Below are 57,355 nucleotides of genomic sequence, written 5' to 3'. Positions count from 1 at the left end.
GATCTCGTCCACGCGGCGGGGCCGTGGACCAAGGCGGCATCGGCGGCGGGCGAACTGCGCACCAGCACGGGCGGCGCACTGAGCCGGATGTCCCTCGCCCACGACGGCCTGGCGGCGGGTACCGCCGGCCTCGCATCCGCCGGGGCGCTGGCGACCGTACGGGCATCGTGGGAGAAGCGGCTGACGGCGGTCCGCGACGAGTGCGGCGCACTGGATCCGATGCTGCTCAAGGTGGCCAGGGACCTGGGCGAGGTGGACGAGCAGGGCCGGGTCGCGTTCTCCCGTCTCGCCGTCCGGACGGAGCCCGCGAAGTGACCCTGACCTGGCAGCAGTTGCGCGACCTGAAGACAAACGAGTTCACGGAGGCCGCCACGGGCTGGGCCGACGCGAGCAACCGGGCGAACGCCGCACGGAACAGGATCAGCATGGAGATGCTGAAGTCCCTGGAGACCCAGAAGGGCGAGTCCGCGACCGCCGCTCACGATCGGCTGCGGCGTCTGGACCGCAACTTCGACTACGTCCACACCGAGTGCGGGCTCGTCCGCACCACCCTGGGCGCCCTCGCCCAGGAACTCTCCACGCAGCAGACACGCTTGAAAGCCGCCCTGGACGACGCCTCGACCCACGGCTTCACCCTGCATGCGGACGGTTCGGTGGAGTACCCGCCCGCGGGCGAGAACTTCCTGACCAAGCAGCCGGTTCCCGGCAGTTCGGTACAGGGGGTCGACCGACGGCTGTTCCTCCGTGAGCTGCCCATGCACCCGCAGGCCCAGCCTCCGATGGGCGCCGACGCCAACCCCCATCACGCCGCGGCCCAGGAGATCGCCGGCCGGATCCGGACGGCCGTGCTCGCCGCGCAGGAAGCGGACGCGCGCTTCACCCAGGCCTTGAACCGGCTGGTGGCCGCGGACAGCCTGGACATCACCGACGCCACCTGGGCGGACGCGGCGGCCGACGCGGCCCTCGTGCGCAAGGAGGCCGGCCACTACCTCCACGACACGATTCCGCTCGACCGCAGCCCGGCGGACCGGCACGCGTGGTGGCAGGGCCTGACGGACGACCAGCGGGCCGAGTACCTGGCGGTGTATCCGGACGTGATCGGCAACCTGGACGGCATCCCGTCGGAGACCCGCGACCGCGCCAACCGGGACAACCTGGAGATGCTGATCGGGAAGCTGTCGGGGCAGGGGGACGAGAAGTCCAGGAACCAGCTGGAGGGTCTGCGCTCGATCAACGACCAACTGTGGAACCAGGCCCCGACCAACCCGCCGATGTACCTCCTGGGCATCGGTGACCAGAACAACGGCCGGGCCATCGTCTCCTTCGGCAACCCGGACACCTCGAAGAACGTCTCGGCATACGTCCCCGGCCTGGGAACGGCGCTCGACGGCTCGTTCGCCCGCAATGACATTCAGCGGGCAAGGGATACCGCGCTGGATGCCAGGTTCTACGACCCGAGCTCAGCGTCGATCGTCTGGCTGGGCTACGACGCCCCGCAGCTGCCGGCCGACAATCTGCTCGACAACCTCGCGGTCACCACCATGGACGACGCGCGTCGGGGCGCCGGCGACTACAACAAGTTCATGGCGGGGATCAGCAGCACCAACCAGAACGCTGACCCCCACATCACGGCGATCGGGCACTCCTACGGATCACTCACTGTCGGTCAGGCCGCCCAGCAGCCAGGCGGTATCCCAGGGGCGGATGACATCATCCTGGTCGGCAGCCCGGGTACAGGTGCCCAGAACGCCGACCAGCTCGGCGTCGGGCGGGATCACGTGTACGTGGGGGCGGCGCAGAACGACCTGGTGACCAAGGCTCCGAACACAGCCGAGACCGCCGGCCTGCTGGGCGGTGGCGCGGCCGGTGCCGTTGCCGGTGGGGTGGTGGGCTCCGCCCTCGGACCACTCGGCACCGTGGGAGGCGCGGTCATCGGAGGCGGCGTGGGAGCCTTCCACGGATACGTCGTGGGCGACGCACTCAGCGACCCCAGCCAGATCCACTTCGGAACCGATCCCGCGAACAGGGAGTTCGGCGCCCACCGCTTCAGAGTCGATGACGGTCCGACGCCGATCATCGGCGGGGACGGCCCCATAGAGGCACACTCCAACTACTTCAATCCGAAGAAGGACAAGGACTCCGCCGGCAACATCGCCTTGATCATCGCCGGCCGACCGCAAGACATATCTACCCAGGAACCTCGATGAGACTCCGCTCCTCCGCGCTCGCCCGGACCCCAGCCGTCCTGTTCTTCCTCACCGCCCTCACCACCCTCGCCGCATGTGGTCCGGGCGGAGGAGATACCTCAGCCGAAAGGAACCCCAGCATGAACATGCAGCAGGGCGCCGAGCGCGCGGATGCCATCCTTCAGGAGACCCTCACCGCTGTGCGGCCCGAACTCCGTTGGAACCACGGGCCCTCCAGCGAGAGCGGTTGCACCAACACCCTCAACAAGGCCACGGGTACGGGTGCCGCCGACCGCTCGATCCTCATCCTGACGATCGTCTCCGAACAGCGGCGCGGCGCCCTGCTCGGAGTGATCGAACGTGCATGGAAGGGCCGTGGATACAAGATCACATCCATGCGCACCAGCCCTACCGTTCCCGCCCTCTACGCCTCCACACCCGAGGGCTACAGCCTGAGCGCCGAGGTGGGCGGAGAGGGCCAGTTCCGGCTCTCTGCCGCCACCCCATGCCTCACAGACGCTCCCGTGCAGAGCCCCACGACCAAGCCCAACACGCCGGTGCGCACCACCCCGTATCCCCAGCGCCCGGACGTCCGCGACGACTTCTGGTCGGCGGAGACCCCCGCGCCGTAGGTGGTCAGGGGCCACCCGCCGAGGCCGTGGACCCGGTCTTGACCCCGTCGAGGAACGGCTCCAGCACCGCCCGCCACGCTCCCGGCTGGTCGTAGTGGAGGTAGTGCCCGGCGTCGGGGATCTCCGCATACTGCCCGGCCGGCAGCACCCGGACCATCTCCTGCGCCTCGGCCCGCCCCAGCTCGCCGTCCAGTCCCCGGACCACCAGCGTCGGGCAGCGGACCTGCGCCAGCTCCTCCCAGTGCGCGTCGTGCACCCACGTCTCGCGGGCGGTGAGCATCTGCCGGCGGGAGAAGAGGGGGCGCCATCCGTCCTGCGCCTGGTGCATGACCTCGGCGAAGAAGGCCCCGCGGCCGGGGTCGGGCCGCTCCACCCGGGGGTCGTCCTCGCCGAACCAGCGGCGGGCGGCGTCCTGGGTGGGGAAGGGCAGGGGCCAGCGGTGGAACCACTCCTCCCATTCGCGCTGCGAGGCGGCGCCGAGCGCGGAGGCACGCATGTCGCAGATGACGAGGGCCCGGACGAGGTCGGGGCGGCGGGCGGCGAGCTGCCAGGCGGTGAGGGCGCCCATGGAGTGGCCTACGAGGGTGACGGGGCCCAGGCCGAGCTGCTCGACCACGGCTTCGGCGTCGGCCACGAAGGCCTCGCGGGCGAAGGCGGCCGGGATGTCCGGACCGTTGGCCAGGCGTTCGCTCTGGCCGTGTCCGCGTTGGTCGAGGGCGACGACGCGGTGGCGCTCGGCGAGCCAGCGGGCGGTTCCGGCCCAGTGGAAGGCGCGGCCCATCAGCCCGTGGAGTAAGAGCACCCCGGGCCCGGACCCCGGACCGGAGGCCTCGGCCGGGTCGGCCGGGTCGTCCTGGGCATCCGAGGCATCCGGGCCGTCCGGGGAGGCGGGTTCCCGGAATTCCCAGGCGGCCAGGCGTACGCCGTCGGACCCCGTTACATCGAAGCGCTGTACCACCGCAGATGCACCCCCTTCGCTCCCCGCAAGACTATCGAACCCGCATTCGAAAACTGCCTTCTCGGCGGCAACACCACTCTTTCGAATGACCTTGCTCAAGGATTGGCCGCCGCTGCCGAGGGGAGATCTTCAACGGGAGGCGGGCCGCTCGGGGAAGACGGTCCGAGGGGATGACCTTGAGAGCTCGGGGCTCCGGGTCAAACAGGGGAGGACCGGTCCCGGCGCCGCGAGGCGCCGGGACCGTCCACACCGCGAGCGCTACCCCATACGGGCGGTACGGACGGTCACCGCTTCGCCACGAACACGTGGGAGGCGACCTCCGCCTCCAGCTCGGCGGCCTCGCCGCCACTGCCGACCAGCACCCCGCCCGGGGACTCCGTCACGCTGACGACCGACCCGGGCTGCACGCCCGCCCGCCGCAGCGTGTACATGAGCTGGGCATCCGTCTGGATGGGCTCGCCGATCCGCCGCACGACCACGGTCTTGCCGTCGACACCCGGGTCCAGCTCCGCCAGGCTCACCATGCTCTCGTCGAGGAACGGATCCGCCTCGGCCTTCTCGCCCAGCTCCTCCAGACCGGGGATCGGGTTCCCGTACGGCGACTCGGTCGGGTGACGCAGCAGCTCCAGCACCCGCCGCTCCACCGCTTCGCTCATCACGTGCTCCCAGCGACAGGCCTCGGCGTGCACCTGCTCCCATTCCAGTCCGATGACGTCGACGAGGAGACACTCGGCCAGCCGGTGCTTGCGCATCACGCGCGTGGCCAGCCGCCGCCCCTCCTCCGTCAGCTCCAGGTGCCGGTCGCTGGCGACGGCCACCAGGCCGTCGCGCTCCATGCGTGCCACCGTCTGGCTGACCGTCGGGCCGCTCTGATCGAGCCGCTCGGCAATCCGGGCGCGCATGGGGACCACGCCTTCCTCTTCCAGCTCGAGGATGGTGCGGAGATACATCTCCGTGGTATCGATCAGTCCGGACATTCGTGCCCCTCGGGATATCGTGCGCTGGCCCTGCACCCAATTCTGACGCATCAGGCCGACAACCGTTCCGTGCCGGAGGCCAAGGACCGTCCGGGACCCCCTCAGGGCCTTCGTCCACGGATTGACGCTGGTATTGACACGCACTTGGTCCAGACCGCACGGTGAGCGGCGGACACGGACGCACCCCACCTCTGGAAGGGCCCCTCAGCGCATGAGCGAGAGCAAGCTGGCCGGTCAGTTCATCGATGCCGCCATCGGCCTCCTGGAGCGGGTGCGGGACGAGGAGTCGTCGAACATCGCCGAGGCCGGCTCCGTGATCGCCGACGCCGTCGCCGCCGGGAACCGGCTCTTCGCCTTCGGCGCCGGGCACTCCTCCCTCCCCGCGATGGACGTGGTCTACCGGGCCGGCGGGCTCGCGCTGATGAACTTCCTCGCCGTCCCCGGCACCGCCGGGATCGACGTCATGCCCGCGACGCTCGGCAGCGCGCTGGAGCGGGTCGACGGGCTGGCCGGGGCGGTCCTGGACAGCAGCCCGGCCGCCAACGGCGACGTGCTCGTGATCATCTCCCTCTCCGGGCGCAACGCGCTGCCCGTCGAGATGGCGATGAACGCACGGGCCATCGGGCTCAAGGTGATCGGCGTGACCTCGGTGGCGTACGCGACGGAGACCCGCTCGCGGCACGTCTCGGGCACCTTCCTCAAGGACCACTGCGACATCGTCCTCGACAGCAAGATCGCGGTCGGCGACGCCGAGCTGAGCCTGGAGGGGATCGACGCCCCCTTCGCCCCGGCGTCCACGGTCGTGACCAGCGCCATCATGCAGGCCGTGATGGCCGCCGCGGCCGGTGACCTCGCCGCCCGCGGCGTCGAGCCGCCGCTCCTGCGCTCGGGCAACGTCGACGGCGGCCACGAGTGGAACGGCCGCGTGATGCAGGAATACGGCGACCGGATCTTCTTCCGCCACTAGCCCGTCCACTGGCCCGCCCCTGTCGCACCGCCCCACGGTGACGCCGTGGACCCGGGCGCGCCGCGACATGGCCGCCCTGCTCGCCCTCGGGCTCGCCCTGCTGGTGCACGGCGTCACCGTGGCGCTGGTGGTGGCCGGGCTGCTGCTGATCGTGCTGGGCTGGGACACCGGGATCGAGCCGGTCTGGGGCGCCGTGCTGCTCGCCGTGGCCGTCGTCCTGCGGCCCCGGTTCGGGCGGCTGCCGGACGACGGGCCCGTGCTGCTGCGGGCGGACGCGCCCGAGCTGTTCGCACTGATCGACGAGGTGGCCGCCGTCACCGGCACCACCGGGGTGCACGCCGTGGCGGTGTGCGGCGACGTCAACGCCGCCGTGACGGCGTACGGACCGCGCAGGCGCCGGGTGCTGATCCTCGGCCTCGGCCTGTGGGAGGTCCTAGGCCCGCGCGAGCGGGTCGCGCTCCTCGGCCACGAGCTGGGGCACTTCGCCCACGGGGACCTCCGGCACGGGCTGGTCCTCCACAGTGCGTTGCGCTCCCTGCTCCTGTGGGTGGACGCGCTCGCTCCGAGCCCCGCGCACACCATCTGGGACACGTTGTTCAACCTCGTGGCGTACCTCCCGCGCTGCGCGGCGTACGCCCTGCTGCTCCTGCTCGACCGGCTGACCCTGCGCGCCGCCCAGCGCGCCGAGTACCAGGCGGACCTGAGCGCGGCGCGGGCCGGCTCGACCGAGGGGGCGGTGGCCCTGACGGACCGGCTGCTCGTGGCCCGGTCGGTGGACGCGGAGCTGCGCCGGGAGTCGGTGGCCGCCCAGATGACCGGCGGCCGGGCCGGCCGGGCCGCCCGCGAGGCCGCCGAGCAGGGGCTGTGGGAGCGGATCGCGGCGCACGTGGCGTCCGTACCGGGCCATGAGTACGAGCGTCAGCTCCGGGTCGCCGCACGGCGCGGGCACAGCGTCGACGACACGCACCCGCCCACGCACCTGCGGCGCCGGTGCCTCACCCTGCGCGCGCCGCAGCCGGGCCTGGTCGCCTGCGACGACCGGCGGGCCGCCGCGGTGGCGGCCGAACTCGGCCCGGCCCGGGCGGTGGTGGCCCGCGAGGTCATCCGCCACCACGCGGGCTGACCCCGGCCCCCGAGGGGGACGCAAGCGCTACGCCGCCGACGTCGACAAGGCCAGGTCCGTCGCCACGCGGGAAGCGACCTCTTCGGCGTAGGCGGCGTCCGCGCGGTCGAACGGGGGGCGGGACGGGCCGCGCAGGAACGTCAGGATGCCCAGGCTCCGGCCCCGGCTGCGCAGGACCACGCACAGCCCGTGCGCCGCGCCCTGCGGCCACTGCCGGGTCCTGGCCCACCCCTCGGCCGCCGCCCCCACCGGCGCGCTGGCCCGTACCGAGCCGATCCGGTCCAGCGCCTGCAGCGCCGGGTGCCCGGGCTCGTAGCGGACCGGGATCGCCCCCGGCCCCGGCAGCAGCGGGCCCGCGGCGGGCACCGCCCCGGACGGGGACACGGGCGAGCGGACCAGCCGTGCCCCGTCCGCGGCCAGTACGTCGATCAGCGCGTGGTCCGCGAACCCGGCCAGCGCGAACTCCAGCCGGACCGCCGCCGCCTCCGCCGATTCCTCGCACTCCCCCGCCGCCCGGCCCGCCCGGTGCAGCTGCTGGGAGCGGAACCGCAGCTGCGCGGTGTCCAGTTCCGCCTGCCGGGCCTCGGTGATGTCCTGGAACAGCCAGCCGACCCCCAGCGGCACCGGTTCCTCCGCCAGCGGCGAGGCCAGGCGCAGGAACCCGCTGCGCCAGCAGCGCCGGCGTACGCCCGCGGCCGTCCGTACCGAAACCCACAGCTCCACCGGCCCGGGCGGCGGCCCCTCGGCCAGGACGTGCTGCAGAGCGCCCTCCAGGTCCTCCACGCCCTGCGCGAGCAGCTCCCCGAGCGGCCGCCCCAGCAGCGCGGTCCGCCCCGATCCGAAGGCGGTGGCCGCCTGCGCGTTGACGACGGCGGGCCGCAGGTCCACATCGACCAGCACGACCCCCCACGAGGCGTCGTCCATCAGCGCCTCGCTGAGCGCGATGGACCGCTCCAGGTCGATCTGCGCGTGCACCTCGCTGAACGCGCAGTACACCCCGGCCGGTTTCCCGCCCGCGCCCTGCACCCCGGCCGACTGGGTCCGCACGAGCACCCGCCCGCCGTCCTTGGTGACCAGCGCGAACTCGTGCACCTGGCGGCCCGGCACGTCCTGCGCGGCCATCAGTCTGGCCTCGACGTCCTGCGCGTCGGCGGCGCGCGCCGCCCATCCGGCGAACCCCCGCCGCCCCACCGCCTCGGCGGCCGACCACCCCAGGATCCGCTCGGCCTCGCGGTTCCAGTGCGTGATCACGCCGTCGGCATCGAACGCGCAGAGCGCCGCGTCCATCCCGTCCAGCAGCGCGGCGAGCAGATCGTCGGTGGTCTCACTACGTCCGAAGGCACTCACCTGGGACCCCCTGCAGGTGTTCGCGTGTGCGGCACGTCAGATCATTGAACTGGAACGTGACGCAGCCCACACCCCGTTCGTGAAAATCCGTGCACCCGTGGGCGGTGTGGACAGCACAGCCATCGGACGACCACACGTTCGAGTGAGCGCCGGGTCTCCGCCCGCGCCACGCGCTCCCAGCCGGATAGCGTCGGCCTCATCACGAGAAGGGAGGTCACTCGCTCCCTCATGGAGTGACCAGCCCCAGTCATCACGATCCGCGGATCAGACGAGGTGCCTCGATGACTACGTTCTCTGTAGGTGAGCAGACCCACCAGGCTGTGCTTCCTCAGCAGCCTGCTCTGGAATCCGTGAGCGCAGACACCCCCGGGAGCAGGGACGAAACGGCTCACGGACTCCCGGCCGCAAGGCCGGGTACCGGCAGGGAACATGGGCGAGGGGAGACCGGCGGGAACCGCACCTGGACCCGTCGGCGAAACGCCGGATCCACTGCTTCGGCAGTGTCCACGGCAGAGACCGGGAGCGGTGACGCTCCCAGCCCCACAGCGAGCCGGGTGTTCGTCGTGGCAAAGGGGGGCGAGCCGCTCATGCCGTGCCACCCCGCACGAGCGCGCGAGCTGCTCGAGAGCGGACGTGCCGTCGTGGCGCGGCGAGTCCCCTTCACCATCCGGCTCAAGGACCGGTCCCGCGAGGACTCCACCGTCACGGGCGTACAGCTGCGCATCGACCCCGGGTCCAAAGCGACAGGAATCGCCGTGACCGATGGACGGGAGCTCCTCGGCCCACGAGGTCTCACCGCCCTGGCATGCCGGGGTCTGATCACGATCGAACTGCGGCATCGGGGACAACAGATCCACCGCGGCATGATGCGGCGCGCGGGTTACCGTCGCCGCCGACGCTCGGCGAACCTCCGGCACCGGGCTCCGCGGCACAAAAACCGCACTCGGCCGAGCGGCTGGCTCCCGCCCTCCCTGCGCCATCGCATCGACTCCACGATGTCTCTCGTCACGAAGCTGTGCCGATACGCACCGGTTCTCGAGATCCACGTGGAGCAGGTCGCCTTCGATACGAGTGTCGTCGCAGGGGTCGGGGAATCCGGCTCTTCGGAGGGCTGGGAAGCGACGTACACCGGGTCCGAGGTCCGGGCGTTCCTCCTGGCCAAATGGAACGGATCGTGTGCCTATTGCGACGCCACGGAAGTACCGCTCGACATCGAACATGTGCGCCCCCGTCGCTACGGAGGATCGGACCGGGTGTCGAATCTCGTGCTCGCCTGCGCGCCCTGCAATCAGCTGAAGGGGACGCGACGCATCGAAGATTTCCTCAATGACCAGCCTTCCCGTCTGGAGAAAGTGATCGCCCAGCTCAGGCGACCGCTGCAGGACATCGCCGTCATGAACGCCACCAGGCACCAGCTCGTGGAGACACTCTCCACGATCGGGGTACCTGTACATCCCTGGTCGGGCGGGCACACCCGCTGGAACCGCGCCGCGATGGGGCTGCCCAAGAGCCACACGATCGACGCCCTGGCGACCGGACTCCTCGATCATGACCGGGATTCGATCGCACGGATACCCGCACAGGTCTTGGTGGTGACCTCGACCGGGCGCGGTTCGTACGCGAGGACCACGCCGGACCGTTTCGGGTTCCCCCGCTTGCGGCGGCCTCGCAGCAAGATCCACCACGGATACGCGACCGGCGACTTGGTGGAGGCGGTCGTTCCCAGGGGGAAGTGGGCCGGCCGCTGGGTGGGGCGCATCGCGGTGCGGGCGAGTGGCCAGCATCGCGTCACCACGCTGACCAGCCGCTTCGATGTCTCGCACCGGCACCTGCGGATGCTTCAACGAGCCGATGGATACGGCTATGGATTCGCCCCCGAAATTCGATTGAGCGCAGGGCGGGAGGCTGCTTACAGTGGTCGCACACTGAAAGGAGGTGATCCCGGAAATGTACGAACTCCGGACGCGTGAGGTGACTGCGGGCTAAGCGCCCGTCGTCGCACGCACCCAGTGCGGTGCCCGGCGGGATCGCCGAGCGCCAATCCCAAGCAGTCACCCGACCCGCGGGCTCGCCGGTACGTCCGGCCGGCTTCTCTCACTGCAGGAGAGAAACCCGAGCCCGCGGGTCGTCTGTTTTTCCGGTGTTTTCCGACGGCCCCGCGGGGGCTACGGGCACAGGCGCTCGACGCGCCACTTCTCGCCGTCGCGGACGTACTTCAGGCGGTCGTGCAGGCGGTTCTCGTGGCCCTGCCAGAACTCCACCTCCTGCGGCACCACCCGTACGCCGCCCCATTCCGGCGGCACCGGGACCTGCTCCCCCTCCGGATAGCGTTCGGCCAGCTCCGCGTAGCGGCGGTCCAGCTCGGCGCGCGAGGAGATCACCCGGGACTGCTCGCTCGCCCAGGCCCCCAGCTGTGAGCCGTGCGGGCGCGAGCGGAAGTACGCGGCAGTCTCGTCCCGGCCGGTCCGCACCGCGGCGCCGGTGACCACCACCTGCCGGGCGATCGGGTGCCACGGGAAGAGCAGGCCCACGTACGGGTTCTCGGCCAGTTCCGTGCCCTTGCGCGAGCCGTAGTTGGTGAAGAAGACGAAACCGCGCTCGTCGAACTGCTTGAGCAGCACGGTGCGGGAGCTGGGCCGCCCGTCGGGGGTGGCGGTCGAGACGACCATCGCGTTCGGCTCGAAGAGGCGCGCGTCGGCGGCCTGCCGGAACCACTGCGCGAACTGCTCCATGGGGTCCGCGGCGAGGCCGTCCTCGGCGAGGATCTCCGAGCGGTACTGCATCCGCATGAGGGCGGGGTCAAGATCCTTGTCTGTCACCCCGCCATCCTGCCGCAGGACGACTTCCAGGGGTGTGCCGTATGTCACGCTTCCGCAGGCCATCCCGAGCGGACAAAATCTTGGGGCCGGTCCGCTGGTTCCCGTGAGGGTGACCATCGGCCCTGCCGGGCATCAACGGGGATGACCGCGCCGGACCGCGAATCACGCCGGGAGCCGCGCGTGTTCGCATCTATCTGAGGAGCCGCCTGATGTCCGACTTCGTACCCGGGCTCGAAGGGGTCGTCGCGTTCGAGACCGAGATCGCCGAGCCCGACAAGGAGGGCGGATCGCTCCGTTACCGGGGTGTCGACATCGAAGACCTGGTCGGTCACGTGTCCTTCGGGAACGTCTGGGGCCTGCTGGTCGACGGTGCGTTCAACCCGGGGCTGCCCGCCGCCGAGCCCTTCCCGATCCCGGTGCACTCCGGTGACATCCGGGTCGACGTGCAGTCCGCGCTGGCGATGCTGGCCCCCGTGTGGGGTCTGAAACCGCTGCTGGACATCGACGAGCGGACCGCCCGTGACGACCTCGCGCGCGCGGCCGTGATGGCCCTGTCGTACGTCGCCCAGTCCGCCCGCGGCCAGGGCCTGCCGATGGTGCCGCAGAGCGAGATCGACAAGGCCGAGTCCGTCGTCGAACGCTTCATGATCCGCTGGCGGGGCGAGCCCGACCCCAAGCACGTCAAGGCCGTCGACGCCTACTGGACCTCGGCCGCCGAGCACGGCATGAACGCGTCCACCTTCACCGCCCGGGTCATCGCGTCCACCGGCGCCGATGTCGCGGCCGCGCTGTCGGGGGCCGTCGGTGCCATGTCCGGGCCGCTGCACGGCGGGGCGCCGTCCCGCGTGCTGGGCATGATCGAGGAGATCGAGCGCAGCGGCGACGCGGTGGCGTACGTGAAGAAGGCCCTGGACAAGGGCGAGCGGCTGATGGGCTTCGGGCACCGCGTCTACCGCGCCGAGGACCCGCGCGCCCGCGTGCTGCGCCGGACGGCCAAGGAGCTGGACGCGCCGCGCTACGAGGTGGCGGCGGCGCTGGAGAAGGCCGCGCTGGAGGAGCTGCACGCGCGGCGCCCCGACCGCGTGCTCGCGACGAACGTGGAGTTCTGGGCGGCGATCATGCTGGACTTCGCGGAGGTCCCGGCGCACATGTTCACCTCGATGTTCACCTGCGCCCGCACCGCCGGGTGGTCGGCGCACATCCTGGAGCAGAAGCGCACGGGCCGCCTGGTCCGTCCTTCGGCGCGCTACGTCGGCCCGGGCACCCGGGAGCCGCAGGCGGTCGAGGGGTACGCCGACATCGCCCAGTAGATCGCCCGGTATGGGGAAAGGGTGCCGCCCCGGGGTCAGGCCCGGGGCGGGCCCAGGGCGGTGTCCAGGATCGCGGCCCACTGGGTGACCACCCGGTCGCGGCGGGCGGTGTCGTCGGTGAGGACGTTCGCCAGGCCCAGCCCGCGCGCCATGTCCAGGAAGCCCTGGACGGTCTCCCGGGCCCCGGGTACGGACTCGTCGGCGCCCAGCAGTTCCACCGCGATGCGGTGGGTCTCGCGGCCGACCCGGGCCTCCAGCTCGATGACCGGGGGCCGCAGCTGCTCCTCGTTGGAGGCGGCCACCCACAGCTGGAGCGCGGCCCGGAAGAGGGCGCCCGTGTACAGGTCCACGACGGCGTGGACCACCTCGGCGCGCGGTGCCGGGCCCGCCTGGAACAGCTCGCGCAGGGCGGTGGAGCGTTCCTCGGCGACGTACTGGACGGCGGCCGTGAACAGGGATTCGCGGGTGGGGAAGTGGTGCTGGGCCGCGCCCCGGGAGACCCCGGCGCGCTCGGCGACGACGGCGACGGTGGAGCCCGCCCAGCCGTGTTCGGCCAGGCAGGACACGGCCGCTTCGAGGAGGTGGCGCCGGGTGACCCGGCTGCGGGCCTGCTTCGGGGCCCCGCGGGTGGCTCTCGGCCGGGGGGCGCTCTGCTGCGGGCCGCCGTGTTGGGGGCCGCCGTGCTGCGGGTCGGTCAGCTGCGGGCCGCTGTGCTGCGGGTCGGTCAGGACGTCCATGACGGGTCCCGGCGCTCGAAGAGGGCCGTGATGCCCTCGCGGGCCTCGGCGGAGCCGAAGAGGGACGCGGACAGCGCGGTCAGCCGTTCCCCGTCCTGCTCCAGGGCGGCCCGTACGGGTGCGGTGACCAGCGCCTTCGACTCGGCGAGGCCCTGCGGGGAGGCCTTGCGCAGCCCTGCGAGGACGGGTTCGAGGGCCTCGTCGACATCGTCGGCGTGCAGGGTGAGCAGCCCGATCCGGGCCGCCTCGGCCGGTCCGAAGCGTTCGGCGGTGAGGAAGTAGCGGGCCGCGGCCCGGGGGTCGAGCCGGGGCAGCAGCGGGATCGAGATCACCGCCGGGGCCAGGCCCAGGTGGCTCTCGGTGAAGGCGTACGAGGACTGCGGCCCGGCGGCGGCGATGTCGCAGGCGCCGAGCAGCCCGAGGCCGCCGGCCCGGACGTGTCCGGTCACCCGGGCCACGACCGGCTTGGGCAGTTCGGCCAGCTCGCGCAGCAGGGCCAGGAAGTCCTCGGGGGCGAAGGGGTTCTTCAGGTCCGCGCCGGCGCAGAAGGTGGTGCCGGTGTGGGTGAGGACGATGGCCCGGACCGCCGGGTCCGCGCCCGCCGCGGCGAGGGCCGCGCGCAGCTCGCCGACGAGTTCCGCGGAGAGCGCGTTGCGGTTCTCCGGCGCGTCGAGCGTGAGGGTGGTGATGCCGCGGGCGTGCGCGGATCCGACGATCGGGGTCATGTCCGTTCCTCCGGCCCTTCCGTTCTAGTACGACTTGGGCAGGCCCAGGGTCTGGTGCGAGACGAAGTTGAGGATCATCTCGCGGCTGACGGGTGCGATACGGGCCACCCGGGAGGCGGTGATGAGGGAGGCGAGTCCGTATTCGCGGGTGAGGCCGTTGCCGCCGAGGGTGTGGACGGACTGGTCCACCGCCCGTACGCAGGCCTCGGCGGCAGCGTACTTGGCCATGTTGGCCGCTTCTCCGGCGCCCATGTCGTCCCCGGCGTCGTAGAGGTGGGCGGCCTTCTGCATCATCAGGCGGGCCAGTTCGAGTTCGATGTGGGCGGCCGCCAGGGGGTGGGCGACGGCCTGGTGGCTGCCGATGGGCTCCTTCCACACCTGCCGGGTCTTGGCGTAGTCGACCGCCTTGGCCAGGGCGTAGCGGCCCATGCCGATGGCGAAGGCGGCGGTCATGACGCGTTCGGGGTTGAGTCCGGCGAAGAGCTGGAGCAGGCCCGCGTCCTCGTCGCCGACGAGGGCGTCGGCGGGCAGCCGGACCTCGTCGAGGACGAGTTCGAACTGTTTCTCGGCAGCCTGGAGTTCCATGTCTATGACCGAACGGGTGAAGCCGGGTGTATCACGCTCGACGATGAAGAGGCACGGCTTGAGGCGTCCGGTCCGGGCGTCCTCGGTGCGGCCGACGATCAGGGTGGCGTCGGCGATGTCCACGCCGGAGATGAAGACCTTGCGGCCGGTCAGGACCCAGTCGTCGCCGTCGCGGCGGGCGGTGGTGGTGATGCGGTGGGAGTTGGATCCGGCGTCGGGTTCGGTGATGCCGAAGGCCATGGTGCGGCTGCCGTCGGCGAGGCCGGGGAGCCAGGCCCGCTTCTGGGCGTCGGTGCCGAAGCGGGCGATGACCGTGCCGCAGATGGCGGGCGAGACCACCATCATCAGCAGCGGGCAGCCCGCGGCGCCCAGTTCTTCGAGCACGATGGAGAGTTCGGCGATGCCGCCGCCTCCGCCGCCGTACTCCTCGGGGAGGTTGACCCCGAGGTAGCCGAGCTTGGCGGCGTCGGCCCACAGCTCGTCGGGGTGGCGGCCCTCGCGGGCCACCCGGGCGAGGTACTCACGGCCGTAGCGCTGCCCGAGGGCGGCGACGGCCGCGCGCAGGGCCTGGTGTTCCGCGGATTCGACAACGGTGTTGCTCATGCGGGCGGTTCCTCCTGGACGACGGCGAGCAGGGCGCCGAATTCGACCTGGTGGCCGAGGACGGCGTGGAGCGCGGTGAGCGTGCCGGAGGCGGGCGAGACGATGCGGTGCTCCATCTTCATGGCCTCCAGCCAGAGCAGGGGCTGCCCGGCGGTGACGGCGGAGCCGGTGGCGAGGCCCTCGGCGATCCGCACGACGGTGCCGGGCATGGGGGCGAGCAGGGATCCGGGTTCGGTGCGGTCCTGGGGTTCGGCGAACCGGGGCAGCCGGATCAGGGTGTGCGCGCCGAGCGGTGAATCGACGTAAACCTCGGGGCTGTTCGATTTGTGTTTCACGTGGAACAACCGCTGGACCCCGTCGACTTCGAGGGTGACGGAGTCCGGTGCGGTGGCCACGACGCGGACGCCGGGCCGGTCCACGAGCTGCGGGGGGCCGCTGCGGGACGGCCGGTAGCGGACCTCGTGGGCCGTCCCGGCGGCGGTGTAGCGGCGGCTCTGCGGCTGGGACGGCACATTGCGCCAGCCGCCGATCCGGGTGGCGAGCGGCGCGTCCGGGGCCGGGGCGGCCTCGGCGAGGGCGGCGGCGACGGCCGCCAGGGCGGCGTCCGGGGCCGCTTCGGTGAGGGCGCCCAGGTGGCGTTCGTAGAACCCGGTGTCGAGGCGGGCGGCGGCGAACTCCGGGTGGCGCAGCGAGCGCACCAGCAGGTCCCGGTTGGTGGTGAGGCCGTGGATACGGGCCCGGGCCAGCGCGCCGGCCAGCGCGCGGACGGCTTCGGCGCGGGTCGGGGCGTGCGCGATGACCTTGGCGAGCATCGGGTCGTAGTGCACGCCGACGGTGTCGCCGTCGGCGAAGCCCGTGTCCACGCGGATCCCGTCCCCGGCCCCGGGGACGGACAGGGTGTGCAGGACACCGGCCTGTGGACGCCAGTCCTGGGCGGGGTCCTCCGCGTACAGCCGGGCCTCCACCGCGTGACCGGACGCCCGCGGCGGGTTCAGGGGCAGCGCCCCGCCCTCGGCGATGCGCAGCTGGAGGGCGACGAGGTCGAGGCCGTGGACGGCTTCGGTGACGGGGTGTTCCACCTGGAGGCGGGTGTTCATCTCCAGGAAGTACGGGCGGCCCTCCGCGGTGACGAGGAACTCGACGGTGCCCGCGCCCTGGTAGGACACCGCGCGGGCGGCGGCGACGGCGGCCTCGTGGAGGGTGGTGCGCAGGCTCTCGGGGAGGCCGGGGGCCGGGGCCTCCTCGATGACCTTCTGGTGGCGGCGCTGGAGGGAGCAGTCCCGGGTGCCGAGCGCCCAGACGGTGCCGTGGGCGTCGGCGAGGACCTGCACTTCCACGTGCCGGCCGCGCTCGACGTACGGCTCCGCGAAGACCTCGCCGTCACCGAAGGCGGACCGGGCCTCCGCGGCGGCGGCTTCCAGTTCCTCCTTGAGGGAGCCGAGTTCGCGGACGACCCGCATGCCCCGGCCGCCGCCGCCCGCGGCGGCCTTGAGGAGCAGCGGCAGGTCGGCGGCCGTGGCGGTGGCCGGGTCGACCGGGTCGAGGAGCGGGACCCCGGCGGCGCGCATCAGCTCCTTGGCCCGGGTCTTGGAGGCCATGGCCTCGATCGCCTCGGGCGGCGGCCCGATCCAGAGCAGCCCGGCGGCGCGCACGGCGCGGGCGAAGCCGGCGTTCTCGGAGAGGAACCCGTACCCGGGGTGGACGGCGTCGGCGCCCGCGGCGAGGGCCGCCTTCACCAGGAGTTCGCCGCGCAGGTAGGTCTCGGCGGGGGCGGCCCCGGGCAGCCGCACGGCCGCGTCGGCCTCCCGGACGTGCAGGGCCCGGGCGTCGGGGTCGGCGTACACGGCGACGGTCTCGATGCCCAGGGCGCGGGCGGTGCGGAAGATCCGTACCGCGATCTCCCCGCGGTTGGCGACGAGCAGCGATCCGATCGCCTTGGACGGCGCGAAGTCGGGCTGGGTGGTCTCGGGTGAGGTGGTCATGTGGGGGCTCACATCCGGAAGATGCCGAAGCCGCCACGGGCGCCCTCGACGGGGGCGTTGTGGACGGCCGACAGGCACAGGCCGAGGATGGTGCGGGTGTCGCGCGGGTCGATGACCCCGTCGTCGTACAGCCGCCCGGACAGGAACATCGGCAGGGACTCCGACTCGATCTGCTGCTCCACGAAGGCGCGCATCCCGGCGTCGGCCTCGTCGTCGTACGGCTGCCCCTTCGCCGCGGCCGAAGCGCGGGCGACGATCGACAGCACGCCCGCGAGCTGCTGCGGGCCCATGACCGCGGACTTGGCTCCGGGCCAGGCGAAGAGGAAGCGGGGGTCGTAGGCCCGGCCGCACATGCCGTAGTGCCCGGCGCCGTAGGAGGCTCCGATGAGGACGGACAGGTGCGGGACCTTCGAGTTGGACACCGCGTTGATCATCATCGAGCCGTGCTTGATGATCCCGCCCTGCTCGTACTCCTTGCCGACCATGTAGCCGGTGGTGTTGTGCAGGAACAGGAGCGGGATGTCGCGCTGGTTCGCGAGCTGGATGAACTGGGCGGCCTTCTGCGACTCGGCGCTGAACAGCACGCCCTGGGCATTGGCGAGGATGCCCACCGGATGGCCGTGCAGGCTCGCCCAGCCCGTGACCAGGCTGGTGCCGTACAGCGGCTTGAACTCGTCGAAGTCGGAACCGTCGACCAGCCGGGCGATCACCTCGCGCGGGTCGAAAGGGGTCTTGAGGTCGGCCGGCACGATCCCGAGCAGGTCCTCGGCGTCGTACAGCGGCTCCTGGGCCTTCGGCGGAGCGGGCCGCGCCCGGCGGTGGTTGAGCCGGGCCACGATCCGCCGGGCCTGGCGGATCGCGTCCTCCTCGTCGACGGCGTAGTGGTCGGCGAGGCCCGACGTACGGGCGTGCATGTCGGCGCCGCCGAGCGACTCGTCGTCGCTCTCCTCACCGGTCGCCATCTTGACCAGCGGCGGACCGCCGAGGAACACCTTCGACCGGTCCTTGATCATCACGGTGTGGTCGGACATCCCGGGGATGTACGCCCCGCCCGCCGTGGAGTTGCCGAAGACCACGGCGATGGTCGGGATCCCGGCGGCGGAGAGCCGGGTGATGTCCCGGAAGACCGCCCCGCCGGGGATGAAGATCTCCTTCTGCGACGGGAGGTCGGCGCCACCGGACTCGACCAGGCTGATGCAGGGCAGCCGGTTGGCGCGGGCGATCTCGTTCGCCCGCAGGGCCTTCTTCAGGGTCCACGGGTTGGAGGCGCCGCCGCGCACCGTCGGATCGTTGGCGGTGACCAGGCACTCGACGCCCTCCACCACCCCGATCCCGGTCACCATCGAGGCGCCCACGGGGTAGTCGCTGCCCCACGCCGCGAGCGGGGACAGCTCCAGGAACGGGGTGTCCGGATCGAGGAGCAGCTCGATCCGCTCGCGCGCGAGCAGCTTGCCGCGCGCCCGGTGCCGGGCCGTGTACTTCTCGCCGCCGCCCGCCAGCGCCTTGGCGTGCTCGGCGTCGAGAGCCTCGATCCGCTCCAGGGCGGCGGCCCGGTGGGCCAGGTGGTCGGGGTCGCGGGTGTCGACGCTGGTGCCGAGCCGGGTCATGGGCGGCTCACCTCCGGAAGGGAGAAGGGGGAGAGGGGAGAGGGCAGGAGAGGAACGGGGATGTCGAGGTGGCGGGCGCGCAGCCATTCGCCGAGCGCCTTGGCCTGCGGGTCGAAGCGGTGCCCGGAGGCGACTCCGTCGCCGAGGATGCCGGTGACGACGAAGTTCAGGGCGCGCAGGCCCGGCAGGTCGTGCCGGGTGACCGGCAGCCCGGCCGTCTCGGGGAGCAGCTCCCGGAACAGATCCACGGTGAGGGTGGCGCGCAGCCATTCCCAGGCGTCCGCGCTCTCCACCCACACCCCGACATTGGCGTCCCCGCCCTTGTCCCCGCTCCGGGCCCCGGCCACCAGCCCGAGGGGCACGCGCCGGGTGGGGCCCGCCGGGGGCCGCGGGGACGGGGAGGCGGTCGGAACCGGGGGCGGAGAAGGGGTTACCGGGGTGGGCGCGGGCGCCGGGATGGCCAGCCGGGTGCCGTCGGGGAGGACCGCCACGTGGGGGACGGTGTCCGCGGGCAGCTGCCCGGTGCTGAACACCCCGTACGGCTGGGCCGGTCCCGGCGGGGCCGTGACGTGGAATCCGGGGTAACTGCCCAGCGCCAGCTCGATCGCCGCCGAGGTCAGGGCCCGCCCGACCCGGTCGGCGGACGGGTCCCGGACCACCAGCCGCAGCATCGCGCTCGCCGTCTCCTGGGTCGGCGCGTCCTCGTGGTCGGTACGGGCGAGGGTCCAGCCGACATCGGCCACGCCCTCCAGGACCCCGGCCAGCTGGGCCCGTACGAGGTCCGCCTTCGCCTCGATGTCCAGCCCGGTCAGCACGAAGACGACCTCGTTGCGCCAGCCGCCGATCCGGGTGATCCCGGCCTTGAGCGTCGGCGGCGGCGCCTCGCCCCGCACACCGCTGATCCGGACCCGGTCCGGGCCGTCGTCGGTGAGCCGCACGGTGTCGAGACGGGCCGTCACGTCGGGGCCGAGGTACCGGGCGCCCTGGGTCTCGTACAGCAGCTGCGCCGTGACCGTCCCGGTGGTCACCACACCGCCCGTGCCGGGGTGTTTGGTGATGACGCTGGAACCGTCCGCCTCGATCTCGGCCAGCGGAAAGCCGGGACGGGACAGGTGCGCGTGACCGGTGAACTCGTGCCGGGTGAAGTCGTGCCGGGTGAAGAAGGAGTAGTTGCCGCCGGTCGCCTGGGTCCCGCACTCCAGCACGTGCCCGGCCACCACCGCCCCAGCCAGCCGGTCGTGGTCCCCCGGCGCCCAGTCGAACCACCAGGCCGCGGGGCCGCTGACCAGCGCCGCGTCCGTCACCCGGCCGGTGACGACCACGTCCGCGCCCGCCCGCAGGCAGGCCGCGATCCCGGCCCCGCCGAGGTAGGCGTTGGCGGTCAGCACCCCTTCGGCGTACGGCATCACGTCATCGCCCTCGACGTGCGCGACGGACACCGGGACACCGGTCTTCGCCGCCAGCTCGCGCACGGCGGCCGCGAGCCCGGCCGGGTTGAGACCGCCCGCGTTGGCGACGATCCGTACGCCCCGCTCGTGCGCGAGGCCGAGGCCCTCCTCCAGCTGGCGCAGGAAGGTCTTCGCGTAACCGAGCCCGGGGTCCTTGAGCCGGTCCCGGCCGAGGATCAGCATCGTCAGCTCGGCGAGGTAGTCCCCGGTGAGGACGTCCAGTTCACCGCCGGTCAGCATCTCCCGCACCGCCGAGAACCGGTCGCCGTAGAACCCGGACGCGTTGCCGATGCGCAGGGCGCGCCGCGCGCCGCTCACGCGGGACCACCGCCCGCCGCGCGGCCGGGCCCGGCCGGACCCGCGAAGGCCTGCGCGATGTCGAGCCACCGCTCGGCGTCGGCGCCCAGCGCCCGTACCCCGAGGTCGGCGCGGTGGGCCCGCTGGGTCACCAGCAGACAGAAGTCGAGGGCGGGCCCGGTGACCCGCTGCGGAGCGTCCACGGGACCGTACGCCCATACGTCGCCCGATCCATCGGGCGCGGCCAGCTCCACCCGGAACTCCCCCACGGGCAAGGGCAGTCCCCGCACGGCGAAGGCGTAGTCACGGGCCCGCACCCCGATCCGGGCGACGTGCCGCAGCCGGTCGGTGGGCGTACGGCGCACCCCGAGCGCGTCGGCGACGTCCTGGCCGTGCGCCCAGGTCTCCATCAGCCGGGCACTGGCCATGGAGGCGGCCTTCATGGGCGGCCCGTACCAGGGGAACCGCGCATCGGGCGAGGCTCCGGCGAGGGCCAGGTCCAAAGCGGTACGTCCGGCCCGCCAGCCCGCCAGCAACTCCGCGGGCGCGAGCGCGGCCCCCGCGTCCGCCCCGTCGTCGACGAACCTGTCGGGCGCGGCGAGCGCCGCCTCGACCATCTCCCCGAACCCGGCGGCGTCGGTGAGCGCCAGCAGCGCCGCCCGGTCGGTCCACGCCAGGTGCGCGATCTGATGGGCAACGCTCCACCCGGGCGCGGGAGTCGCCTTGGCCCACCCGGCCTCGGGCAAGTCGGCGACCAGGAGGTCGAGTTCCCGGGCCTCCGCGCGCAGGTCGGCGTAAACGGCTGCGGTGGATGATCCGGCGGCGGTGGACGGCGGTGACGGCTCGGACACGATGCGCTCCCTCAGGACCCCAGGACACGGCTGTGGTGGGAAGCCTGGCAGCGCGACAGAAAACAATCAAGCGTGCTTGCATTATTTTTCGGGCGGGGGTGGGTGGGGCCGGGGGGCGGGGTTGGATTCCGGAACGGGGTGGTGGTGTGCGGGAGTTGGCGCACCCGGGGTCGGTGAGGTTCCGGGGGCTGCCCGCCAGTTCAACTGTCTCTCCGGGGTGGGCCGGGCCCTCAAGGGCGCTCCTTCGTCGCGTCGCTACGCGACGGCCTACGGCCACCCTTGACCGCCCGCCCCACCCCGGAAAGCCAAGAACTGTCGGGCGGCCCCCGGGGGAAGGCATGGGGCACCTGGTCCACCTATCGGGGTTCCGGGCGGGTGGGCCGGGGCCCAGGTGCGGCCAAGCCGCGCCCTCCGGGCGGACAAGCAGCAAGCCGCACCTATATCGCTACGCGCTCCTCTGGGGGCGGCGTCTGCGGCCCGTTTTGGGCTGATGGGCGGTGCGGGAGGGCCGAAAGCTCGGCTGGACGAGCACGGAGTCAGGTCAAGCGACTCTCGACACTCAACACCCCTCCAAAACACCCCTTTTGTGATGCTTTGAACCCCTCGCTTTGGGGCGGACGGCCGCCCGACCCGTCTCCACTTCGGCCTGACGGAAGTCCCAGCCCCAAACAGCCCGCAGACGCCTCCCCGAGCGCAACTGTGTAGCGATCTGCCTGCGTGCTTGTCGTCTGTTGCTTGTCCGCCCGGAGGGCGCGGCTGGGCCGCACCCAGACCCCGGGCCGGTGATCAAGATGTGGCCGATGGGACCAGGTCCCCCATGCCTTCCCCCGGGGGCCGCCCGACAGTTCTTGGCTTTTCGTGACGGGGCGCGCTGTCAAGGGTGGCCGAAGGCCATCGCGAAGCGACGCGACCGCAGGGAGCGCCCTTGACAGCGTGACCCGGCACGAAGAGACAGTTGAACTGACGGGCAGCCCCCGGACGATCCCCGACCCCGGACACCCGAAGCCACCGCCTCTGCGGCGAAGCCGCACCCGGCGCAGCCGGGCCCCCAACTAAGAACTCGGGCGCCCCGTCACCGCCGCAGCTTCCGGAGCAGGAAGCAGAGCATCCAGCCGGCTCAACGCGAGACGGCGTTGTGCCACGGACAGCCCTGCCACCGCCCCGCCCAGCACCAGCCACCCCGCCGGGCCCGCCGTCATGACGGCGCCGGTCAGGAGGAGGGGGCCGAGGGACTTCTGGATGGATCCGGCCATGCCTGCCACGCCCAGGTAGGAGGCCCTCGACTCCTGCGGGGCGAGGGAGACTGCCAGCTCCCAGGAGCTGACCGAGCGGAAGAGTTCGGCCGTGGTGATCAGCAGGGCGGCGGCGAGCAGCGCGATCGACGCCGTCCACGCCCCGCCACCCGTCGCGGTGGCCACCACGACGCAGCAGGCGAGCAGGGTGAGGCCGTAGAGGAGCACCGCTCCGGCGGCCTGGCGCGGGGTCTTGACCCTGGCCGATACGTGCAGTTGGAGGATGACGACGAGCACGGTGTTGATCGCCAGGAAGGCCGGGACGATGGCGTGCGGGGCCGAGGTGTGGTCCACGAGCCAGAGCGGCAGGCCGACGTTGAGGATCGAGTCGTCGAGATTCATCGGGATGTCGAGGAGGACGAACCTGAGGTAGTGGCGGTCACGCCAAGGGCTGGTGGAAGCGGCGGGCTTGACGTCGGCCGAGCGTGCCACGACATGACCGTGGGCCCTGGGCTCGTGGGTGCGCCACACGAGGACGGCGGCCAGGACGAACGACAGGGCGTTGCCGAGGATCAGCGCCGCGTACGCCTCCCGGGTCCCGACGGCGAGTCCGATCGCGGCGATGCCCGCACCCACCGCGTATCCGGCGTTCGCCACACTGCGGAAGAGGGCCTGGTACTCCGAGCGCCGCTCCCCCGCGGCGCGGGTCGCGAACAGCATTTCCAGTGTCTTGGCCGCCCGGTCGCCCAGCGAGGTGATCGCGACGACGGCCAGCAGTACGTCGAACCGCGTGCACACGAGCATCAGGCACAGGGTCGCGACCCGCAGGAGGTGGCAGCCGATCAGCAGGACCCGTACGGGGAAACGGCCGGCCAGCCGTCCCGCCAGCGGCGACCCGGCGATCCCCGCCACCCCGGCCGCGCCGAGCAGCAGACCCAGCCGCCGGGCGTCCAGACCGACGGCGAAGGTGAAGTACAGGACCGACGAGGCGGCCCACACGCCCGTTCCGGTCCGGTCCAGCAACTGGGCGAGGAGCATGATCCGCGCATCCCGCCCACCCGGCGGCCGACGCAATTGCGCCCACAGCCCGCCCCTCGGCCCGCCCCCCGACCCGACCCCCATCACGCGCCCCCGCTCTCCCGCTCACCCGAAAAGTCTCTTGACGTCAAGAGACCCAGCGAGCGGCAGCTTGCCGGACATTAATCTCGACGTCAAGATACTTAGGGGCCGGGGAGCGGAGGCGGAGCACCTCTATCCCCTATCCCCTATCCCCGCTTGCGCGTCTGCGAGCGGACCGCGCCCATGCTCGCCGCGATCACCAGGGCGATCGCCAGGGCGTCCGTCGTGGACAGGGCCTGGTGGAGGAGCAGGAAGCCCGCGGTCGCGGCGATGGCCGGTTCCAGGCTCATCAGGATCGCGAAGGTGGGCGCGGGCAGGCGCCGCAGGGCGAGCATTTCCAGCGTGTACGGAAGCACCGACGACATCAGCGCGACCCCTACGCCGAGGGCGAGGGTGCTGGGTACGAGCAGGGCCGGGCCCGCCTCGATGATGCCGAGCGGCAGCGACAGCACGGCCGCGACCGCCATCGCCAGCGCGAGGCCGTCGGCCTGCGGGAAGCGGCGGCCGGTGCGCGCGCTGAAGACGATGTACGCCGCCCACATGGCGCCCGCGCCCAGGGCGAACGCGGCCCCGGCCAGGTCGAGGGAGCCGAAGCCGCCGCCCCCGCCGTGGCCGGAGAGCAGCACGATGCCCGCCAGGGCGAGGCCCGCCCACAGCAGGTTCACCAGCCTGCGCGAGACGATCACGGACAGCGCGAGCGGTCCGAGGACCTCCAGCGTGACGGCCGGTCCGAGCGGGATCCGGTCCACCGCCTGGTAGAACAGCCCGTTCATGCCGGCCATGGTGATGCCGAAGGCCACCACCGTGTTCCAGTCGGAACGCGAGTACCCGCGCACCTTGGGCCGGCAGATCAGCAGCAGCACGATGGCGGCGGCCGCCAGCCGTAGCGTGACCACGCCCGCCGCCCCCGCGCGCGGCATGATCATGACCGCGAGCGCCGCGCCGAACTGCACCGAGAGCCCGGCCGAGACGACCAGCGCGACCGGCCCGAACCGGGTCGCCTTGGCGGCGGGCGGCGCGGGCGTCCCGGGAGTGCCAGGAGTGGTGGCGGCAGGGATCGTCGAGTGCGAGGACGGCGCGGAGGAGGGTGCGGACATCTCTCCAGGCTAAGGGGTTGGTAAGGAGTCTGCGACCGTGTCTTTCCTTACAAGATGACGAACAAGATCCCTTACAACCCCTCCGCCAGCAGCTCAGCCAGGTGCCGTGCCCGCCGCCCGCCCAGCTGGGCGATCTGGGTGCGGCAGGAGTAGCCGTCCGCGAGGACGGCGGTCTCCTCGCCCGCCGCCCGCAGGGCCGGGAGCAGCTGTTCCTCCGCGCAGGCCACGGACACCTCGTGGTGGCCCGGCTCGAATCCGAAGTTCCCGGCCAGCCCGCAGCACCCGCCGCTCAGCTCGCCGGTCAGCCCGGCCCGCTCGCGCAGCCGCCGCTCCGCGCCGTCGCCGAGGACGGCGTGCTGGTGGCAGTGGGTCTGTCCGGCCACCGGGCGCTCCAGCCGGGGCGGCCGCCACCGCGGGGCGCGTTCCTCCAGGACCTGGGCGAAGGTCCGTACCCCCGCGGCCAGCCGGGCCGCCCGCGGGTCGTCCGGGAGCAGCGCCGGGAGGTCGGTGCGCAGCGCCGCCGCGCAGCTGGGTTCCAGGACGACCACGGGAGCCCGTACGCCGTCCACCTCACCCACCTCACCCACCTCACCCACCGCGTCCACTACATCCAGCGTGCGCCGCAGCACCGCGCGCGCCCGGTCGAGGCGGCCGGTGGAGATGTAGGTGAGCCCGCAGCAGACGGCTCCCGGGCGGGCGCCCGGCCCGCCGGCCGGTGACACCCGCAGCCCAGCCGCCTCCAGGACCCGTACGGCGGCCCGCCCGACCTGCGGGGACAGGTACTCCGTGAACGTGTCGGGCCACAGCAGGACATCCGCACTCCCCAGTCCCGCACCGGAACCGGAACTGGAACCGGAACCAGAACCGGACCCGGAACCGGAGTCTCCCGAACCACCCGGCCACCCCCGGCTGAACGGCACCCGTGCCACCTCCGGCAGGCTCCGTTCCCGCGCGAGCCCCGGTACGCGCGCCACCCGCCCGGCCGCGTTGACCAGCGGGGCGGCGCGCAGTGCGGCGATGAGGCGCAGCCACCGCGGGAGGCCGCCCATCGTGTAGTGGGCCAGGGGCCTGATCCGGCCCGCCCAGTGCCGGTGCAGGAACTCGCTCTTGTAGGTGGCCATGTCCACGCCCACCGGGCAGTCGCTGAGGCAGCCCTTGCAGCCGAGGCACAGGTCGAGCGCTTCCCGTACCTCCTCCGAGCGCCACCCGCCGGTGATGATCTCCCCGGCCAGCATCTCGTGCAGCAGCCGGGCCCGGCCTCGCGTGGAGTGCCGTTCCTCGCCCGTGACCCGGTACGACGGGCACATGACGCCCACGCCGGGTTCCGTGGACCGGCACTTCGCGACCCCCACGCACCGCGCGACCTCCCCCGCGAGCCCCGTCAGCCCCTCCCCGCTCCCCAGCACCGCGAAGCGCAGGTTCTCGTCCAGCCGGGCCGGGCGCGCCAGCATGCCGGGGTTCATGCCGCCCGCCGGGTCCCACACGTCCTTGTACGCGCCGAAGAGCCGGACCACATCCGGTCCGTACATCTTCGGCAGGAGTTCGGCGCGGGCCTGCCCGTCGCCGTGCTCCCCGGACAGTGAGCCGCCGTGGGAGACGACGAGGTCGGCGAGTTCCTCGGAGAAGGTGCGGAAGCGGGCCACGCCCGCCGGGGTGACCAGGTCGAAGTCGATGCGGACGTGGACGCAGCCTTCGCCGAAGTGCCCGTACGGCGTTCCGCGCAGCCCGTGCGCCGCGAGCAGGGCGCGGAAGTCCCGCAGGTAGGCGCCGAGCCGGGCGGGCGGGACCGCGCAGTCCTCCCAGCCGGGCCAGGCCATCCGGCCGTCCGGGCCCCTGGTCGCGGTACCGGCCGCGTCCTCCCGGATCCGCCACAGCGCGCGCTGCCCGGCGGGGTCGGCGATCACCCGCGCGTCGAGCGCGTCGGCGGCCCGTACGGTCTCCCGCGCGGCCCCCGCGTCCCGTGTCTCCACGAACAGCCACGCACCGCCGCGCGGCAGCCCCAGGCCCCCAGCACCCACACCAGCAGCCCCCACCAGGTCGGCCGCCATCCCTTCCACGGTCAGCGGCCCGAGCGGCAGCAGCCCCGCGGCCGCGTCGGCCGCCGCGCTCTCGTCGGCGTACCCGAGGACCACGAGCACCGGCGCGCGCGGCGCTTCGACCAGGCGCACGACGGCTTCGGTCACCACCCCGAGCGTGCCTTCGCTCCCGCAGAAGGCCCGGGCCAGCCCGGTGCCCCGCTCGGGCAGCAGCGCGTCCAGTGCGTAGCCGGAGATCCGGCGCGGGAGTCCCCGGGGCATTCCGGTGCGCAGGGGGCCCAGGTTCCCGGCGATCAGTTCCGGCAGTCCGGCGGGGGCGCCCGCCCAGCCGGCGGCGATCCGGTGGGCGGCGCCGCCGTACGCCGTGACGGCCAGCTCGGTCACGTTGTCGGCGGTGGTGCCCCAGGCCACCGAGTGGGCGCCGCACGCGTTGTTGCCGATCATGCCGCCGAGGGTGCAGCGGGAGTGCGTGGACGGGTCGGGCCCGAAGGTCAGGCCGTACGGGCGCACCGCGTCCCGCAGCCGGTCGAGGACCAGGCCGGGCTGGACCACCGCCGTCCGCGCGTCCGGGTCCACCGACACCAGGGCGTTCATGTGCCGGGTCAGGTCGAGGACCACGCCCGTGCCGGTGGCCTGGCCCGCGATGGAGGTGCCGCCGCCGCGCGGCACGACCGGCACTCCGGCGGCGGCGCACACGCGCAGGGCCGCGGCCACGTCCTCGGCGTCGCGCGGGGCGACCACGCCGAGCGGGACCCGGCGGTAGTTGGAGGCGTCCATGGTGGTCAGCGCGCGGGCGGCGGCGCCGAAATCCACCTCTCCGCGCAGCTCGACCCGCAATGCCCGTTCAAGATCCCCGGTTGCCGTCACGACGGACACCTTCCCACCGGCGGCGGGTGTCTCACCGGGTGGACGCGCTTCGGAACAGCGCCCGGGGACCCGATACGCTCCGCTCGTGGCTGAGATCCAGATTCCCGCTGACATCAAGCCCGCCGACGGTCGTTTCGGCGCGGGCCCCTCCAAGGTGCGGACGGACGCGCTGGACGCGTTGGCCGCCACCGGTACTTCCCTCCTCGGTACCTCCCACCGACAGGCCCCGGTCAAGAACCTGGTCGGTTCGGTGCGCCAGGGTGTCCGGGACCTCTTCTCCCTTCCCGAGGGCTACGAGGTGATCCTGGGCAACGGCGGCTCCACCGCCTTCTGGGACATCGCGACCGCCGGGCTCATCGAGCGGAAGTCCCAGCACCTCACCTTCGGTGAGTTCTCGTCGAAGTTCGCGACGGCCGCGAAGCTCGCGCCGTGGCTGGACGCGCCGTCCGTGATCTCGTCCGAGCCGGGTACGCACCCCGAGCCGGTCGCCGAGGCGGGCGTGGACGTGTACGCGTACACGCACAACGAGACCTCGACGGGTGTCGCGGCGCCCATCAAGCGCGTCGCGGGCGCCGACGCGGGTTCGCTCGTCCTGGTGGACGCGACCTCGGGCGCCGGCGGTCTGCCGGTGGACATCACCGAGACCGACGTCTACTACTTCGCCCCGCAGAAGTCCTTCGCCTCCGAAGGCGGCCTGTGGCTGGCCGCGTTCTCCCCGGCGGCCCTGGAGCGCGCGGCCCGCGTGCACGCCTCCGGCCGGCACATCCCGGAGTTCTTCTCCCTGCCGACGGCGATCGACAACTCGGTCAAGAACCAGACGTACAACACCCCGGCGCTGTCCACCCTCTTCCTGCTGAACCAGCAGCTGGAGTGGATGAACGGCCAGGGCGGCCTGGACTGGGCGACCGGACGTACGTCGGCCAGCGCGGCCAACCTGTACGGCTGGGCCGAGGCGTCGAAGTACGCCGAGCCCTTCGTCACGGACCCGTCGAAGCGTTCCGCGGTCATCGGCACGATCGACTTCTCGGACGACATCGACGCGGCGGCGATCGCGAAGGTCCTGCGCGCCAACGGCATCGTGGACACCGAGCCGTACCGCAAGCTGGGCCGCAACCAGCTGCGCGTGGCAATGTTCCCGGCCATCGACCCGGCGGACGTACAGGCCCTCACCGCCTGCATCGACTACGTGATCGAGAAGCTCTGACCGTACGGTCCGCCTCGTGGCGAGGTACGCGGAACCCCTGGTGACACCACGTCACCAGGGGTTCCGCGTTTCCACGTTCCCCGCCGGGACTTTGGTCCCAAAAATTGGGGCAAAGGCGCCTTCAAGGGGAGATCCGGGCAGGGGGCTCCGCCTGCGGGTTTATGGGGCGGGACCTTTGGCAGGGTCCCCTCCCGGCTCCTCGGAGGGGTGCAACCGATCGACCCGGGATGTCCCTCATGTCTGGTGTGCCGGGAAAGAGCCCCCGGCCCGTTCAGGAGGAAATCCCATGCGCAAGGCACTTACCTTCTCGGCGATCGCCCTCGCCTCCTCGATGGCGCTGGCGGTCCCCACCGTCGCCTTCGCCGCCGATGCCGGTCCCTCGGCTTCGAGCAGCCCCAGCGCCAGCCCCGGCACCAGCACCGGCACCGGCACCCACTCCGCGCCCGTCGCCCTGAAGCTCTCGGCCTCCAGCGCCAAGACGGGGGACTCGATCCGGCTCTCGATGGAGGTCCCGGACGGTTCCACGAACCTCTCCATCTCCTCCAAGGCCCTCGACAACGTCAAGATGACCGATGGCCGGGGCGCCACCGCCACGGTCGCCAAGGTGTCCGCCGGGACCTACGGCGTCTCCCTCACCGGCACGGGCCCCGACGGCAAGAAGCTCCAGGCCTCCGCGCAGCTGACCGTCAAGGGCGACGCCCCGAAGCCGGGCGAGTCCACGCTCAGCCTGTCCAAGGACCACGGCAAGCCCGGCGACAAGATCGTCGTCACCGTGAAGACCACCGAGAAGAGCGCCTACGTCACGTCCGGCGCCTTCGGCGGCACGGTGAACCTGAAGAACGACGGCAAGGGCACCTGGACCGGCACCGCGACCGTCGCCAAGGACGTCAAGTCCGGCTACTACGGCGTCGACGCCTTCGCGGGCGGCAAGAAGTTCGACACCGTCAAGTTCTCCACCGAGGCCACCGAGGGCAACGGCGGCAAGAAGACCGACCCGAAGAAGATCACGCCGCTGAACCCGGGCGAGCACAAGAAGCCCAAGGGCTCCGTGAACACCGGGCAGGCTCCCGTCGGTTACGTCGCCGAGGACACCGCGAACCATGGCTGAGCGGCTCCTCCTCCGCCAGGGCGGCCGCGCGCGCCGCGCGGCCGCCCTGGCGGGCTCCGCCGGCCTCGCCGCCGTCCTCGTCACCGGCTGCGCCGGCAGCGGTGGTGACGGCAAGGCCGCCCCGGCGGGCGCTTCGAGCGCCTCGGTCCTGGAACCGTCCGTACCGGACCGGATCACGATCCCGGACATCAAGGTGGACGCCGCCCTCGACACCGTCGGCCTCGACGCCCAGGGCGTCATGCGGGAACCGGACTTCGCCAAGCCGAAGGACGCGGCCTGGTACAAGGAGGGCCCCACCCCCGGTGAGAAGGGTGCCGCGGCCGTCGTCGGCCACATGGACACCCCGCAGGCCCCCAAGGCCGTCTTCTTCAACCTCAAGGACCTGAAGAAGGACGAGAAGATCGAGATCCACCGGGCCGACGGCAGCACGGCCGTCTTCGCGGTGGACCACGTGGAGACGTACAAGAAGGACGCGTTCCCCACCGACACGGTGTACGGGGACACGCACGGCAAGGCCGAACTACGCCTGATCACCTGCGGCGGCAAGCTCACCGCGGACCGCCACTGGGACGCCAACGTCGTGGTCTTCGCCCACCTCACCGGCAAGGTGTAACCCCCTGACCAGCCGCGCGCGGCCCGGCGCGCCCGGGCCTCTCCGGCCGCGATACCTTCGGGGCTTCGGCATTCGGTGAATGCGGTACAGCTGGGAGGCAGCGGCGTGAGCGTGCGAGTAACGGCGGCCGAAGGCGGCGTGGACCCCTTCGGGACGGCCCGGCTGCGACGCGGAGTCCTCGATTCCTGGGGCGCGGGCCCGGCCCGGTTCCGGGAGGACGCCAACGCCGAGGAGGACCTGGCGCTCGGCGGCTACCGGGACCGGCTCGTCGTGGAGCTGGCCCAGAACGCGGCCGACGCGGCAGCCCGGGCCCACACCCCCGGGCGGCTGCGGCTCACCCTGCACTCCGGGGAGGGCGGTCACGGTGTCCTCGCCGTCGCCAACACCGGTGCCCCGCTGGACGCCACCGGCGTGGAGTCCCTGAGCACCCTGCGCGCCTCCGCCAAGCGCGAGGCCGCCGGGGAGCGGCCCGGCGAGAGCGCCTGGGAGAGCGTCGGGCGGTTCGGCGTCGGCTTCGCGGCCGTCCTCGCCGTGTCCGACGAGCCCGCCGTGGTCGGCCGGCACGGCGGCGTCCGCTGGTCCCTGGCCGAGGCCCGGGAGCTGGCCCGGGGCGCCTCCCAGGGCAGCCCCGGTCTCGGTGACGAACTGCGCCGCCGGGACGGGCACGTGCCGCTGCTGCGGCTGCCGTTGCCCGCCGAGGGCACCGCGCCCGACGGCTACGACACCGTGGTCATTCTGCCGCTGCGCGACCCGGCCGCCGCGGACCTCGTCGAGCGGCTGCTGGCCGGGATCGACGACGCGCTGCTGCTGACCCTGCCCGGGCTGGCCGAGGTGGTCGTGGAGACCCCAGCGGGCGTGCGGACCCTGCGCCGCCGCGAGGAGGGCCCGTACACGGTCATCCAGGACAGCGACGGTGACGGCGCGGGCGTGGGCGTGGGCGGGAACGGCTCCCGGCGCTGGCGGACCGTGCGCCACTCCGGGGCCATCGCCCGCGAACTCCTCGCGGACCGGCCCGTCGAGGAGCGGCTGCGGCCCGCCTGGACGGTGTCCTGGTCGGTGCCCGTCGACGCGGACGGTGCGCCCGTCCGCCCGGCCACCGCGCCGGTCGTGCACGCGCCGACCCCCACCGACGAGCCGCTCGGCATCCCCGCGCTGCTCATCGCGACCCTGCCGCTGGACACCGCCCGCCGCCACCCCGCGCCGGGGCCGCTGACCGACTTCCTGGTGCAGCGGGCCGCCGACGCCTACGCCGAACTCCTCGGCGCGTGGGAGCCGGTGAGCACCGCGCTGGTCGACCTGGTGCCCGGGCCGCTCGGCAAGGGCGAGCTGGACGGCGCGCTGCGGGCCGCCGTACTGGAGCGGCTGCCCCGGACGGCGTTCCTCGCCCCGGCCGCCGCGCCCTCCCCCGCGACCGGCGGGGACGCCGAGGGGGGCCGGGCCGCGCTGCGGCCCTTCGAGGCCGAGGTGGTGGAGGGCGCGGGCGCCGACACCGTACGGGTCCTGGCCGAGGTCCTGCCGACCCTGCTGCCCGCCGGGCTGGAGCGGCGCGCCGAGCTGCGCACCCTGGGCGTCGGCCGGCTCCCGCTGGGCGACGCCATCGAGCGGATCGCGGGCGCGGACCGGCCGCCGCGGTGGTGGTACCGGCTGTACGACACCCTCGCGGGCGTGGACCCGGACCGCCTGTCCGGGCTGCCGGTGCCGCTGGCCCCGGCGGACGGAGAAGCCGAAGACGCCGCGGCGGTACGGGACTTCGACGCCCCGGACCGCTTCGGCGGCCTCGATGACCTGGACGGATTCGACGGCCCGGAGCGGCCCGCCGCCTCCCGGATCCGGACCGCCATCGGCCCCCGGCACATCCTGCTCCCCGGCCCCGGCACCCCGGCCGGGCTGACCCGGCTCGGCCTCAAGGTGGCCCACCCGGACGCCGCGCACCCGCTGCTGGAGAAGCTGGGCGCGCTGCCCGCGACCCCGCGCGCCGTGCTGACCACCCCGCAGGTGCGGGCCGCGGTGGCCGGTTCGCTGGACGCGGGCGAGATCTGGGACGAGGACGCGCCGGACGCCGACGAGCTGGCCGACATCGTGCTCGGCCTGGTCCGTGACGCGGCCCTGGCGCCCGGCGACGAGCCGTGGCTGGGCGCCCTCGCACTGCCCGACGAGGACGGCGAACTCACCCCGGCCGGTGAACTCCTGCTCCCGGGCAGCCCGTTGGCCTCGGTGATCCGCGAGGACGAAATCCCCTACGTGGACGGTGAACTGGCCGCGAAGTGGGGTGCGGACGCGCTCACCGCCTGCGGGGTGCTCGCCGAATTCCAGCTGGTGCGGGCCACCGACGTGGTGCTCGACCCGGACGAACTGGAGCCGCGCGACGGGGACTTCGCCGAGCCGGACGACGCGGGGCTGCTGGACGCGGTCGACGTGTGGTGCGAGGACCTGCTCGACCAGTTCCCCGACACCCCGGTCCCGCCGGTCGCCACCGAGCTGATCGCCGTACGGGACCTGGACCTGGTCGATGACGACTGCTGGCCCCGCGCGCTGGCGATGCTCGCGCAGCCGCCGCTGCGGGACGCCCTGACCCAGCCCGTGCGCGTACTGCTCCCGGACGGCACCACGCAGTCCGTGCGCTCGTACACCGCGTGGTGGCTGCGCGATCACCCGGTGCTCGACGGCCGCCGCCCGGCCGGGCTGCGTTCGGCGGGCGGGGACCCGCTGCTCGCCGGGCTGTACGCCCCGGCCGACGCCACCGGTTTCGAGGACGAGCAGGTCCTGCGGGCGCTGGGCGTACGGACCTCCGTGGCCGCCCTGCTCGACGAACCCGGCGGCGCGGCCGAGCTGCTGGGACGGCTCGCCGACCCGGACCGCGAGGTGGGCGGGCACCAGCTGCACGCCCTGTACGGGGCGCTGGCCGACCTGGACCCCGAGCAGGTCACCCTGCCCGACGCGCTGCGCGCGGTGGTGGACGGGGAGGTGGTCGTGGTGGACGCGGCCGACGCGCTGGTGGCCGACGCCCCGGACCTGCTCCCGCTGACGGCCGGCCTGCCCCTGCTGCCGGTGGCCCCGGCGCGGGCCGCCGACCTGGCGGAGCTGCTCCAGGTGCGCCGCCTCTCGGACACGGTGGCGGCCGAGGTCGACGCCCCCGGCGAGGAGCACGACGTACCGGATTCGGTGCGCGTCCTGCTGGGCCCGGCCACTCCGGCGACGTACGTCGAGCACGAGGAGCTGCTCGCGGGCGGGGTCGAGCTGGACTGGCGGCGCACCCCGGACGGCACCCTGCACGCGGCCACCCTGGAGGGCGTGGCGGCGGGCCTGGCCTGGGCGGCGGGCCAGTGGCCGCGCCGCTTCGAGGTCGCGGCGCTGCTGGAGGACCCGTCGCGGACAGCGGAACTGGCCCGCGACCGCTGGTTCGACTGACCCCCGCCCCGCCCCGTGGCCCGGGCGGCCGCCCACTCCAGCCCGCCCCGTGGCCTGGGCAGGCACCCAATCCAGCCCGACCTCCTGCCCGGGGGCCGGGGCAGGCGCCCAATCCAGCCCGCCCGGCGATTGAGGGCCCGCCGGAGGCCCCACCCGGCCACGGCCCGGACACCCACCGGCACCCACACCGGCGCTCCGCCCGGTACGGCCTCCGGCGGCGCCTCAAACGCCGGCGAGGCTGGAATGGCGGGCCCCCGGGCCGGAGGCCGTCAGGCGGGGAAGCGGCGGTCGACCTGACGGAAGACGAACTCGATCAGGGCGGAGGCGGCCACCGCGATGCCGACGGCGGTCCACGGCATCGCGGCGCCCTCCAGCTTCAGCTGGAAGAAGTCCTGCAGCCACGGCACCACCAGGACGATCAGGAAGGCCCCGCCCATCGCGCCGACCAGCGCGACCCGCCACCAGGTGTACGGGCGGGCGATGATCGCCAGCACCCACATCGAGGTCAGGAACAGGGCCAGCGTCGCGGCGCTGGTCTCGGCCTTGAGGGAGTCCGCGCCGGTGTAGTGCGCGCGGGCGATCAGGTACGTCACGAAGGTGGCGACGGCCGCGATCACGCCGCCGGGGATGGCGTACCGCATGACGCGTTTCACGAAGTGCGGCTGGGCGCGCTCCCGGTTGGGCGCCAGGGCCAGGAAGAAGGCCGGGATGCCGATGGTGAGCGTGGACAGCAGGGTCAGGTGGCGCGGCAGGAAGGGGTACTCGACCTGGCTGCACACCACCAGGACGGCCAGCAGCACCGAGTAGACGGTCTTGGTCAGGAACAGGGTCGCGACGCGGGTGATGTTGCCGATCACCCGGCGGCCCTCGGCGACCACCGAGGGCAGGGTCGCGAAGCTGTTGTTGAGCAGCACGATCTGGGCGACCGCGCGGGTGGCCTCGGAGCCGGAGCCCATCGAGACGCCGATGTCGGCGTCCTTGAGCGCGAGGACGTCGTTGACGCCGTCGCCGGTCATGGCCACGGTGTGGCCCTTGGACTGGAGGGCGGCGACCATGTCGCGCTTCTGCTGCGGGGTGACCCGGCCGAAGACCGAGTTCTCGTCGAGGACCTTGGCCAGTTCCTCCCTGTCGGTCGGCAGGCTGCGGGCGTCGACGGTGTTCTCGGCGCCCGGCAGGCCCAGTTTGGCGGCGACCGCGCCGACCGAGACCGCGTTGTCGCCGGAGATGACCTTGGTGTGGACGTTCTGCTCGTCGAAGTAGCGCAGGGTGTCGGCGGCGTCCGGGCGCAGCCGCTGTTCCAGCACGACCAGGGCGGTCGGCCTCACGGCGCTGGTGACCTGCTCGTCGTCGAGTTCGCGGGCGGAGCGGGCGAGCAGCAGGACGCGCAGGCCCTGTTCGTTCAGCTCGTTGATCTCGTCGAGGGCGGGGTCGCCGACGGGCAGCAGGACGTCGGGGGCGCCGAGCAGCCAGGTGGAGTTCTCGCCGTCGCCCTCGCTGAAGCTGGCGCCGCTGTACTTGCGGGCGGAGGAGAAGGGCAGCGATTCGGTGCAGCGCCACTCCTCGCTGTCCGGGTAGGCGTCGATGATGGCCTGGAGGCTGGCGTTGGGGCGCGGGTCGGACTCGCCGAGGGCGCCGAGGACCTTCTTGACGTACGCCGCGTCCGCGCCGCCGAGCGGGCGCAGCTCGGTGACGTCCATGCCGCCCTCGGTGAGGGTGCCGGTCTTGTCGAGGCAGACGACGTTGACGCGGGCGAGGCCCTCGATGGCGGGCAGTTCCTGGACGAGGCACTGTTTGCGGCCGAGCCGGATGACGCCGATGGCGAAGGCCACGGAGGTGAGCAGGACGAGGCCCTCGGGGATCATCGGGACGATGCCGCCGACGGTGCGGGCGATGGAGTCCTTGAGGTTGGAGTCCTTGACGACGAGCTGGCTGATGATCAGGCCGATGGAGGTCGGGATCATCATCCAGGTGACGTACTTGAGGATGGTGGAGATGCCGGTGCGCAGCTCGGAGTGGACGAGCGTGAAGCGGGAGGCCTCTTCGGCCAGCTGGGCGGCGTAGGCCTCGCGGCCCACCTTGGTGGCGGTGAAGGCGCCGCCGCCCGCGACGACGAACGAGCCGGACATGACGGGGTCGCCGGGCTTCTTGAGGACCGGGTCGGCTTCGCCGGTGAGCAGGGACTCGTCGATCTCCAGGCCGTCGGCCTCGCCGGTGACGCCGTCGACGACGACCTTGTCCCCGGGGCCGAGTTCGATGACGTCGCCGAGGACGATCTCGGAGGTGGAGATCTCGGCGGTGGTGCCGTCGCGGCGGACGCTGGGTTTGGCCTCGCCGATGACGGCGAGGCCGTCGAGGGTCTTCTTGGCGCGCAGTTCCTGGATGATGCCGATGCCGGTGTTCGCGATGATCACGAAGCCGAAGAGGCTGTCCTGGATCGGCGCGACGAACAGCATGATCACCCAGAGCACGCCGATGATCGCGTTGAACCGGGTGAAGACATTGGCCCGGACGATGTCCGGGGTGGAGCGCGAGGAGCGCACGGGGACGTCGTTGACTTCGCCGCGGGCGACGCGTTCCGCGACTTCGGCGGTGCTCAGACCACCGGCCCGGAACCGGGGTGCGGGCGGGGACACCGGGTGCACCGGATCCAGCTCCGCCCCTGCGTCGATGGCGGTGGTGCCGGCGTTGGTGCCGCCCGGCTCCGGCCCGTCGGAATCGATCCTCGCCCGCTGCGTCATGCTTTCGACGGTAAAGGGCGTTCGAACGGTTCACCCGCCGAGCGGTCCGAAGATCCGACTTCGGGATGAGGGGAATCGTCCCTTGGTACGCCCTTTACCCGGCGGTCTGGTTCCCCGGGGGGTTGACCACGGCCGTTTCCGCCTGTTCGGCCGCCAGGGCGGCCGCCGCGGCTTCCGCCGCGTGCCGCTTGAGGGCCGCGTCGCGCCCGCGGACGTACCAGATGCCGATCAGGCCGAGGACTCCGCCGGCCGCGCAGCACCACACCCACCACAGCAGGTCGCGGTCCGCGAACCAGCCGTAGAAGGGCAGCTGGACGAGGAAGAGCGCGAACCAGAGGATCGTGCCACCGGTGACGGTCGCGACGATCGGGCCCTCCAGGGGCTCGGGCGCCTCGTGCTGTGCGGTCCATTTCGCCATGTCACCAGTCTATTGGGCGGCCGCGCGGGCCGGTCCGGGGCCCGCAGTCGGTCGCACTGGCCCAAGTGCCGCATGGCTCTACGCGCGGAGATGGACGCCACACTTCTCATCTGTTCATACTGAAACGGTTTGCCTGTGACGGGATTCGTTCGTACGAACCCACCGAAACGAACCAGTTTGAGGACCGCATGAGCACCTCGGCACCCGCCGCGGCCCCCACTCCGACGCCCACCAACGGCGTCGACCGCTACTTCAAGATCTCGGAGCGCGGTTCCACCGTCGCCCGCGAGGTCCGGGGCGGCTTCGCCACGTTCTTCGCGATGGCGTACATCATCGTGCTGAACCCGATCATCCTCGGCAGCGCGAAGGACATGTACGGCCACCAGCTCGACGGCGGCCAGCTGGTCACCGCCACCGTGCTGACCGCGGCCTTCTCCACCCTGCTGATGGGCGTCATCGGCAACGTGCCGATCGCCCTGGCGGCCGGCCTCGGCGTGAACACCGTCGTGGCCCTCCAGCTCGCCCCGCGGATGAGCTGGCCCGACGCCATGGGCATGGTGGTCCTGGCCGGCTTCGTCGTGATGCTGCTGGTCGCCACCGGACTGCGCGAGCGCGTCATGAACGCCGTGCCGCTGGGCCTGCGCAAGGGCATCGCGATCGGCATCGGCCTCTTCATCATGCTGATCGGCCTGGTCGACTCGGGCTTCATCTCCCGCATCCCCGACCTCGCGCACACCACGGTCCCGCTCCAGCTGGGCGGCAACGGCCACCTGCACGGCTGGCCCGTGCTCATCTTCGTCGTCGGCGTCCTGCTCACCCTCGCGCTGATCATCCGCAAGACGCCCGGCGCGATCCTGATCTCGATCGTGGCCATGACCGTCGTCGCGGTCGTCGTACAGCTGGTCACCAAGCTGCCGAACGAGGCCTGGGGCCTGACGGTCCCCGAACTGCCGGGCAACCCGGTGGCCGCCCCCGACTTCGGACTCGTCGGCGAGGTCAGCCTGTTCGGCGGCTTCGGCAAGGTCGGGATGCTGACCGGCATCCTCTTCGTCTTCACCGTGCTGCTGTCCTGCTTCTTCGACGCGATGGGCACGATCCTCGGCGTCGGCGACGAGGCCAAGCTCATGGACAAGGACGGCAACTTCCCCGGCATCAACCGGGTCCTGTTCATCGACGGCCTCGCCGTCGCGTCCGGCGGAGCGACCTCCTCCTCGGCCACCACCTGCTTCGTGGAGTCCACGGCGGGAGTCGGCGAGGGCGCCCGTACGGGCCTGGCGAACGTGGTCACGGGCGGTCTCTTCGCGGTGGCGCTGTTCCTCACCCCGCTCGCCACGATGGTCCCGTCGCAGGCCGCGACCCCCGCACTGCTGGCAGTCGGCTTCCTGATCCTGGCGGGCTCGGTCAAGGACATCGACTGGAGCGACTTCACCATCGGCGTCCCCGCCTTCCTGGCGATGACGATGATGCCCTTCACCTACTCGATCACCAACGGCATCGGCATCGGCTTCGTGAGCTTCTGCGTGCTGCGGCTGGCGACCGGCCGGGGCCGCGAGGTCCCGGCGGCCATGTACATCGTGTCGGCGGTGTTCGTCTTCTACTACGCGATGCCCGCGCTGGGCCTCACGTAGGCACGGCAAGGCCTCGCGTAGGCACAGCACGGCCTCACGTGAGGCCGTAGAACTTCTCCGTCTCGTCGACCGCCACCTTGAAGCGCTCGTCGAAGTCGTCGCGAATGAGCGTCCGGACCACATAGTCCTGGACGCTCATTCCGCGTTTCGAGGCGTGGTCCCGGAGCCGGTCCAGCAGCTCTCCGTCTATCCGCATGCTGAGCACATGTGTCCCCATGCCCACAGGGTCGGGGCACGGGGCGTGGACGCGTGTCACTTTCCGGAACCGACTCACCCGTACGAGTGACGGAAACAACCCGGTGTTCTTTAGGTAGAGTAATGAGTTACTCTAATGAACATGCAAGACCTTTCCCATGGCGACGACGCCGCCGCCGTGAACGACCTCCGGTCCGCCGTCATGCGGCTCGGCCGACGCCTCAAGCACCAGCGCGTCGACGAGTCGCTCAGCCCGACCGAGATGTCGGTCCTCGGCACCCTCGCCCGCTGCGGCCAGGCCACCCCCGGTGAGCTGGCCCGGCGCGAGCACGTACAGCCGCCGTCGATGACCCGCATCGTCGCGCTGCTGGAGGCCAAGGGACTGGTCAAGCTGGAGCCGCACCCCGACGACCGCCGCCAGAAGGTGGTCAGCCAGACCGAGGAAGCCGAGGCGATGCTCGAAGAGAGCCGCCGCAAGCGCAACGCCTTCCTGGCCGGGCTCGCGGCCGAGCTGACCGAGGACGAATGGGCCAAGCTCCGCGAGGCCGCACCCGTCCTGGAGAAGCTCGCGCACCTATAACCGCACACGCCTGGAGGCACCACCTTGAGTACGGGAAACGGAGCAGACTCCGCACCCGGCCATACATCCGCTCCTACCGCAACACGCACCACCGCAGGCAAGAACTCCATGTTCAGCTCGCTGAGGATCCGGAACTACCGGCTCTTCGCCACCGGCCAGGTCGTGTCGAACACCGGCACCTGGATGCAGCGCATCGCCCAGGACTGGGTGGTCCTCTCCCTGACCGGCTCCGCCTCAGCCGTCGGCATCACCATCGCCCTGCAGTTCGTGCCGATGCTGTTCCTCGGCCTCTACGGAGGCGTCCTCGCCGACCGGCTGCCCAAGCGGCCGCTGCTGATCGCCACCCAGGGCGCGATGGGCCTCACCGGCCTCGCGCTCGGCGCGCTCACCCTCGCCGGACACGTCCAGGTCTGGCACGTCTACCTCGCCGCCTTCCTGCTCGGCCTCATCACCGTCGTCGACAACCCGGCCCGGCAGTCCTTCGTGTCCGAGATGGTCGGACCGGACCAGCTCGGCAACGCCGTCAGCCTCAACTCGGCCAACTTCCAGTCCGCGCGGCTGGTCGGCCCGGCGGTGGCGGGCGTGCTGATCACCGCCGTCGGCTCCGGCTGGGCCTTCCTGCTGAACGGGCTGTCCTTCGCCGCGCCGATCGCGGGCCTGCTGCTGATGCGGGCGCACGAGCTGCACCGTACGGAGATCCAGCCGCGGGCCAAGGGGCAGCTGCGGGAGGGCCTGCGCTACGTCGCGGGCCGGCCCGAGCTGATCTGGCCGATCGTGCTGGTCGGGTTCATCGGGACCTTCGGGTTCAACTTCCCGATCTGGCTGTCGGCCTTCACCAGCAACGTCTTCCACGGCGACGCGGGCACGTACGGCCTGTTCAACACGCTGATCGCGGCCGGCTCCCTCGCGGGCGCCCTGCTCGCGGCCCGGCGGGCCCAGTCCCGGCTGCGGGTGCTCGTCGCGGCGGCCGTGCTGTTCTCCGTCCTGGAGATCGTGACCGCCTTCGCACCCGGCTTCTGGCTGTTCGCCCTGCTCCTCGTCCCGATCGGGATGTTCGGGCTGACGGTGAACGTGACGGCCAACTCCAGCGTCCAGATGGCCACCGATCCCGAGATGCGGGGCCGGGTCATGGCCCTCTTCATGATGGTCTTCACCGGGGGTACGCCGTTCGGCGCGCCGGTGGTCGGCTGGGTGACCGACACCTACGGGGCGCGGATCGGGATGGCGGCGGGCGGGGCGGTGGCCCTGCTGGCGGCGCTCACGATCGGCCTCGTCCTGGCCCGGGTCGGCAACCTCCGCCTCCGCGTGGACCGCCACCACGGCGTGGCCCTGGTCCCCCGCCACCCCACCCGCCACCTGGTCCCCGCGGCCTGACCCTGGCGGGGACGCCCCCCACGCCCTCAATCGCCGGGCGGGCTGAACTTGCGCGTACCGACGCCCTCAAGCGCCGGGCGGGCTGGTGTGCCTCCGGCGGCGCCTCAAACGCCGGCGAGGCTAGGGTTGGCCCCTCCAGCACGCGCCGGGCGGGCCGGTCCCCCGCCGCCCTCAAGCGCCGGGCGGGCTGGTCTTGCGCGTACCGACGCCCTCAAGCACCAGGCGGGCTGGTGTGCCTCCGGCGGCGCCTCAAACGCCGGCGAGGCTGGGGTTGCCCCCCTCCAGCCCGCGCCGGGCGGGCTGGTCTTGCGCGTAAACGCCGGCGGGGCTGGGGTTGGCTCCTCCAGCACGCCAAACCAGCCTGCCCGGCGATTGAGGGCCCGCCGGAGGCGCATCGGCCCGCACGGGCAAACCGGGCCGGCGCAATCCAGCCCGCACGGGCAAAACAAGGCCCGCAAAACCCAGCCCGCCCGGCGATTGAGGGCCCGCCGGAGGCGCACCGGCCCGCACGGGCAAAACAAGGCCCGCAAGACCCAGCCCGCCCGGCGATTGAGGGCCGGGATTCAGCCTGGCCGGCGATTGAGGGCTCTGGGGCAGGGGGCGGGCGCGCGGGCGCGGATAGGCTCGGGGGATGAGACTGTTCGCGGCCGTGCTGCCGCCCGCCAGGGCCATCGCGGAGCTTCGCGTGGCCGTCACCAACATCGCCGCCGCCCCAGGCCTCCGCTGGACGGCAGACGCGGGCTGGCACTTCACCCTCGCCTTCATGGGAGAGGTCGGGGAGGAACTCCTCCCCGACCTCCACGCCCGCATGGAGCGGGCCGCCGCCAAGACGGCCGCCTTCACGCTCCGCGTCCACGGCTCGGGCCACTTCGGCGAGCGCGCCCTGTGGGCCGGCGCGGCCGGCGGCCTCGACGAGCTGCGGATGCTCGCCGAGCGCGCGGACGCCGCCGCCCGGCGGGCCGGCGTACCGATGGACCAGCACCACCGCTACACCCCGCACCTCACCCTGGCCCGCAGCGCCGAGGGAACCGACCTGCGCCCGTACACGGAGGCCCTCGCGGGCTTCGAGGGCTCGCCGTGGCCGGTCCGCGAGCTGAGCCTGGTGCGCAGCAACCCCACCCGGGGCGCGGACGGCTCCCGCTACGAGGTGGTCGGGGCCTGGCCGCTCGGCGGCTGACCCCGACGCGTTAGGCTCGACGGGTGGATCCCAAGACCCGTAACCGTGTGATGGCCGGTGTGCTCGTACTGATGTTCGTCGTCGTGGCGGTGGCCGCCGCCGTCGGCCAGTAGGCCGCTAGGCCAGTAGGCCGCTACCAGGCGAAGGCCTCCGGCGAGGCGCCCGGCCCCGGGAAGATCTCGTCGAGGCCGTCCAGCACCTCCTGTGAGAGTTCCAGCTCGACCGCGCGCAGCGCGGAGGCGAGCTGCTCCGGCGTACGCGGGCCCACGATCGGGCCGGTGACCCCGGGCCGGGTCAGCAGCCAGGCGAGGGCCACGTCACCGGGTTCCAGGCCGTGCTTGTCGAGCAGGTCCTCGTACGCCTGCACCTGCGCCCGTACCGAGCTGCTGGACAGCGCCTCCGCCGAGCGGCCCGAGGCGGTGCGGCCGGATTCGGCGGACTTGCGGATGGCGCCGCCGAGCAGCCCGCCGTGCAGCGGGGACCAGGGGATGACCCCGAGCCCGTACGCCTCGGCGGCCGGGATGACCTCCATCTCGGCGCGCCGCTCGGCCAGGTTGTAGAGGCACTGCTCGCTGACCAGGCCGAGCCGCCCGATCCGCGCGGCGGCCTCGTTGGCCTGGGCGATCTTCCAGCCGGGGAAGTTGGAGGAGCCCGCGTAGAGGATCTTGCCCTGCTGGATCAGGACCTCGACGGCCTGCCAGATCTCCTCGAAGGGGGTGTTCCGGTCGACGTGGTGGAACTGGTAGACGTCGATGTGGTCGGTGTTGAGGCGCTTGAGGCTGGCCTCGACGGCCCGGCGGATGTTCAGCGCGGAGAGCCGGTCGTAGTTGGGCCACGGGTCACCCTCGGCGGCCATGCTGCCGTAGACCTTGGTGGCGAGGACCGTCTTCTCGCGGCGGCCGCCGCCCTGCGCGAACCAGGTGCCGATGATCTCTTCGGTGCGGCCCTTGTTCTCGCCCCAGCCGTAGACGTTCGCGGTGTCGAAGAAGTTGATGCCCGCGTCGAGCGCGGAATCCATGATCGCGTGACTTTCCGGCTCCCCGGTCTGGGGGCCGAAGTTCATCGTGCCGAGGACAAGTCGGCTGACCTTGAGGCCGGTGCGTCCGAGCTGCGTGTACTTCATGGGGCACAAGCCAACTGCTTGGAGCGCGCTCGAAGCAAGACCCTGCGGTGAAGGGCGTGTTACAGACCTTCGGATGGCGGCCCGGACGGCGCTCCGGACGACGCTCCGGTCGGCGTGTACGGCGCGCCGATGCCCCAGGCCTGGTGCATGACGGCCGCGAACTCGCCCGCGAGGCGGTGTTCGCCCGAGGCGCTGGGGTGGGTGCCGTCGTAGGTGTCGTGGCGCAGGTCGTAGTCCTGCGGGCGCGCGGCCAGCAGCAGCGGCGACGCGTCGGTGGAGAGGTCTGCGACCGCCTTCGCCAGCAGCTCGTTGAAGCGGATCACCTGGGCGGCGAAGGGCGCGTCGGTGTCGGCGCGGACGTTGGGGATGACCGGGAGCAGCACCATCCGGATGCGGGGGCGGGCGGCGCGGGCCTCGTCGACGAAGCGGCGGACGTTGGCGGCGGTCTGGTCGGCGTCCGTGTAGAAGCCGAGGTCGATCAGGCCGAGGGAGACGAGGAGCACGTCCGGGCGGTGGGCGCGGGCGGCGTCGCCGATGAGCGGGACCATGTGCTGCCAGCCCTCGCCCCAGCCGGCCAGGTGGCGGCGGGCGTCGGCGGGGAAGCCGGGGTCGGCGTAGACGTGGCTGGTCGGCGCGTCGGCGGAGGTGTCGTAGACCTCGCTGCGCGGGCCGACGATCTCGTGGGGGCCGCCGAAGTGGGCGCTCAGGTGCTGCCACATCCGGTAGCGCCAGGTGAAGTCGCCGGCGCGTCCGATGGTCATGGAGTCGCCGACGAACATGAAACGCATCCGGTCATCATCGCGGATCACGGTCGTGCTGCCCACGTGATGCCGGACACGGCCCCGGGCCTGCCGGGCAATGGTGTGGGCGCGGCCTGGCAGGGTGGGGGGATGCGCCCGCTTCTGCCTGCCGCCGCCGTCGCCACCGCCGTTGCCGCCCTGGCGCTGCTGTCGGGTGCGGCGGCCGCCGCCCCGTTCGCCGCCTCGCCCGCGCCCGGGGCGTCTTCCTTCACGATCTCGGATCCGCGGATCAAGGAGTCCAGCGGGCTGGCGGCCAGCAAGATCCATCCGGGGGTCTACTGGACGCACAACGACAGTGACGACGGGCCGTACGTGTACGCCGTCGACTCGGCCACGGGCCGTACGGTCGCCCGCGTCACGATGGAGGGCATCGGCGCCCCGCGCGACGTCGAGGCGATCTCGCTCGGCCCGGACGGCCAGCTCTACGTCGGGGACATCGGCGACAACCTGGGCGGCACCTGGGACCACGTGTGGATCTACCGCTTCCCGGAGCCCGCGCAGCTCGGCGACGTGACGGTCAAACCGGTGCAGTTCACGGTGCGTTATGCGGACGGGCCGCGCAACGCCGAGGCGCTGATGGTCCATCCGGTGACCGGGCGGGTGTACATCGCGAGCAAGAGCGAGGACAAGGGCGGGCTGTACGAGGGGCCGGAGCAGCTGTCGGCGTCGGGGAGCAACGAGTTCCGCCGGGTCGCGGACGTGCCGTGGGTGACGGACGGGGCGTTCTCGCCGGACGGCGGGAGGCTGACCCTGCGCGGGTACTTCTTCGCGCGGACCTTCCCCTGGAAGGACGGCAAGCCGCAGGGCGAGGGGGTGCGGGAGGACGCGCCGTGGCAGGGGCAGGCGGAGTCGGTGACGTACACGCCGGACGGGAAGGTGCTGATGTTCGGGTCGGAGGGGGTGAACAGCCGGGTGGTGGCCGTGCCGGTTGCGGCTGGCGCCGCCGCCTCGCCCTCGTCTGCGCCCGGGGCCACCCCGGGCCCCGGGTCCCCGCCGGCTGCCGGGGGCGCTCCCGGCGGCGGGAACTTCACGGTGGGCGCGATGGTGCTGGTCGGCGCGACGGCCATCGTGCTGGCGGGCCGCCGCCTGGTCGGACGCGGGCGCCGCCGCGACGCCTGACCGGTGGCTTGGGCGGTTCGGAACCCGGGGTCCGGTCCCCGGCGCCCGCGCCTCAATCGCCGGCGAGGCTCAGGGTGCCCGTGCGGGGCGGGGTCGGGGTGGCTGACCGGGGTCGCCGGGGGCACTGCCCGGGCTGGGCGGGGTCGGGGTGGGGGCGGGGGAGCGCGGGGGTGTGGGGTGTCTCCTCGGCTCGCAGAACCCTCCCGGGGTCGGAAAGCCACCCGGCAGTGGTTCTGCTCGGCCTGCGGGGACACCCCACACCCCCCACACTCCCCCACCCGGCCCAGCACCCCACGAAGCCCCCGGCCCAGGGGCATTCCCAACCCCCGCCCTACCAAAGCCACTGCCCCAGGGGCATTCCCAACCCCGCCCTACCGAGGCCCCGACCCAGGGGCACAACCCAGTCCTACCGAGGCCCCGGGCCAGGGCATTCCCAGCCCCGCCGGCGTTTGAGGCGCGGGCACGCGGCCCGCACCGCCGACACCGCCACCGGGCACCCCAGCCCGGCCCGGCCGCGCCGAGGCCCCGGCCCGGGGCACAACCCAGCCCCGCCGGCGATTGAGGCGCGGGCACACGGCCCGCACCGCCGACACCGGCGCGCGGCGCCCCCGGCACCGGCCCGGCCGCGCCGAGGCCCCGGGCCGGGGCATTGCCAGCCCCGCCGGCGATTGAGGCGCGGGTGCGCGGCCCGGACCGCCGACACCGACGCGCGGCGCCCCCGGCACCGGTCCGGCCGCGCCGGGGCTCCGGCGCAGGGGGACAACCCGGCCCCGCCCCCGGGTCGGCGGGGTCAGGGCTTCGGGGTGAGGGCGGTGGCCAGGCGGCGGAGGCCTTCCGTGAGGTCCGCCGCCGTGGCCGCCGTGGCCGGGTCGAACTGCCACTGGAGCATCACCCCGGTCAGCATCGCCTGGTACAGCGCACCGAGGGTCCGCAGGTCGTCGGCGCTGAGGTCCTCTTCCGGGATGCCCGTGAACAGGGAGATCAGGCCGCTGCGGCCCTCGCCCTCGGAGGCCGCGAGCATCGCCCGCAGTTCCGGCATCCGGTCCCGGCTGAGCGCGACCTCCATGCTGGCCGCCCACATCGGCGCGAACCGTTCCTGCTGGGAGAGGATGCCCTCCCACACCGAGCGGAAGCGGTCCAGCGAGCCGCCGTCCCCGGTCACGTCCGGGGAGAAGGCGTCGCCCCACTCCTCCGCGAGGGCGATGAACGCCTGGGCGAGCAGGGCGTCCTTGGAGCCGTAGTGGTAGCCGATCGAGGCCAGGTTGGCGCCGGACGCGTTGACGATGTCCCGCGCGGTCGTGCGCCCGAACCCCTTCTCGACCAGGCACTTCTTGGCGCCTTCGAGCAGATCTTCGCGATGTCCCATGGCCCGAGCTTAGCAAGACAAGTGTTTATGACTAGCGTTCTAGACAAGCGTTTATGACGGTTGTACATTGCTGTTCATGACGAACCCCGCAGCACGTCTCGCGGGCCGCCGGGAATGGACCGCCTTCACCGTCCTCCTGCTGCCCCTCCTCCTGGTCTCGATGGACGTCTCCGTCCTCTACTTCGCGATCCCCTCCATCACCCAGGAGCTGGATCCCACCGCCACGCAGCAGCTCTGGATCTTCGACAGCTACGCCTTCGCCCTCGCCGGACTCCTCATCACCATGGGCTCGCTCGGCGACCGGATCGGCCGCCGCAAGCTGCTGCTGATCGGCGCCGCCGCCTTCGGTCTCGCCTCCGTCTGCGCCGCCTACGCCACCAGCGCCGAGATGCTCATCGCCGCCCGCGCCCTGCTCGGCATCGGCGGCGCGACCCTGATGCCGTCCACGCTGGGGCTCGTACGCAACCTCTTCCAGGACGACAAGCAGCGCGGCCAGGCCATCGGCATCTGGTCCGGCGCGATGGCCGGCGGGATCGCCCTCGGCTCGGTCATGAGCGGGCTGATCCTGAACCACTTCTGGTGGGGGTCGGTCTTCCTCATCAACGTCCCCGCGATGCTGCTCCTGCTGGTCCTGGTCCCCGTGCTGGTACCGGAGTTCAAGGACCCCGCCCCCGGCCGCTTCGACCTGCTGAGCGTCCCGCTCTCGATGGCCGCCGTGCTGCCCGTCGTCTACGGCCTCAAAGAGATCGCCGCCAACGGCTTCGAGCCGCTGCCGCTGGGCTGCCTCGCCGCCGGCCTGGTCTTCGGGTTCCTCTTCGTCCGCCGCCAGCGCGACCGCGGCGACGCGATGATCAGCCGGGACCTGTTCCGGGGCCGCGGCTTCGCCGCCGGGGTCGCCTTCAACACCATCGCCGCCTTCGCCATGATGGGCTCGGCCTACTTCACCACCCAGTACCTCCAGTCCGTCCTCGGCATGGGCACCCTGGAGGCCGCCCTGTGGTCCCTGGCCCCCTCGGTCGCCGTCGGCGCCGCCGCCCCGACCGCCACCGCGCTGGGCCAGAAGTTCGGCCGGCCCGTCGTCATCGCCGGCGGGTTCGTCATCGGCGCCGCCGGGTTCGCCCTGCTCGGCCTCACCGGCACCGACTCGCTCTGGCTGCTGCTGGCCGGCGCCGCCGTCCTCGCCTCGGGCATCGTCACCGTGATGGCGCTCGTCTCCGACATGGCCCTCGCCTCGGCCCCCGCCGAGAAGGCCGGTTCGGCCGCCTCGGTCCTGGAGACCGGCAGCGAGTTCGGCGGGGCGCTCGGCATGGCCCTGCTGGGCAGCCTCGGCACGGCGGTCTACCGCGACGACCTGGCCGGCGCGCAGCCCGCCGTACGGGAGACCCTCGGCGGCGCCGCCGCGGTCGCCCGGCAGATCGGCGGCGGGGCCGGGGAGACCGTACTGGCCACCGCCCGCGAGGCCTTCGTCCACGGCATGCACACCGCCTCCTACGGCGCCACCGCCCTGCTGCTGGTCGCCGCGGCCGTCGCGGTGACCCGGGTCCGGCGCACCGAGGCCGCCCGGAGCGGGGAGCCCGAGCGGGCCGCGGCCCTCACCAACTGAGCGGCGTACGCGCGCCGATGGCACGGGCCCGGGGTCTCCCCGGGCCCTTCCCGCGTAACCTGCGGGTATGGATCAGGACATGGCGGGGATGACCGGGCGGGTCACCGGCACGGTGGGGCCCGGACTCGTGGGCGAGGTCATCATCCGGATCCGGGGCGGGGCCGAGCACTTCCTGGCCTACCCGGCCCTCGACGAACGGCAGCCGATCCCCGTCGGGACCGTTGTCACGGTGGTCGAACACCTGCCGCCGCGCACGGTGTACGTCACCGCCGCCTACGTCAACTGACCCTCCCTTGACCCATCGTTGACCTGGCGCGACACCGCCGCGTATCAAGATTGCGACAAGGAAGCGTCAGCGTCTTCACGCCAATCCCCAACAGGCGCAGACTCGCCCTCATCGGTGCCGCAACGGCACTGCACTAAGGGGGCGTTTGCCGATGGCTATCGGCGTCGTGGCGGGAATAGTTCTCGCCGCACTACTCGTTCTGATCGGCCTGTTCAAGCTCATGTGGCGAGTGGCCGAACCGAATGAAGCACTTGTCATCTCCGGTTCCACGCACAAGACCGAGGGTCTCGGCGACGGCATGGGGTTCCGGATCGTCACCGGCCGCGGCACGCTCGTCCTGCCCGGCGTCCAGGCGGTGCGCAAGCTCTCGCTCGACCTGAACGAGACCGAGCTACTGGTGGACTGCGTGACCCACCAGGGCATCCCGCTCAAGGTCAGGGGCGTGGTGATCTTCAAGGTCGGGGACGACATGGTCTCGATCGCGAACGCGGCACGACGGTTCCTGGACCAGCAGAAGATGATCCCGGAGCGCGTGCACATCGTGTTCGCCGGTCACCTGCGCTCCATCGTGGGCGGGCTGACGGTCGAGGACATGATCCGCGACCGCGAGAAGCTGACCGGGCAGACCCGGGCGGCCTGCGGCAGCGAGATGGAGAAGCTCGGCCTGATCGTCGACTCGCTCCAGATCCACGAGATCGAGGACCCGACCGGCTACATCAAGAACCTCGCGATGCCGCACGCGGCCGCCGTCCAGCGGGACGCGCGGATCGCCCAGGCCGACGCGAACCTGCTGGCGACCGAGGCCGAACAGGCCGCCTTCGCCCGCATGTCGGAGGCCACCCGCGACAGCGAGATCCTCCAGGCGGGCTACCAGGCCGAACGGGACAAGGCCGCGGCCTCGGCCCGCCAGGCCGGTCCGCTCGCGGACGCGGCCGCCCGCCAGGAGGTCGTCGTCCAGGAGACCCGGGTCGCCGAACTGGAGGCCAACCGGCGCGAGCAGCAGCTCCAGGCGGACGTGCGCAAGCCCGCGGACGCCAAGGCCTACGAGCAGCGCACGCTCGCCGAGGCCGACCGCGACTCCCGGATCTCGGCCGCCCAGGCCAAGGCCCAGGAGACCGAACTCGCGGCGGCCGCCGAGGCCACCCGGGTCAAGACGGCCGCGGCCGCCGAGGCCGAGGCCACCGAGGCCCGCGGTCTGGCGGCGGCGAAGGCCACCCGGGCCACCGGTGAGGCCGAAGCCGCGGCGACGCAGGCCAAGGGCCTCGCGGACGCCGAGTGGGCGCGGGCCAGGGGTCTGGCGGAGGCGGACGCGGCGAAGGCCAAGGGTCTCGCCGAGGCCGAGTCCATCAAGGCGCGCGCGGCGGCCCTGGCGGAGAACCAGGAGGCCGTGGTCGCCCAGCAGCTCGCCGAGAACTGGCCCAAGATCGTGGAGGCGGGTGCGAGTGCCTTCGGCAATGTCGAGCACATGGTGCTGCTGAACGGCGCCGAGGGCATGTCGGAGATGTTCGCGAAGGCGCTGACGATGGGCGGTACCGGGCTGGGCCTCGCGCGCCAGCTGCTGTCCTCGATGAACCAGGCGCCGGACGCGGCGGCGGGCGCTCCGAAGAAGCCCGTACCGACCGTACCGACCGTGCCGACCGTGCCTGCGGTCAACGGGGTCCAGCCGATCCCGATCACGGAGGACGACGGGCGGGCGTAGGGCAACGGTCCGGGGGCCGAGTCACCCGTCCGTGTCCCCGGACTCCCCCCTCCGGGGGGTGCAGCGCGCTCAATCGCCGCGCGGGCTGATGTCACCTCCGGCGGGCCCTCAAACGCCGGGCAGGCTGGAATTGCCGGGCCAACCCAGCCCCGCCGGCGTTTGAGGCGCCCCCGGAGGGCCAACCGGGCCGCAGCGCGCTCAATCGCCGCGCAGGCTGATGTCACCTCCGGCGGGCCCTCAAACGCCGGGCAGGCTGAAATTGCCGGGCCAACCCAGCCCCGCCGGCGTTTGAGGCGCCCCCGGAGGGCCAACCGGGCCGCAGCGCGCTCAATCGCCGCGCAGGCTGATGTCGCCTCCGGCGGGCCCTCAAACGCCGGGCAGGCTGGGATTGCCCCCGCCGGGCGGGATGGGATTGCCGGGCAGGCCAGGATGGCCACGCCGACAAACCCAGCCTCGCCGGCGTTTGAGGCGCCCCCGGAGGGCGAACGGAGCCGCGCCCGGAGGGGGACCGGGCCGGGCCCGGAGGGCGAACGGAGCCGCGCCCGGAGGGGGACCGGGCCGCACCTGGAGGGGGAACGGAGCCACACCCGGAGGGTGGACCCGGCCGGGCCCTGACGGCTAGGAGTGGCCCAGGTCCGAGGGGGTGGGGTCCGTGGTGGGGACCGAGCCGGTGTCGGGGGTGGGGCGGAGGGGGAACTCGTCCGAGGCCATGGAGTCCAGCACCGGCGGCGCAGGCCGCATCGGCACCGGCATCACCGCCGCCTCGGAGTGCCCCCCGCACCCGTAGGAGAGGGAGACCAGCCGCCCGTCGGCCGGACCGAATTCGTTCGCGCAGATCCCGAAGGCCTGCCCCAGGGACCCGCCGATCGCGACCAGGAAGCCACACGACACGCACGACGCGGGCGCGGCCTGCGCCATGGGCGTCTTCGCGCCGAAGGATTCGTCCCAGCGGTCGGCCGCGGTGTGCAGGCCGTAGCGGGAGAGCACGCGCGCCCGCCGCATGCCGAGTTCCTCGGCGACGGAGGTGATGGACCCGCGGACCGGCACGACCGGGACCACCGCGCGGTCGGTGACGTCCGCGTCCTCGGCCTCGACCAGTTCGGCCATCTCGGTGGAAACCACGGAGTTCGGCGGCGGCGCGTCCTCGCCGGACCAGCCGGGCTCCAGCCGCAGGTCCTCGGCATCGGTGGGCAGCAGGTCGCCCGGCCCCATGTCGCCCGGCCGCAGCCGCTCGCTCCACGGCACCCACTCGGGCGCGAGGAGCGCGTCGGAGCCGGGGAGCAGCACCGTTTCGTCGAGGGTGACGTTCTTCGCGCGGGAGGCGCGGGTCACCGTGACGGCCCAGCGCCAGCCCCGGTAGCCGGCTTCCTTGGCCTCGAAGTAGTGGGTGACGACCCGGTCACCCTCCGCCACCGCGGAGACGTGCTCTCCCACCACGCCGGGGAAGGCGGCATCCTCGGCCGCCGCCCGCGCGAGTTCTACCGCCTCGACGCACAGGCGGTCAGGGGTACGCGGGGTACGGCTTCGCGTCGTCGCAGCACTCACTGGTCTCGTTCTCTCCTACGCCGTCTCACGAGTGCGCCGTCCGTACTGTCGTCCACAACGACCCGTCGGTTGTGTCCGTACGAAGTGCGGGCGGAGCGGACCAGAGGGCCGCGTCGACGTCCGCACCCGATCGGACTCCGGGCGCACCTACCTGCGATCCATTCTGCGGGATCGCGAAGAGGCGCGCGGCCAGGAGCAACCGCCGGTGGCGCGCTACGCACGCTACCTCTTCTTGGGGCCTGGGCCCACATGCAAGTCCGATTCGCGGACGACCTGCTCCCTCCGGCCGGACCACGGAGTGCGCCGGGAGCGCACCGGCAGCGCACCGGGAGCGCGCCGGGACGGGTTCTCGCGGGGTGGGTGGGGCACTATGGCCAGGTGGCACCCGTACGGTCGTCCGATGACGGCTCGGGACCGGTCCGGAGGGCCGGCCGGGCATTCGGCCGTGCCCTGCACCTGCCGATCACGGGTACGGCGCGCGGGATCCGGAGGGCCACGCACGCCCACGGGGCGGGGGAATCGGGTCTCGGCAAGCTGATCGAGCTGCACGCGATCAATGGCGCCGGTGATGTGATGATCACAGTGGCGCTCGCCTCGACCGTCTTCTTCTCCGTCCCCACGGACGAGGCCCGCGGCCGGGTCGCGCTCTACCTCGCGATCACCATGGCCCCCTTCACCCTCCTGGCCCCCGTCATCGGCCCGTTGCTGGACCGGCTGCCGCACGGCCGCCGGGCCGCGATGGCGGCGGCGATGCTCACCCGGGCGCTGCTCGCCGTGATGATGTCCGGCGCGGTGGCCACGGGCGGGCTGGAGCTGTATCCGGCGGCGCTCGGCGTGCTGGTCGCCTCGAAGGCGTACGGAGTGGTGCGCAGTGCGGTGGTGCCGCGGCTGCTCCCGCCCAAGTTCTCCCTCGTCAAGGCGAACTCCCGGGTCACGCTGGCCGGTCTGCTGGCCACCGGTGCCGCGGCGCCGGTGGGGGCGGCCCTGCACGCGATCGGCCCCGGGTGGCCGCTGTACGGGGCCTGCGCGATCTTCCTCTTCGGTACCTTCGCGGCGTTCACGCTGCCGCACAAGGTGGACGAGGCGAAGGGCGAGCGGCGGGCCCGGCTCTCCACGCACGAGGCGCATTCCCGCAGGCCCGGTCTGCGGACGGTCAGCAAGCCGGTGCTGTGCGGGCTGCTGGCGAATGCCGCGATGCGCGGGCTGTCCGGGTTCCTGATCTTCTTCCTGGCGTTCCTGCTGCGGGAGCACCCGCTGTCCGGGCAGAGCGCGGCCGTCTCGCTGGGCATCGTGGGGGTCTCGGCGGGCGTGGGCAACGCGTGCGGCACGGCGGTGGGCGCGTGGCTGCGGGCCCGTGCGCCGGAGACGATCATCGCCGTGGTGCTGAGTGCCACGCTCGGCGTCGCGGTCGTGGCCGCCGTGTTCTTCTCCGGGGCGCTGATGGCCGTGCTGGGGGCGACGGCGGGCTTCTGCCAGGCGCTGGCCAAGCTGTCGCTGGACGCGATGATCCAACGGGACGTGCCGGAGGCGGTGCGGACGTCGGCCTTCGCGCGGTCGGAGACGCTGCTGCAGGTGGCGTGGGTGCTGGGTGGGGCGATCGGGATCGCGCTCCCGTTGCACGGGGTGCTGGGGATGGCCGTGGCGGCCGCGATCGTCGCCCTCGGGACGGTCATGGCCGTCCGCGGCCTGATCGGTTCTCCCCGCCACCATCACCCGGGCGGCGCGCCCCGGCCCCGGGTGGCGTAGCCGGAGCCGGAGCCGCTGCGCGGGGCTTCCCCCACCCCGCCCCTTCCCGAAACCGGGCTCTGCCCGGACCCGCGCCTCAAACGCCGGCGGGGCTGAGATTGCCCTCCGGGCAATCCAGCCCGCGCCAGGCGCACCACCCCGGGCAAATCCAGCCCCGCCGGCGTTTGAGGCGCGGGGGTCCGGGGGCGGAGCCCCCCGGCAGCGCACCCGCACCCGGCGCGCCACAGGCCACCAGGACCCCATGCAGCGGCGCAGCCCAAGGGCCCGATAGCCTTCGGCTCATGACCGCACCGCTTATCTCGGGTAGGGCCCGCCGCAGTGTCGCGGCCCTCGGAGCCGTTTCCGCCGGCCTCCTCGTCCTCTCCGCCTGCGACAAGCCGACGCCTCTGGCGACCGTGACGGTCGGCAGCTCGTCGGTGTCCGCCCAGGCCGTCTGCAAGCTCAAGGACTCGGAGAAGGAGTTGTCCGAGGCACGCGTCCAGGAGTGCCTCGACGACTCCAAGGGGGCGAAGGACGCCAAGACCATCGACTACACGGCCGGGGACACCCTGCGCCTGGGCGTCGAGCCGGACGTCGTGAAGGACGGGAAGAAGTGGCTGGCCGCCGTCGGCACCCAGCGCCTGGGCGACCTGACGACCAACACCTACCAGAGCTTCCCCGGCCTGAACCCGTTCTCCACCGGTGGCCAGGGCGCGCCCGCCGCTCCCGTCGAGTCCCAGCCGATCCACGTCATCGAGCTGAGCAAGGACGGCAAGCCCACCTCCGTCTGGACCTTCAACCTCAAGCTCAAGAAGTAGTACGTCCCGTGCGCGCGCTCATCGTGACCGCGGTGGCGGCGGAGGCCGACTCCGTCGCCGCCGGTCTCACCCCTCATCCGGACCTCTCCGGGTCACCTGAGCCGCGCACGCTTCCCGGCGGGTACCTCATCACCCGTCGGGACCTGCCCGGCCTCGCCCTCGACGTCCTCGTCGGCGGGGTCGGTCCGGCCGCCGCCGCGGCGGCCACCGCCACCGCGCTCGCGACCTCCCTCGCGGACGCGCCCGGCGGCCCCCGCCCCTACGGCCTCGTCGTCAGCGCCGGGATCGGCGGCGGCTTCCAGCCCGCCGCCCCGGTCGGCTCGCTCGTCGTCGCGGACGCCGTGGTCGCCGCCGACCTGGGGGCCGAGACCCCCGACGGTTTCCTGGACGTCCGGGAACTGGGCTTCGGCCGCACCGTGCACCTGCCGCCCGCCGAACTGGCCGCCCGCGCCGCCGAGGTGACGGGCGCCCTGCTCGCGCCGGTGCTCACCGTGTCCACCGTCACCGGCACCGCCGAAGGCGCCGCGCGGCTCGCCGCCCGGCACCCGCTCGCGGGGGCCGAGGCGATGGAGGGCTTCGGGGTCGCCGAGGCCGCCGCCGCGCACGGGCTGCCGGTACTGGAGATCCGCGCCGTGTCCAACGCCGTGGGCCCGCGCGACCGCGCCGCCTGGCGGATCGGGGAGGCGCTCGCCGCGCTCACCGACGGCTTCCGCGCGCTGGGGCCCGTACTCGCGAACTGGGGAGAACGTCAGCATGAGCAGCATGAGCAGCACTGAAGCGCTCAAGATCGCTTATTCGCCGTGTCCCAACGACACCTTCGTCTTCGACGCGTGGGCACACGGCCGGGTGCCGGGCGCGCCCGCGCTGGACGTGACCTTCGCCGACATCGACATCACCAACGGCATCGCCGAGCGCGGCCCGGACGCCCCGGCGGACGCGGACGGCCTGGCCGGGCTCGACGTGCTGAAGGTGTCGTACGCCGTGCTGCCCTGGGTGCTGGAGGACTACGCGCTGCTGCCCTGCGGCGGGGCGCTGGGCCGGGGGTGCGGGCCGCTGGTCCTGACCCGCGAGCCGGGTGTCGACCTGACCGGCAAGACGGTGGCCGTGCCGAGCGAGCGCTCGACGGCCTACCTGCTCTTCCGGCTGTGGGCGGCCGACGTGCTGCCCGGCGCGGTGGGCGAGGTCGTGGTGCTGCCGTTCCACGAGATCATGCCCGCGGTGCGCGCGGGCCGGGTGGACGCCGGACTGGTGATCCACGAGGCTCGGTTCACGTACCAGGACTACGGGCTGCACTGCCTGGCCGACATGGGCGAGCACTGGGAGTCCACGACCGGGCTGCCGATCCCGCTCGGCGCGATCATCGCCCGGCGCTCGCTGGGCGCGGAGGCGCTGCGGGGGCTGGCGGAGGCGGCCCGTACGTCGGTGCGGATGGCGTGGGACGACCCGGAGGCGTCCCGTCCGTACGTACGGGCGCACGCGCAGGAGCTGGATCCGGCGGTGGCCGACCAGCACATCGGGCTGTACGTGAACGAGTTCACGGCGGACCTGGGCGAGGCCGGGTACGCGGCGGTGCGCGGGCTGCTGACCCGGGCGGCCGCGGAGGGCCTGGTCCCGGCGATCGCACCCGGGGCCCTCGACTTCCCGTGATTCCCGTGATTCCCGTGATTCCCGTAGGAACGGGCCGACGCCCGGGCGCGGGTGCGTCCGGGCGTCGGGGCGTCAGGCCTTCAGAGTCAGTGCGTCAGACGTCGAGCTGGTCGGCCACCGCGCGCAGCATGCCCGCGATCTTCGTGCCGTGTGCCTTGTCGGGGTAGCGGCCGCGCTCCAGCGACTGCGTGACGTTCTCCAGCAGGGTCGTCAGGTCCTGGACGATCGAGGCCAGTTCGTCGGGCTTGCGGCGCTGCGCGGCCGCGACCGACGGCGCCGGATCCAAGACGGTCACGGAAAGCGCCTGGTCGCCGCGCTGGCCGGCGACCACGCCGAACTCCACGCGCTGGCCGGGCTTGAGCGCGTCGAGCCCGTCCGGCAGTACCGACGAGTGGACGAAGACGTCGCCGCCGTCGTCGCGGGAGAGAAAGCCGAAGCCCTTCTCACTGTTGAACCATTTGACCTTGCCGGTAGGCACGTCCGTCCTCTGTCCTTGTGCTCGTCGGTGCGGCGGATCATCTGTGACCTGCCACCCTCAAGGCTAATGGTCCGGGTCGCCCTGACAAGGCGTCCCCCGGTCCTTCCTGCAGTGCCCCTTCGGCCAGGGAACTACCCTGGTGAGGTGACTCCCACTCCTGATTCCGGCACTCCGCACGCTCCTCGTGACGACGAAGCGCGGCCCGGCGACGCACTGGTCAAGGCCGGCGGCATCGTGTTCATCCTCGGCGCCGCGGCCACCCTCGCGACGATGGCCCCGCTGTTCCTGCACACCCGGCCGTTCCCGTCGTGGGCGTGGGCCGTCTGCATGCTGATGGGGGTCGGCTTCGCGATCTCGGCCGCCGGGGTGCTCCGCTCGGCGGGCGCCCAGCGCCGCGCGGCCCGCCTCGCGCAGGCCGCGGCACAGGGGGCCGTTCAGGCTTCCTGAGCCATCTCCGCGAAGGGGGCGGTACGGACGTACTCCGCCAGCCAGGCGGGCAGCTCGGTCAGGTCCGCCAGGATCACGTCCGCGCCCGCCTCGCGCAGCTCCGGCTCGGGGCACGGCCCGGTCGGCACCGCCACCGACAGCGCGCCCGCCGTGCGCGCCCCGCGTACGTCGCCCACGTGGTCGCCGACATAGACCTGCGCCCCGTACTCGCGCAGCGCGACCGCCTTCGCCTCGGCCCACAGCCAGCCGATCACCGCGTCGGGCTCGATGCCCAGGTGCGCCAGGTGCAGCCGGGCGTTGGGCTCGTGCTTCGCCGTCACCACGATCGCCCGGCCGCCGAGCGCCCGCACCGCCTCGACCGCCTCGCGCGCCCCGCGCATCGCCGGGGTCGGCTCGATGGCATAGGTGGGGTAGATCTCCCGGTAGCGGTCGGCCATGTCCGCGATCCGCTCCTCGGGGAACCAGTTCGCCAGCTCCTCGTCCAGCGGCGGCCCGAGCCGGGTGACCGCCTGGGCGGCGTCGATCCAGGTGCCCGTCTCGGCGGACAGCGCCTCGTAGGTGGCCTTGATGCCGGGGCGGGAGTCGATGAGGGTCATGTCGAGGTCGAAGCCGACCGTGAAGGCGTGTGTGGCGGGGGCTGTGGCGCTGGAGGTCATGTCCTCCATTGTGCCGAGGCCGGGCGCACGCGGGGGAACGTAGACTTAGGGTCGCCTTACCAGATCATGAAATTGGGTGAGATGTCAGCCCCCGC

At 72.8% G+C, this 57,355-nt stretch carries 48 protein-coding genes (2 of these 48 cut by a window edge); 25 read left to right on the top strand and 23 right to left on the bottom strand.

What is annotated here, in order from left to right:
• From OHS33_RS20385 to OHS33_RS20375, 3 genes are all read left to right on the top strand, one after another.
• Positions 1 to 315, top strand: partial view of a hypothetical protein gene (locus OHS33_RS20385; protein ID WP_330331841.1) — the 3' portion only. Its footprint begins 120 nt before the window's first position; 315 of the gene's 435 nt are visible here — the last part of the coding sequence; its start codon lies beyond the left edge, outside the window; the stop codon is at positions 313 to 315.
• Positions 312 to 2,207, top strand: a complete 1,896-nt coding sequence (locus OHS33_RS20380) for an alpha/beta hydrolase (RefSeq protein ID WP_330331840.1) — start codon at positions 312 to 314, stop codon at positions 2,205 to 2,207. The genes OHS33_RS20385 and OHS33_RS20380 overlap by 4 nt, the downstream gene beginning before the upstream one ends.
• Before the next feature lie 119 nt (positions 2,208 to 2,326).
• The gene (locus OHS33_RS20375; protein WP_330331839.1) at positions 2,327 to 2,818 is read left to right on the top strand and encodes a hypothetical protein; all 492 of its coding nucleotides are present in this window, start codon (positions 2,327 to 2,329) and stop codon (positions 2,816 to 2,818) included.
• Between the two features lie 4 nt (positions 2,819 to 2,822).
• Here OHS33_RS20375 and OHS33_RS20370 read toward each other — a convergent pair whose 3' ends face one another.
• Positions 2,823 to 3,776, bottom strand: a complete 954-nt coding sequence (locus OHS33_RS20370; protein ID WP_330331838.1) for an alpha/beta fold hydrolase — start codon at positions 3,774 to 3,776, stop codon at positions 2,823 to 2,825.
• Between the two features lie 284 nt (positions 3,777 to 4,060).
• On the bottom strand, positions 4,061 to 4,753 hold the full coding sequence (locus OHS33_RS20365) for a metal-dependent transcriptional regulator (RefSeq protein WP_330331837.1): 693 nt from the start codon (positions 4,751 to 4,753) through the stop codon (positions 4,061 to 4,063).
• 211 nt (positions 4,754 to 4,964) lie between these two features.
• Here OHS33_RS20365 and OHS33_RS20360 point away from each other — a divergent pair, with 211 nt between their 5' ends.
• Together OHS33_RS20360 and OHS33_RS20355 are read left to right on the top strand one after the other, a co-directional pair.
• Positions 4,965 to 5,720: an SIS domain-containing protein gene (locus OHS33_RS20360; protein ID WP_330331836.1), complete on the top strand. Its 756-nt coding sequence runs from the start codon at positions 4,965 to 4,967 to the stop codon at positions 5,718 to 5,720.
• A 37-nt stretch (positions 5,721 to 5,757) separates the two neighbouring features.
• On the top strand, positions 5,758 to 6,843 hold the full coding sequence (locus OHS33_RS20355) for a M48 family metallopeptidase (protein WP_330331835.1): 1,086 nt from the start codon (positions 5,758 to 5,760) through the stop codon (positions 6,841 to 6,843).
• A gap of 27 nt (positions 6,844 to 6,870) precedes the next feature.
• Here OHS33_RS20355 and OHS33_RS20350 read toward each other — a convergent pair whose 3' ends face one another.
• Positions 6,871 to 8,190, bottom strand: a complete 1,320-nt coding sequence (locus tag OHS33_RS20350) for a PAS domain-containing protein (protein ID WP_330331834.1) — start codon at positions 8,188 to 8,190, stop codon at positions 6,871 to 6,873.
• A 554-nt stretch (positions 8,191 to 8,744) separates the two neighbouring features.
• On the opposite strand from OHS33_RS20350, the gene iscB reads away from it, so the two are divergent.
• On the top strand, positions 8,745 to 10,160 hold the full coding sequence (gene iscB / locus OHS33_RS20345; protein ID WP_330331833.1) for an RNA-guided endonuclease IscB: 1,416 nt from the start codon (positions 8,745 to 8,747) through the stop codon (positions 10,158 to 10,160).
• 195 nt (positions 10,161 to 10,355) lie between these two features.
• On the opposite strand, the gene pdxH is transcribed toward iscB, so the two are convergent.
• The gene (pdxH, locus tag OHS33_RS20340) at positions 10,356 to 10,979 is read right to left on the bottom strand and encodes a pyridoxamine 5'-phosphate oxidase (RefSeq protein WP_330335123.1); all 624 of its coding nucleotides are present in this window, start codon (positions 10,977 to 10,979) and stop codon (positions 10,356 to 10,358) included.
• A gap of 239 nt (positions 10,980 to 11,218) precedes the next feature.
• Between pdxH and OHS33_RS20335 the strand changes: the two genes are divergently transcribed.
• Positions 11,219 to 12,319 (top strand): citrate synthase 2, encoded by a 1,101-nt coding sequence (locus OHS33_RS20335; RefSeq protein WP_330331832.1) that lies wholly within the window; start codon positions 11,219 to 11,221, stop codon positions 12,317 to 12,319.
• Positions 12,320 to 12,354: 35 nt separating this feature from the next.
• On the opposite strand, the gene OHS33_RS20330 is transcribed toward OHS33_RS20335, so the two are convergent.
• From OHS33_RS20330 to OHS33_RS20285, 10 genes are all read right to left on the bottom strand, one after another.
• Positions 12,355 to 13,056, bottom strand: coding sequence for a TetR/AcrR family transcriptional regulator (locus OHS33_RS20330; RefSeq protein WP_330331831.1), 702 nt, complete (start codon positions 13,054 to 13,056; stop codon positions 12,355 to 12,357).
• Positions 13,044 to 13,781 (bottom strand): enoyl-CoA hydratase family protein, encoded by a 738-nt coding sequence (locus OHS33_RS20325; RefSeq protein WP_330331830.1) that lies wholly within the window; start codon positions 13,779 to 13,781, stop codon positions 13,044 to 13,046. The genes OHS33_RS20330 and OHS33_RS20325 overlap by 13 nt, the downstream gene beginning before the upstream one ends.
• Before the next feature lie 24 nt (positions 13,782 to 13,805).
• Complete coding sequence (locus OHS33_RS20320; RefSeq protein ID WP_330331829.1) at positions 13,806 to 14,969, bottom strand: acyl-CoA dehydrogenase family protein; 1,164 nt, start codon at positions 14,967 to 14,969, stop codon at positions 13,806 to 13,808.
• Positions 14,966 to 16,951 (bottom strand): ATP-binding protein, encoded by a 1,986-nt coding sequence (locus tag OHS33_RS20315; protein WP_330331828.1) that lies wholly within the window; start codon positions 16,949 to 16,951, stop codon positions 14,966 to 14,968. Before OHS33_RS20315 ends, OHS33_RS20320 begins: the two co-directional genes overlap by 4 nt.
• 8 nt (positions 16,952 to 16,959) lie before the next feature.
• Entirely contained in the window at positions 16,960 to 18,558 is a 1,599-nt protein-coding gene (locus OHS33_RS20310) for an acyl-CoA carboxylase subunit beta (RefSeq protein WP_330331827.1), read from the bottom strand.
• The gene (locus OHS33_RS20305) at positions 18,555 to 20,324 is read right to left on the bottom strand and encodes an acyclic terpene utilization AtuA family protein (protein WP_330331826.1); all 1,770 of its coding nucleotides are present in this window, start codon (positions 20,322 to 20,324) and stop codon (positions 18,555 to 18,557) included. The genes OHS33_RS20310 and OHS33_RS20305 overlap by 4 nt, the downstream gene beginning before the upstream one ends.
• Positions 20,321 to 21,154: a TIGR03084 family metal-binding protein gene (locus tag OHS33_RS20300; protein ID WP_330331825.1), complete on the bottom strand. Its 834-nt coding sequence runs from the start codon at positions 21,152 to 21,154 to the stop codon at positions 20,321 to 20,323. The genes OHS33_RS20305 and OHS33_RS20300 overlap by 4 nt, the downstream gene beginning before the upstream one ends.
• Before the next feature lie 1,052 nt (positions 21,155 to 22,206).
• Positions 22,207 to 23,424: an MFS transporter gene (locus OHS33_RS20295; protein WP_330331824.1), complete on the bottom strand. Its 1,218-nt coding sequence runs from the start codon at positions 23,422 to 23,424 to the stop codon at positions 22,207 to 22,209.
• A 227-nt stretch (positions 23,425 to 23,651) separates the two neighbouring features.
• Positions 23,652 to 24,602 (bottom strand): EamA family transporter, encoded by a 951-nt coding sequence (locus tag OHS33_RS20290; protein WP_330331823.1) that lies wholly within the window; start codon positions 24,600 to 24,602, stop codon positions 23,652 to 23,654.
• 71 nt (positions 24,603 to 24,673) lie between these two features.
• A complete protein-coding gene (locus OHS33_RS20285; protein WP_443065327.1) occupies positions 24,674 to 27,505 on the bottom strand; it encodes an FAD-binding and (Fe-S)-binding domain-containing protein in 2,832 nt (943 codons plus the stop codon).
• Between the two features lie 85 nt (positions 27,506 to 27,590).
• On the opposite strand from OHS33_RS20285, the gene serC reads away from it, so the two are divergent.
• The 4 genes from serC to OHS33_RS20265 all read left to right on the top strand — a co-directional run bounded on the left by serC (position 27,591) and on the right by OHS33_RS20265 (position 33,838).
• Complete coding sequence (serC, locus tag OHS33_RS20280) at positions 27,591 to 28,709, top strand: phosphoserine transaminase (RefSeq protein ID WP_330331822.1); 1,119 nt, start codon at positions 27,591 to 27,593, stop codon at positions 28,707 to 28,709.
• A 286-nt stretch (positions 28,710 to 28,995) separates the two neighbouring features.
• Positions 28,996 to 29,817 (top strand): hypothetical protein, encoded by an 822-nt coding sequence (locus tag OHS33_RS20275; RefSeq protein ID WP_330331821.1) that lies wholly within the window; start codon positions 28,996 to 28,998, stop codon positions 29,815 to 29,817.
• Positions 29,810 to 30,430 (top strand): class F sortase, encoded by a 621-nt coding sequence (locus tag OHS33_RS20270; protein ID WP_330331820.1) that lies wholly within the window; start codon positions 29,810 to 29,812, stop codon positions 30,428 to 30,430. Before OHS33_RS20275 ends, OHS33_RS20270 begins: the two co-directional genes overlap by 8 nt.
• Before the next feature lie 105 nt (positions 30,431 to 30,535).
• A complete protein-coding gene (locus tag OHS33_RS20265) occupies positions 30,536 to 33,838 on the top strand; it encodes a sacsin N-terminal ATP-binding-like domain-containing protein (protein WP_443065326.1) in 3,303 nt (1,100 codons plus the stop codon).
• Between the two features lie 269 nt (positions 33,839 to 34,107).
• Here the strand turns inward: OHS33_RS20265 and OHS33_RS20260 are convergent, their stop codons facing one another.
• Together OHS33_RS20260 and OHS33_RS20255 are read right to left on the bottom strand one after the other, a co-directional pair.
• Positions 34,108 to 36,576 (bottom strand): cation-translocating P-type ATPase, encoded by a 2,469-nt coding sequence (locus OHS33_RS20260; protein ID WP_330331819.1) that lies wholly within the window; start codon positions 36,574 to 36,576, stop codon positions 34,108 to 34,110.
• Positions 36,577 to 36,670: 94 nt separating this feature from the next.
• On the bottom strand, positions 36,671 to 36,994 hold the full coding sequence (locus OHS33_RS20255) for a DUF2530 domain-containing protein (RefSeq protein ID WP_330331818.1): 324 nt from the start codon (positions 36,992 to 36,994) through the stop codon (positions 36,671 to 36,673).
• Between the two features lie 188 nt (positions 36,995 to 37,182).
• Between OHS33_RS20255 and OHS33_RS20250 the strand changes: the two genes are divergently transcribed.
• A complete protein-coding gene (locus OHS33_RS20250; protein WP_330331817.1) occupies positions 37,183 to 38,622 on the top strand; it encodes an NCS2 family permease in 1,440 nt (479 codons plus the stop codon).
• A 34-nt stretch (positions 38,623 to 38,656) separates the two neighbouring features.
• Here the strand turns inward: OHS33_RS20250 and OHS33_RS20245 are convergent, their stop codons facing one another.
• Positions 38,657 to 38,839, bottom strand: coding sequence for a ribbon-helix-helix protein, CopG family (locus tag OHS33_RS20245; protein ID WP_330331816.1), 183 nt, complete (start codon positions 38,837 to 38,839; stop codon positions 38,657 to 38,659).
• Between the two features lie 120 nt (positions 38,840 to 38,959).
• On the opposite strand from OHS33_RS20245, the gene OHS33_RS20240 reads away from it, so the two are divergent.
• The 3 genes from OHS33_RS20240 to thpR all read left to right on the top strand — a co-directional run bounded on the left by OHS33_RS20240 (position 38,960) and on the right by thpR (position 41,948).
• Positions 38,960 to 39,397, top strand: coding sequence for a MarR family winged helix-turn-helix transcriptional regulator (locus OHS33_RS20240; protein ID WP_330331815.1), 438 nt, complete (start codon positions 38,960 to 38,962; stop codon positions 39,395 to 39,397).
• A gap of 24 nt (positions 39,398 to 39,421) precedes the next feature.
• Positions 39,422 to 40,771, top strand: coding sequence for an MFS transporter (locus tag OHS33_RS20235; RefSeq protein ID WP_330331814.1), 1,350 nt, complete (start codon positions 39,422 to 39,424; stop codon positions 40,769 to 40,771).
• A gap of 631 nt (positions 40,772 to 41,402) precedes the next feature.
• Complete coding sequence (gene thpR, locus OHS33_RS20230; protein WP_330331813.1) at positions 41,403 to 41,948, top strand: RNA 2',3'-cyclic phosphodiesterase; 546 nt, start codon at positions 41,403 to 41,405, stop codon at positions 41,946 to 41,948.
• A 133-nt stretch (positions 41,949 to 42,081) separates the two neighbouring features.
• On the opposite strand, the gene OHS33_RS20225 is transcribed toward thpR, so the two are convergent.
• Positions 42,082 to 43,071, bottom strand: a complete 990-nt coding sequence (locus OHS33_RS20225; RefSeq protein WP_330331812.1) for an aldo/keto reductase — start codon at positions 43,069 to 43,071, stop codon at positions 42,082 to 42,084.
• Between the two features lie 59 nt (positions 43,072 to 43,130).
• Positions 43,131 to 43,859: a GDSL-type esterase/lipase family protein gene (locus OHS33_RS20220; RefSeq protein ID WP_330331811.1), complete on the bottom strand. Its 729-nt coding sequence runs from the start codon at positions 43,857 to 43,859 to the stop codon at positions 43,131 to 43,133.
• Between the two features lie 102 nt (positions 43,860 to 43,961).
• Here OHS33_RS20220 and OHS33_RS20215 point away from each other — a divergent pair, with 102 nt between their 5' ends.
• A complete protein-coding gene (locus OHS33_RS20215) occupies positions 43,962 to 44,990 on the top strand; it encodes a WD40 repeat domain-containing protein (protein WP_330331810.1) in 1,029 nt (342 codons plus the stop codon).
• A gap of 790 nt (positions 44,991 to 45,780) precedes the next feature.
• Here the strand turns inward: OHS33_RS20215 and OHS33_RS20210 are convergent.
• On the bottom strand, positions 45,781 to 46,356 hold the full coding sequence (locus OHS33_RS20210; protein ID WP_330331809.1) for a TetR/AcrR family transcriptional regulator: 576 nt from the start codon (positions 46,354 to 46,356) through the stop codon (positions 45,781 to 45,783).
• Between the two features lie 76 nt (positions 46,357 to 46,432).
• Here OHS33_RS20210 and OHS33_RS20205 point away from each other — a divergent pair, with 76 nt between their 5' ends.
• The 3 genes from OHS33_RS20205 to OHS33_RS20195 all read left to right on the top strand — a co-directional run bounded on the left by OHS33_RS20205 (position 46,433) and on the right by OHS33_RS20195 (position 49,944).
• A complete protein-coding gene (locus OHS33_RS20205; protein WP_330331808.1) occupies positions 46,433 to 47,959 on the top strand; it encodes an MFS transporter in 1,527 nt (508 codons plus the stop codon).
• A 67-nt stretch (positions 47,960 to 48,026) separates the two neighbouring features.
• Positions 48,027 to 48,245: a hypothetical protein gene (locus tag OHS33_RS20200; RefSeq protein WP_330331807.1), complete on the top strand. Its 219-nt coding sequence runs from the start codon at positions 48,027 to 48,029 to the stop codon at positions 48,243 to 48,245.
• A gap of 151 nt (positions 48,246 to 48,396) precedes the next feature.
• Positions 48,397 to 49,944 carry a flotillin family protein gene (locus OHS33_RS20195; RefSeq protein ID WP_330331806.1) on the top strand — a complete coding sequence of 516 codons (1,548 nt, stop codon included), beginning with the start codon at positions 48,397 to 48,399 and terminating at the stop codon, positions 49,942 to 49,944.
• 618 nt (positions 49,945 to 50,562) lie between these two features.
• Here OHS33_RS20195 and OHS33_RS20190 read toward each other — a convergent pair.
• The gene (locus tag OHS33_RS20190; protein ID WP_330331805.1) at positions 50,563 to 51,489 is read right to left on the bottom strand and encodes a DUF3027 domain-containing protein; all 927 of its coding nucleotides are present in this window, start codon (positions 51,487 to 51,489) and stop codon (positions 50,563 to 50,565) included.
• Positions 51,490 to 51,849: 360 nt separating this feature from the next.
• Between OHS33_RS20190 and OHS33_RS20185 the strand changes: the two genes are divergently transcribed.
• The 4 genes from OHS33_RS20185 to OHS33_RS20170 all read left to right on the top strand — a co-directional run bounded on the left by OHS33_RS20185 (position 51,850) and on the right by OHS33_RS20170 (position 55,679).
• Positions 51,850 to 53,235 (top strand): MFS transporter, encoded by a 1,386-nt coding sequence (locus OHS33_RS20185; RefSeq protein ID WP_443065325.1) that lies wholly within the window; start codon positions 51,850 to 51,852, stop codon positions 53,233 to 53,235.
• Between the two features lie 281 nt (positions 53,236 to 53,516).
• Positions 53,517 to 54,032 carry a DUF2771 domain-containing protein gene (locus OHS33_RS20180; protein WP_330331803.1) on the top strand — a complete coding sequence of 172 codons (516 nt, stop codon included), beginning with the start codon at positions 53,517 to 53,519 and terminating at the stop codon, positions 54,030 to 54,032.
• Between the two features lie 8 nt (positions 54,033 to 54,040).
• Entirely contained in the window at positions 54,041 to 54,808 is a 768-nt protein-coding gene (locus OHS33_RS20175; protein WP_330331802.1) for a futalosine hydrolase, read from the top strand.
• Positions 54,786 to 55,679, top strand: coding sequence for a 1,4-dihydroxy-6-naphthoate synthase (locus OHS33_RS20170; RefSeq protein ID WP_330331801.1), 894 nt, complete (start codon positions 54,786 to 54,788; stop codon positions 55,677 to 55,679). Before OHS33_RS20175 ends, OHS33_RS20170 begins: the two co-directional genes overlap by 23 nt.
• A 94-nt stretch (positions 55,680 to 55,773) precedes the next feature.
• Here OHS33_RS20170 and OHS33_RS20165 read toward each other — a convergent pair whose 3' ends face one another.
• Complete coding sequence (locus tag OHS33_RS20165) at positions 55,774 to 56,157, bottom strand: cold-shock protein (RefSeq protein ID WP_330331800.1); 384 nt, start codon at positions 56,155 to 56,157, stop codon at positions 55,774 to 55,776.
• Positions 56,158 to 56,301: 144 nt separating this feature from the next.
• On the opposite strand from OHS33_RS20165, the gene OHS33_RS20160 reads away from it, so the two are divergent.
• On the top strand, positions 56,302 to 56,604 hold the full coding sequence (locus OHS33_RS20160) for a hypothetical protein (RefSeq protein WP_330331799.1): 303 nt from the start codon (positions 56,302 to 56,304) through the stop codon (positions 56,602 to 56,604).
• Here OHS33_RS20160 and OHS33_RS20155 read toward each other — a convergent pair.
• Complete coding sequence (locus tag OHS33_RS20155; RefSeq protein WP_330331798.1) at positions 56,592 to 57,260, bottom strand: HAD family hydrolase; 669 nt, start codon at positions 57,258 to 57,260, stop codon at positions 56,592 to 56,594. The genes OHS33_RS20160 and OHS33_RS20155 overlap by 13 nt on opposite strands.
• Positions 57,261 to 57,341: 81 nt before the next feature.
• Here OHS33_RS20155 and OHS33_RS20150 point away from each other — a divergent pair, with 81 nt between their 5' ends.
• Positions 57,342 to 57,355 carry the 5' end (the start) of a FecCD family ABC transporter permease gene (locus tag OHS33_RS20150; RefSeq protein ID WP_330331797.1) on the top strand. It continues 1,018 nt past the right edge of the window, so 14 of the gene's 1,032 nt are visible here — the first part of the coding sequence; the start codon lies at positions 57,342 to 57,344; the stop codon falls past the right edge of the window.

This window comes from Streptomyces sp. NBC_00536 (assembly GCF_036346295.1).
In the GTDB taxonomy this organism is placed as follows: Bacteria; Actinomycetota; Actinomycetes; order Streptomycetales; family Streptomycetaceae; genus Streptomyces.
This window is presented reverse-complemented; position numbering and strand designations above follow the sequence as displayed.

Bases quoted from the DNA above. Each gene is read 5' to 3' on its own strand.
- OHS33_RS20375 (WP_330331839.1), top strand. From the start codon at position 2,327: ATGAACATGCAGCAGGGCGCCGAGCGCGCGGATGCCATCCTTCAGGAG.
- OHS33_RS20365 (WP_330331837.1), bottom strand. From the start codon at position 4,753: ATGTCCGGACTGATCGATACCACGGAGATGTATCTCCGCACCATCCTC.
- OHS33_RS20360 (WP_330331836.1), top strand. From the start codon at position 4,965: ATGAGCGAGAGCAAGCTGGCCGGTCAGTTCATCGATGCCGCCATCGGC.
- pdxH (WP_330335123.1), bottom strand. From the start codon at position 10,979: ATGCGGATGCAGTACCGCTCGGAGATCCTCGCCGAGGACGGCCTCGCC.
- OHS33_RS20335 (WP_330331832.1), top strand. From the start codon at position 11,219: ATGTCCGACTTCGTACCCGGGCTCGAAGGGGTCGTCGCGTTCGAGACC.
- OHS33_RS20330 (WP_330331831.1), bottom strand. From the start codon at position 13,056: ATGGACGTCCTGACCGACCCGCAGCACAGCGGCCCGCAGCTGACCGAC.
- OHS33_RS20325 (WP_330331830.1), bottom strand. From the start codon at position 13,781: ATGACCCCGATCGTCGGATCCGCGCACGCCCGCGGCATCACCACCCTC.
- OHS33_RS20320 (WP_330331829.1), bottom strand. From the start codon at position 14,969: ATGAGCAACACCGTTGTCGAATCCGCGGAACACCAGGCCCTGCGCGCG.
- OHS33_RS20315 (WP_330331828.1), bottom strand. From the start codon at position 16,951: ATGACCACCTCACCCGAGACCACCCAGCCCGACTTCGCGCCGTCCAAG.
- OHS33_RS20310 (WP_330331827.1), bottom strand. From the start codon at position 18,558: ATGACCCGGCTCGGCACCAGCGTCGACACCCGCGACCCCGACCACCTG.
- OHS33_RS20295 (WP_330331824.1), bottom strand. From the start codon at position 23,424: ATGCTCCTCGCCCAGTTGCTGGACCGGACCGGAACGGGCGTGTGGGCC.
- OHS33_RS20290 (WP_330331823.1), bottom strand. From the start codon at position 24,602: ATGTCCGCACCCTCCTCCGCGCCGTCCTCGCACTCGACGATCCCTGCC.
- OHS33_RS20275 (WP_330331821.1), top strand. From the start codon at position 28,996: ATGCGCAAGGCACTTACCTTCTCGGCGATCGCCCTCGCCTCCTCGATG.
- OHS33_RS20270 (WP_330331820.1), top strand. From the start codon at position 29,810: ATGGCTGAGCGGCTCCTCCTCCGCCAGGGCGGCCGCGCGCGCCGCGCG.
- OHS33_RS20260 (WP_330331819.1), bottom strand. From the start codon at position 36,576: ATGACGCAGCGGGCGAGGATCGATTCCGACGGGCCGGAGCCGGGCGGC.
- OHS33_RS20255 (WP_330331818.1), bottom strand. From the start codon at position 36,994: ATGGCGAAATGGACCGCACAGCACGAGGCGCCCGAGCCCCTGGAGGGC.
- OHS33_RS20250 (WP_330331817.1), top strand. From the start codon at position 37,183: ATGAGCACCTCGGCACCCGCCGCGGCCCCCACTCCGACGCCCACCAAC.
- OHS33_RS20245 (WP_330331816.1), bottom strand. From the start codon at position 38,839: ATGGGGACACATGTGCTCAGCATGCGGATAGACGGAGAGCTGCTGGAC.
- OHS33_RS20240 (WP_330331815.1), top strand. From the start codon at position 38,960: ATGCAAGACCTTTCCCATGGCGACGACGCCGCCGCCGTGAACGACCTC.
- thpR (WP_330331813.1), top strand. From the start codon at position 41,403: ATGAGACTGTTCGCGGCCGTGCTGCCGCCCGCCAGGGCCATCGCGGAG.
- OHS33_RS20225 (WP_330331812.1), bottom strand. From the start codon at position 43,071: ATGAAGTACACGCAGCTCGGACGCACCGGCCTCAAGGTCAGCCGACTT.
- OHS33_RS20220 (WP_330331811.1), bottom strand. From the start codon at position 43,859: ATGCGTTTCATGTTCGTCGGCGACTCCATGACCATCGGACGCGCCGGC.
- OHS33_RS20215 (WP_330331810.1), top strand. From the start codon at position 43,962: ATGCGCCCGCTTCTGCCTGCCGCCGCCGTCGCCACCGCCGTTGCCGCC.
- OHS33_RS20210 (WP_330331809.1), bottom strand. From the start codon at position 46,356: ATGGGACATCGCGAAGATCTGCTCGAAGGCGCCAAGAAGTGCCTGGTC.
- OHS33_RS20205 (WP_330331808.1), top strand. From the start codon at position 46,433: ATGACGAACCCCGCAGCACGTCTCGCGGGCCGCCGGGAATGGACCGCC.
- OHS33_RS20200 (WP_330331807.1), top strand. From the start codon at position 48,027: ATGGATCAGGACATGGCGGGGATGACCGGGCGGGTCACCGGCACGGTG.
- OHS33_RS20195 (WP_330331806.1), top strand. From the start codon at position 48,397: ATGGCTATCGGCGTCGTGGCGGGAATAGTTCTCGCCGCACTACTCGTT.
- OHS33_RS20180 (WP_330331803.1), top strand. From the start codon at position 53,517: ATGACCGCACCGCTTATCTCGGGTAGGGCCCGCCGCAGTGTCGCGGCC.
- OHS33_RS20170 (WP_330331801.1), top strand. From the start codon at position 54,786: ATGAGCAGCATGAGCAGCACTGAAGCGCTCAAGATCGCTTATTCGCCG.
- OHS33_RS20155 (WP_330331798.1), bottom strand. From the start codon at position 57,260: ATGACCTCCAGCGCCACAGCCCCCGCCACACACGCCTTCACGGTCGGC.